This window comes from Pseudomonas urethralis (assembly GCF_021602465.1).
Lineage (GTDB): Bacteria > Pseudomonadota > Gammaproteobacteria > Pseudomonadales > Pseudomonadaceae > Aquipseudomonas > Aquipseudomonas vlassakiae.
In genome coordinates, this window is record NZ_BQIJ01000005.1 from 346,029 (window position 1) to 399,988 (window position 53,960).

Genomic DNA, 53,960 nt, shown 5'->3' on the forward strand with positions numbered 1-53,960 from the left:
TGATCCTGGTGGCGCGCCCTCTGTCGGTAGTGGCCAGCCTGCTGCCGTTCAAGGCCTTCCATGGTCGTGAGAAAGGCTTCATTTCCTGGGTTGGCCTGCGCGGCGCGGTGCCGATCATTCTGGCAGTATTCCCGCTGATGGCCGGCCTGCCTGACGCCCAGCTGTTCTTCAACCTGGCGTTCTTCATCGTGCTGGTGTCGCTGCTGGTGCAAGGCACCAGCCTGCCGTGGATGGCCAAGCTGCTGAAGGTCACCGTACCGCCAGACCCGGCGCCGATTTCCCGCTCGGCCCTGGAAGTGCACATCACCAGCGAGTGGGAGCTGTTCGTCTACCGCCTGGGTGCGGAAAAATGGTGCATCGGCGCCGCCCTGCGCGAGCTCAGGATGCCCGAAGGCACGCGTATCGCCGCGCTGTTCCGGGGCGAACAACTGCTGCACCCGTCCGGCAGTACGGTACTGGAGGTAGGCGACATGCTCTGCGTGATCGGCCACGAACATAACCTCCCGGCGCTGGGCAAGCTGTTCAGCCAGGCACCGCAGCGCGGTCTGGACCTGCGTTTCTTTGGCGACTTCGTGCTCGAAGGCGATGCCGAACTGGGCGCGGTGGCCGCACTTTATGGCCTCAAACTGGACGGCCTGGACGCGAAAATGCCGCTGGCGCAGTTCATCCGACAGAAGGTCGGAGGCGCTCCAGTAGTAGGCGACCAGGTCGAATGGCACGGCACGATCTGGACCGTGGCGACCATGGACGGGAACAAGATCCAGAAAGTCGGCGTCAGATTCCCCGAAGGAACGCGACCCGGACCAGGATTGTTCCTCTAAACTCCGTTTCTGCCTGATCCACAAGTAGTCTGCCTATGTCCCTGCGCGTGTACCTTCGCACAGCCCTGCTGGGGTTGTGCCTGTCCATTTCTTTCGCGGTCAACGCGGCAGAAGCCCCGACCACCGCCAGCATCCAGAACAGCCTCGACAAGATCGCCGAGCGCAAGCTGCCCGAGGCCGACCAGAAGGCCCTGCAGCAGGTGCTCGAGCAGACCTTGAACCTGCTCAACAGCAAAGAAGACAGCGAGAAGAAGCTTGCCGCGCTCAAGCAGCAGTTGGCCAGCGCCCCCAAGGAAACCAGCGAAAGCCAGAAAGAACTGGCCAAGCTCAAGCAAAGCAAGCCCCAGCCGGTGGCCCAGCGCTATGCCAGCCTGAGCGTGCCACAGCTCGAGCAGATGCTCAGCGAACGCAACACCCAGCAGGGTGATTTGCAGAAGGCGCTGTCCGAAGCCAACAGCCTGATCATCAACTCGCAGACCCGCCCCGAACGGGCCCAGGCCGAGATCAGCAACAACCAGACCCGCACCCAGCAGATCAACAGCAGCCTCAAGAGCGGCAAGGACGGCGGCAAACCGATCAACGCCGACCAGCGCAACCAGCTCAATGCCGAACTGGCCTCGCTCAACGCGCTGACCCTGCTACGCCGCCAGGAGCTGGCCGGTAACGGCCTGCTGCAAGACCTCGGCAACGCCCGTCATGACCTGCTGATCGAACGCGCCGCGCGTCTGGAGCAGGAAATCCAGGACCTGCAGACGCTGATCAACGAGAAACGCCTGGCCCAGTCCCAGGAAGCCGTTACCCAGCAGTCGATCGAAGCGCAGAAGGCCGGCGGCAGCAGCCTGCTGGCCACCGAGAGCGCGGCCAACCTGAAGCTCTCCGACTATCTGCTGAAAAGCACCGACCGCCTCAACGAGCTGACCCAACAGAACCTGCGCACCAAGCAGCAGCTCGACAGCCTGACCCAGGCCGACCAGGCACTGGATGAGCAGATCAACGTGCTCAAGGGCAGCCTGCTGCTGTCGAAGATCCTCTACAAGCAGAAGCAAGCACTGCCGCACCTGAAGCTCGACCGCGACCTGGCCGACCAGATCGCCGATATCCGCCTCTACCAGTTCGAGATCAACCAGCAGCGCGAGCAGATGAGCAACCCGGTGACCTACGTCGACAAGCTGCTGGCCAGCCAGCCGCAGGAAGACGTCACGCCGCAACTGCGCAAGGCCCTGCTGGAAGTGGCGATCACCCGCAGCGACCTGCTCGAACGCCTGAACCGCGAGCTGTCGGCACTGCTCAACGAATCGATCACCCTGCAGCTCAACCAGAAGCAGCTGCTGGGCACCGCTCAGGGTCTGCGCAACACCCTCGACGAACAGATGTTCTGGATCCCCAGCAACAAGCCGCTGGACTGGGACTGGCTGCGCCTGGTGCCGGAACGCTTCCCTGAACAGGTTGCCAGCCTGCCCTGGGGTTCGGGCATCAAGGAACTGGCCGACGGCCTGAGCCAGCGGCCGCTGCTGTTCCTGCCGCTGCTGCTGGCGATCGGCGCCCTGCTGTGGCGGCGCAAGTACCTCTACCAACGGCTGGTCAAGGTGCATCAGGACATCGGCCACTTCCGCCGTGACAGCCAGTGGCACACCCCCCAGGCCATCCTGATCAACATCCTCCTGGCGATGCCGGTGAGCCTGGGCCTGGCGCTGTGCAGCTATGCCCTGCAGATCGACGCCCGCGGGCAGAACGCCAACCTCGGCGCGGCGCTGTGGCAACTGGCCCAGGCCTGGTTGGTGTTCTACACCGCCTACCGCATCCTCGCGCCGGGCGGCGTGGCGGAAGTCCACTTCCGCTGGCACAAGCCGCAGGTCGAATTCCTGCGCGGCTGGGTACGCCGGTTGGGCACCGTGGTGCTGGCGCTGGTCGGCGTGGTGGCGGTCGCCGAGCACCAGCCTTCGGCCCTGGCCGACGACGTGCTCGGCATCGGCGTGGTACTGACCTGCTACGCACTGATGGCCTGGCTGCTCAGCCGTCTGCTGCTGAGCAGCCCGGCGCACCGCGACACGTCGCTGTTCCGCAGGGCTGTCGGGGTGGCCTTCACCGCACTGCCGATCGCGCTGTTCGTGGCCGTGTGCTTCGGCTACTACTACACCGCACTGAAACTGACCGACCGGCTGATCTATACCCTTTACCTGCTGCTGTTCTGGCTGGTCATCGAGGCCGCCTTTGTCCGTGGCCTGTCAGTCGCTGCGCGGCGCCTGGCCTACCAGCGCGCGCTGAGCAAGCGCCAGGCTGCCAAGGAAGGGCTGGATGGCGAAGTCATCACCGAAGAGCCGACCCTGGACATCGAACAGGTCAACCAGCAGTCGCTGCGCCTGATCCGCCTGGCCCTGCTCGGCGGTTTCATCGCTGGCCTGTACTGGGTCTGGTCGGACCTGATCTCGGTATTTGCCTACCTCAACAATTTCGTCCTGTACGAGTACACCAGCGGTACCGGGGCCGCCGCCAGCATGGTGCCGATCAGCCTCGGCGACCTGCTCGGAGCGCTGGTGATCGTCGGCATCACCTTCGCCCTGGCGGGCAACTTGCCGGGCCTGCTGGAAGTGCTGGTGCTGTCGCGCCTGAACCTGGCCCAGGGCAGCGCCTACGCCACCACCACGCTGCTGTCGTACACCATCGTCGGTGTCGGCATCGTCAGTACCCTGTCGACCCTCGGGGTGAGCTGGGACAAGCTGCAGTGGCTGGTAGCAGCGCTGTCGGTGGGCCTGGGCTTCGGCATGCAGGAGATCTTCGCCAACTTCATCTCCGGCATCATGATCCTGTTCGAGCGCCCCGTGCGGATCGGCGACACCATCACCATCGGCAACCTGTCCGGCACCGTGAGCAAGATCCGCATCCGCGCCACCACCATCACCGACTTCGACCGCAAGGACATCATCGTCCCCAACAAGACCTTCATCACCGGCCAGCTGATCAACTGGTCGCTGACCGACACGGTCACGCGGGTGACGCTGAAGCTGGGGATCGACTACGGTTCTGACCTCGACCTGGTACGCGACCTGCTGCTCAAGGGTGCCCACGAGAACCCGCGCGTGCTCAAGGACCCGGAACCGATCGTGTACTTCCTGAACTTCGGCGAGAGCTCGCTGGACCACGAACTGCGCATGCACGTACGTGACCTCGGTGACCGCAACCCGACGCTGGACGAGATCAACCGCTACATCAACCGCGAGTTCAAGGCCCACAACATCAAGATCTCGGTACGCCAGGTCGAGGTGTTCCTGATGGACCCGAAAGGCGGCAAGCAGCAGCTGATCCCGACGGAGCAACCTAAACCGGATGGCACTGCACCGGCCTGAGTGGGCTCGAATGCTTTATTCTGTGCTGAATCCCAGGAGCAGCCCGTGAAAGCCCTCGACCAACTCACCTTCGACAACCGCTTCGCCCGCCTGGGCGATGCGTTCTCCACCCAGGTCCTGCCCGAGCCGATCGCCGAGCCGCGCCTGGTGGTGGCGAGCGAGGCGGCCATGAGCCTGCTCGACCTTGCCCCGGACCAGGCCGATCTGCCGTTGTTTGCCGAGCTTTTCAGCGGTCACAAGCTGTGGCAAGAGGCCGACCCGCGGGCGATGGTCTATTCCGGCCACCAGTTCGGTTCCTACAACCCGCGCCTTGGCGACGGCCGCGGCCTGCTGCTGGCCGAAGTGCTGAATGACCAGGGCGAGCACTGGGACCTGCACCTCAAGGGCGCCGGCCAGACCCCCTATTCACGCATGGGCGACGGCCGCGCCGTGCTACGCTCGTCAATCCGCGAGTTCCTCGCTTCAGAGGCCCTGCACGCGCTGGGCATCCCCACCAGCCGGGCACTGTGCGTGATCGGCTCAAGCACCCCGGTGTGGCGCGAAACCCGCGAGAACGCGGCAATGCTCACTCGCCTGGCGCAGAGCCATGTGCGTTTCGGGCATTTCGAGTACTTCTACTACACCAAGCAACCGGAACAGCAACGTGTGCTGCTCGACCACGTGCTGGAGCAGCACTACAGCGAATGCCGCGATGCCGAGCAGCCTTACCTGGCCATGTTCCGCACCATCGTCGAGCGCAACGCCGAGCTGATCGCCCGCTGGCAAGCCTACGGCTTCTGCCACGGGGTGATGAACACCGACAACATGTCGATCCTCGGTATCACCTTCGATTTCGGTCCTTACGCCTTCCTCGACGATTTCGACGCCAACTTCATCTGCAACCACTCCGACGACCGTGGCCGCTACAGCTATGCCAACCAGGTGCCGATCGCCCATTGGAACCTCAGCGCCCTGGCCCAGGCCCTGACCACGGTAATCGAGGTGGAGCCGCTGAAGGAAGCGCTGGGCCTGTTCCTGCCGCTGTATCAGGCACACTACCTCGACCTGATGCGTCGGCGCCTGGGCCTGACCACCGCCGAAGACGACGACATGGCGTTGGTCGAGCACCTGCTGCAGCGCATGCAGAGCGGCGGCGTGGACTACAACCAGTTCTTCCGCAAATTGGGTGACCAGCCCGTGGCCGAAGCGCTGAAGCGCGTGCGCGATGATTTCATCGACCTTGCCGGGTTCGATGCCTGGGGCGCGGACTACCTGGCCCGCTGCGAGCGCGAGGCGGGCAATGCCGAAGGCCGTCGTGAGCGGATGCATGCTGTGAACCCACTGTACGTGCTGCGCAACTACCTGGCGCAGAACGCCATCGAAGCGGCCGAAGCGGGGGATTACAGTGAAGTGCGCCGCCTGCATCGGGTGCTGAGCAAACCGTTCGAGGAGCAGGCCGGCATGCAGGCCTATGCCGAGCGCCCGCCTGAGTGGGGCAAGCACCTGGAAATCAGCTGCTCTTCATAATCTCAAGGAGCCAACATGCCCGACCCATTGGTAATCCCCTGCCCCCACTGCAACGGCCTCAACCGCCTGCCGGCGGCGCGCCTGGGTGACGCGCCGAAATGCGGCCGCTGCAAACAGGATGTGCTGCTGAGCCAGCCTTTCGAACTCAGCGAAGCCAACTACACCAGCCAGATCAAGGGCGACCTGCCGTTGCTGATCGACGTCTGGGCCGACTGGTGCGGCCCCTGCAAGTCCTTTGCCCCGACCTTCGAACAGGCTGCCCGCCAACTCAGCGGCCGCTGCCGCCTGGCCAAGCTCGACAGCGAAGCCAATCGCAACCTGGCTGGGCAATTGGGCATCCGCTCGATTCCCAGCCTGATCCTGTTCAGGAACGGCCGCGAAATCAGCCGCCAGGCCGGGGCGTTTCCGCTGCAGTCGTTGCTGGAGTGGTTGCGTAGCCAGGGGGTTTAAGCATTCTCTTCGAGCAGCGAGTGCAACTCGACAAACTGTTGCGTCAGCTTGTGCCGTGGCTCCAGGTGAATCAGCGGCAGGCTGGCGTGGTGCGACTCGCGCATCTTCACCGAGCTGCCCAGGTACACCGGTAGCACCGGCAGCCCTTCGGCCAGCAGCTCGTCAAGCATCTGCTGCGGCAGGCTGGCGCGGGACTGGAACTGGTTGACCACGATGCCTTCGACCACCAGGTCTTCGTTGTGGTCGTCCTTGAGTTCCTCGATTTCGGCCAGCAGGCCATACAGCGCCTGACGCGAAAAGCTGTCGCAATCGAAGGGAATCAGTACACGATCAGCAGCAATCAATGCGGAAACCGCATAGAAATTGAGCGCGGGTGGTGTATCGATGTAGATCCGCTCGTAGTCCTCGTCCAGCTCGTCGAGCAACTTACGCAGCTTGTTGATCTTGTGCTTGGCTTCCAGCTTGGGTTGCAGTTCGGCCAGCTCACCTGTGGCGGTGACCACATGCAGGTTGTCGAACGGGGTCTCGTAGATGTCGACCTTGTTCTTCTTGCTGAACGGTCCGCTGGACAAGCTCTGCTTGAAGAAATCGGCAATGCCCATGGGGATCTCGTCGCCAGTCAAGCCGGTCAGGTACTGGGTCGAGTTGGCTTGGGCATCCAGGTCGATCAGCAAGGTCCGATAACCTTCGCTGGCACTCACAGCCGCCAGGTTGCAAGCGATGCTCGACTTGCCCACGCCACCTTTCTGATTGAACACCACGCGCCGCATGATTGACCTCCGTGTATCAACGAATGCCCGAGTATGTGGCGGCTCAGCGGCAATGACCAGTGCCATTTGCCCATTCGCCGGGCCAACCCGGGACATCACCCTTGGCCCGCCACAAGTCCCGTCAGCAATTCGGCAAACGCCCGCGCCATCGCCGAACCCCCGCGCTCACGCTGCACCAGCCACACTGCCGACATCGCCCCTTCATCCAGCAGTGTGCGGTACACCACGCCTTCGATGCGCATGCGCTGGAACGATGCCGGCAGCACCGAGACCCCAAGCCCCGCCGACACCAGGCCGATGATGGTCATCGCTTCCCCCGCTTCCTGGGCGAAATGTGGGCTGAACCCGGCCTGGCGTGCCAGGCTCAACAACTGCGCATGCAGCCCGCTGCCATAGCTGCGCGGGAAGAACACGAACGGTTCAGGGGCCAGGGCAGCCATGTGCACGCCCTGTTCCGTGCCTTTGGCCAATGGGTGAGAGGCATTGATCACCGCCACCAGCGGCTCGCGAAACAGCTCGGTGGCTACCAACCCTTCCGGCAACGGCATCGGGCGCATCAGCCCAACCTCGATGGTTTCGTCGAACACCCCCTCGGCGACGTCCCGGCTGCTCATTTCCTTGAGGTTGAGGTGCACGGCGGGGAAGCGCTGGCGAAAGGCATGAATGGCCTTGGGGATCTTCGACGTGAACGGCGCCGACGAGGTGAAGCCAATTTTCATCTCGCCCAGTTCACCCAACTGTGCACGCCGCGCCACATCGGCGGCCTTCTCCACCTGCGCCAGTACCTGGCGCGCTTCTTCGAGGAACAGCCGGCCCGCCTCGCTCAGCTCGACCCGACGATTGGTCCGCTCGAACAGACGAGCGCCCAGCTCCTGCTCCAGCGCCTGAATTTGCTGGCTCAATGGCGGCTGGGAGATGCCCAGTTGCTGGGCCGCTCGGCCGAAGTGCAGCTCTTCGGCAACAGCGATGAAGTAACGCAGATGGCGCAGTTCCATGATCAGGCCCTATCAGGTCGCTAAACGTCTTAAATAGGTCGAACAATATATTGGATGTAATCATTAGCCAGCTATATGCTTTTTTCATTGCGTCAGAGGTACCGCCCGTGAAAACTGCTGTAGCCCCCCTTAGTGCCAGCCCAGAACCTGCCCCCCTGAACGAGATGTGGATCGAAAAAGGCACCCCCGCCTTCATGAAGACCGTGCTGGCCCTGTTCAGCGGCGGCTTCGCCACGTTCGCCCTGCTGTACTGCGTACAGCCGATGATGCCGCTGCTGTCGAAGGAGTTTTCCATCAACGCAGCGCAGAGCAGCCTGGTGCTCTCGGTATCGACTGCGATGCTGGCCTTCGGCCTGTTGATCACCGGTCCGATCTCCGACCGCATCGGCCGCAAGCCGGTGATGGTCTTTGCCCTGGCCTGCGCCGCCCTGTCGACCTTGGCCAGCGCGGTGATGCCGAGCTGGGAACTGGTACTGGCCACCCGCGCCCTGGTGGGCCTGTCCCTGAGCGGCCTGGCGGCGGTGGCAATGACTTACCTCAGCGAAGAAATCCACCCGCAGCACATCGGCCTGGCCATGGGCCTGTACATCGGCGGCAACGCCATTGGAGGGATGAGCGGGCGGCTGATTACCGGGGTACTGATCGACTTCGTCAGCTGGCACACGGCGATGCTGACCATCGGCGGCCTGGCCCTGGTGGCGGCGCTGGTGTTCTGGAAGGTACTGCCGGAGTCGCGCAACTTCCGCCCTCAGCTGATGAACCCGCGTAGCCTGCTGGACGGTTTCGTCATGCACTTCAAGGATGCCGGGCTGCCTTGGCTATTCCTCGAAGCCTTCTTGCTGATGGGTGCCTTCGTCACCCTGTTCAACTACATCGGTTACCGCCTGCTGGCCGAGCCTTACCACATGAATCAGGCGCTGGTCGGCTTGCTGTCGGTGGTGTACCTGTCGGGTATCTACAGCTCGGCGCAGGTCGGCGCACTGGCTGACAAGCTGGGCCGGCGCAAGGTGTTCTGGGCCAGCATCGTGGTAATGGCGGGCGGCCTGCTGATGACCCTGGCTACCCCGCTGGCGCTGGTGATCGTTGGCATGCTGGTGTTCACCTTCGGCTTCTTCGGGGCGCATTCGGTGGCCAGCAGCTGGATCGGCCGCCGGGCGCTGAAGGCCAAGGGGCAGGCTTCGTCGCTGTACCTGTTCAGCTATTACGCAGGGTCCAGCGTGGCGGGTACTGCGGGCGGGGTGTTCTGGCACCAGTGGGGCTGGAATGGCATCGGCCTGTTCATTGGCAGCCTGCTGGCGGTGGCGTTGCTGGTGGCACTGCACCTGAGCAGACTGGCGCCCAAGTCCGCTTGAAGTTGGGGCCGCAAAGCGGCCCCAATTTGCGCTTACTGGTGATACTGCGCCGACAGCTCGTGCACGGCGTTGATGAACACACCGGCATGTTCCGGGTCGACTTCCGGTGTAATGCCGTGGCCGAGGTTGAACACGTGGCCAGTGCCCTTGCCATAGCTGGCCAGGATACGCGCCACTTCCTGGCGGATGGCTTCGGGCTTGGCGTACAGCACGGTCGGGTCCATGTTGCCTTGCAGCGCAACTTTATCGCCGACGCGGCGGCGAGCGTCGCCGATCTCACAGGTCCAGTCCAGGCCCAGCGCGTCGGCACCGGCTTCGGCGATGCTTTCCAGCCACAGGCCGCCGTTCTTGGTGAACAGGATCACCGGCACTTTGCGCCCTTCGTGCTCGCGGATCAGGCCGCTGACGATCTTGCGCATGTAGGCCAGGGAGAACTCCTGGTAGGCCGCCGCCGACAGGTTGCCGCCCCAGGTGTCGAAGATCTGCACCGCCTGGGCACCCGCGAGGATCTGGCCATTGAGGTAGCTGGTAACCGACTGCGCCAGCTTGTCCAGCAGCAGGTGCAGGGCTTGCGGGTTGTCGTAGGCCATGGCCTTGGTCTTGCGGAAGTCCTTTGACGAGCCGCCTTCGACCATGTAGGTGGCCAGGGTCCAGGGGCTGCCGGAGAAACCGATCAGCGGCACGCGGCCGTTGAGCTCGCGACGGATGGTGCTGACCGCGTCCATCACATAGCCGAGGTCTTTCTGTGGGTCAGGGATCGGCAGCGCTTCGATGTCGGCCGGGGTGGTGATGGTCTTCTTGAAGCGCGGGCCTTCGCCGGTTTCAAAGTACAGGCCAAGGCCCATGGCATCGGGGATGGTGAGGATGTCCGAGAACAGGATCGCCGCATCAAGCGGGTAGCGGTCCAGCGGCTGCAGGGTCACCTCGCAGGCGAACTGCGGGTTCATGCACAGGCTCATGAAATCGCCGGCCTTGGCGCGGCTGGCGCGGTACTCCGGCAGGTAGCGGCCGGCCTGGCGCATCATCCAGACAGGGGTGACGTCAACGGGTTGCTTGAGCAGCGCACGCAGGAAACGATCGTTCTTCAGGGCAGTCATGTCGGCATCCGGAAAAATAGTGCGGGCATTTTCTCAGACGCCAGCGCAAAAGGCACGGTCAAGGCCATGCGTTTTGTCTATTGGGTGCCACAGATCAAACGATTTTGTATACAAAACCAATGTGGAGGGTGGCACCGGCTTCGCCGGTGTTCGCGGCTGAAGCCGCTCCCACAGGTTCCGCGCTGGCTTGGAAGCTACGCGATCCCTGTGGGAGCGGCTTTAGCCGCGAATGCGATGGATCAGACTTCGAGGTAGTCCAGGATCCCTTCGGCAGCATTGCGGCCTTCGAAGATCGCCGTCACCACCAGGTCCGAACCGCGCACCATGTCGCCACCGGCGAACACTTTCGGGTTGCTGGTCTGATGCTTGAACCTGGCTTTCTCCGGCGCCACTACACGGCCCTGGCTATCCAGCTGGATGCCATGCTGCTCGAACCACGGTGCCGGGCTCGGGCGGAAGCCGAAGGCGATGACCACGGCATCAGCCGGCAGGATCTCTTCGGAGCCTGGGATCGGCTCAGGGCTACGACGGCCACGGGCATCCGGCTCGCCCAGGTGGGTCTCGACCACCTTCACGCCTTCCACCTTGTCCTCGCCGACGATGGCGATGGGCTGGCGGTTGTAGAGGAACTTCACGCCTTCTTCCTTGGCGTTCTTCACCTCTTTGCGCGAACCCGGCATGTTGGCTTCGTCACGGCGATAGGCACAGGTCACCGACTTGGCACCCTGGCGGATCGAGGTGCGGTTGCAGTCCATCGCGGTGTCGCCACCGCCCAGCACCACGACCTTCTTGCCCTGCATGTCGACGAAGTCTTCCGGCGACTTTTCGAAGCCGAGGTTACGGTTGACGTTGGCGATCAGGAAGTCCAGCGCATCGTGGACGCCTGGCAGATCTTCGCCCGGGAAACCACCCTTCATGTAGGTGTAGGTGCCCATGCCCATGAACACGGCGTCGTATTCGGCGAGCAACTGTTCCATGGTGATGTCCTTGCCCACCTCGGTGTTCAGGCGGAACTCGATGCCCATGCCGGTAAAGACTTCGCGGCGATTGCTCAACACGGTCTTTTCCAGCTTGAACTCCGGGATGCCGAAGGTCAGCAGGCCACCGATTTCCGGGTTCTTGTCGAACACCACCGGGGTCACGCCACCCCGCACCAGCACGTCGGCGCAGCCCAGACCAGCCGGGCCGGCACCAATGATGGCGACGCGCTTGCCGGTTGGCTTGACCTTGGACATGTCCGGACGCCAGCCCATGGCAAATGCCGTGTCGGTGATGTATTTCTCCACCGAACCGATGGTCACAGCGCCGAACCCATCATTCAGGGTGCAGGCCCCCTCGCACAGACGGTCCTGCGGGCACACGCGGCCGCATACTTCCGGCAGGGTGTTGGTCTGGTGCGACAGTTCGGCCGCGGCCAGGATATTGCCTTCGGCGACCAGCTTCAGCCAGTTGGGGATGAAGTTGTGTACCGGGCACTTCCACTCGCAATACGGGTTGCCGCAGCCCAGGCAGCGGTGCGCCTGCTCCACGGACTGCTGCGGCTTGAACGGTTCGTAGATCTCCACGAACTCCTTCTTGCGCTGGCGCAGCAGCTTCTTCTTGGGGTCCTTGCGGCCCACTTCGATGAACTGGAAGTCGTTGTTCAGACGTTCAGCCATTTTTCAAAACCTCTTTACCGCAGTTGCCAGCCTCAGGCTGCAAGCTGCAAGACGATCACTTGAGCACGACAGGCCCCGCGCACGGGGCCGTCACTTGCAGCTGTTCTTACTGCGGGTTGGCACGGGTGCTGGACAGCAGTTGCTTGAGGTTGGCCGCCTTCGGCTTGACCAGCCAGAAGCGCCGCACGTAGTCGTCCAGGTTCTCGAAGAGCTCACGCCCCCACTCGCTGCCGGTCTCTTCCACGTATTCGCCAAGGACCCGCGCCAGGTGGCTGCGGTAGGCTTCCATCGCCTCACCACTGATGCGCTGGATTTCCACCAGCTCGTGGTTGAGCTTGTCGACGAAGCTGTTGTCCATGTCGAGCACGTAGGCGAAGCCGCCAGTCATGCCAGAACCGAAGTTGTAACCGGTCTTGCCCAGAACGCAGACAAAGCCACCGGTCATGTATTCACAGCAGTGATCGCCAGTACCCTCGACAACAGCGTGGGCGCCGGAGTTACGCACAGCGAAGCGCTCACCTGCGGTACCTGCGGCGAACAGCTTGCCGCCGGTGGCGCCGTACAGGCAGGTGTTGCCGACGATGGCGCTGTGCTGGGTGGCGAACGGGCTGCCGGCTGGCGGCACGATGGTCACCTTGCCCCCGGTCATGCCTTTGCCGACGTAGTCGTTGGCGTCGCCTTCCAGGTGCAGGTTCAGGCCACCGGCGTTCCACACGCCGAAGCTCTGGCCAGCGGTACCCTTGAAGCGGAAGGTCACCGGCTTGTCGGCCATGCCCTGGTTGCCGTACAGCTTGGCGATTTCGCCAGAGATACGGGCACCAATGGAACGGTCGCAGTTGCAGATGTCGAGGCTGAACTCACCACCGGCCTGGTCGCGGATTGCCGGGAGGGCCATCTCGACCATCTTCTCGGCCAGCTCGCCCTTGTCGAACGGCGGGTTGTTGTCGACTTCGCAGAACTGCGGCTTGTCAGCCGGAATGTGCGAGCTGCCCAGCAGCGGGGTCAGGTCCAGGTACTGCTGGCGCTCGGTGTCGCCTGGCAGCACGTCGAGCAGGTCAGTACGGCCGATCAGCTCGCCGAGGCTGCGCACGCCCAGCTTGGCCAGCCACTCACGGGTCTCCTCGGCGACGAAGGTGAAGAAGTTGATCACCATGTCGACGGTGCCGATGTAATGGTCCTTGCGCAGCTTCTCGTTCTGCGTGGCCACGCCGGTGGCGCAGTTGTTCAGGTGGCAGATGCGCAGGTACTTGCAACCCAGGGCGATCATTGGCGCGGTGCCGAAGCCGAAGCTTTCGGCGCCGAGGATGGCTGCCTTGATCACGTCCAGGCCGGTCTTCAAGCCGCCGTCGGTTTGCACCCGCACCTTGCCGCGCAGGTCGTTGCCGCGCAGGGTCTGGTGGGTTTCGGCCAGGCCCAGTTCCCACGGGGCGCCAGCGTACTTGATCGAGGTCAGCGGCGAAGCACCGGTACCACCGTCGTAACCGGAGATGGTGATCAGGTCGGCATAGGCCTTGGCCACACCGGCGGCGATGGTGCCAACGCCGGCCTCAGCCACCAGCTTGACCGAAACCAGGGCCTGCGGGTTGACCTGCTTGAGGTCATAGATCAACTGGGCCAGGTCTTCGATCGAATAGATGTCGTGGTGCGGCGGCGGCGAGATCAGGGTCACGCCCGGTACCGCATAGCGCAGCTTGGCGATCAGGCCATTGACCTTGCCGCCTGGCAGCTGGCCGCCCTCACCGGGCTTGGCGCCCTGGGCAACCTTGATCTGCAGCACTTCGGCGTTGACCAGGTACTCCGGGGTCACGCCAAAGCGGCCGGTGGCCACCTGCTTGATCTTGGAACTGCGGACGGTGCCATAGCGCGACGGGTCTTCACCGCCTTCACCGGAGTTGGAGCGCGCACCCAGGCGGTTCATTGCCTCGGCCAGGGCTTCGTGGGCTTCAGGCGACAGCGCACCCAGCGAGATACCGGCGGAATCGAAGCGCTTGAGGATGGCCTCCAGCGGCTCGACCTGATCCAGCGGCAAGGCCTGGTCGGCCACTTTCACCTTCAGCAGGTCGCGGATCATCGACACCGGACGCTGGTCGACCAGCGTGGTGTATTCCTTGAACTTGGCGTAGTCGCCTTGCTGCACGGCGGCCTGCAAGGTGTTGACCACATCCGGGTTGTAGGCATGGTATTCGCCACCGTGGACGAACTTCAACAGGCCACCTTGCTGGATCGGCTTGCGCGCGCTCCAGGCTTCGGCTGCCAGCAGCTTCTGGTCGCCTTCGAGGTCGACGAAGCGCGCACCCTTGATGCGGCTGGACACGCCCTTGAAGCTCAGGCCGACCACTTCCTCGGCCAGGCCCACGGCTTCGAACAGCTGGGCGCCACGGTACGAGGCGATGGTGGAGATGCCCATCTTCGACAGGATCTTCAGCAGGCCCTTGGAGATGCCTTTGCGGTAGTACTTGAAGACTTCGTCCAGATCACCGAGCACTTCGCCGGTGCGGATCAGGTCGGCCAGCACTTCGTAGGCCAGGTACGGGTACACGGCCGAAGCACCGAAGCCCAGCAGCACGGCGAAGTGGTGCGGGTCACGGGCAGTGGCGGTTTCCACGAGGATGTTGCTGTCGCAACGCAGGCCCTGCTCGGTCAGGCGGTGGTGCACGGCACCCACGGCCAGCGAAGCATGCACCGGCAGCTTGCCCGGGGCGATGTAGCGGTCGCTCAGTACCAGCTGGGTCTTGCCGCTGCGCACGGCTTCTTCCGCCTGGTCGGCGATGTTGCGGATGGCCGCTTCCAGGCCGACGCTCTCGTCATAGTTGAGGTCGATCAGCTGACGGTCGAAGCCCTCGCGCTCCAGGTTCATCAGCGAACGCCACTTGGCGGGCGAGATGACCGGCGAGCTGAGGATCACCCGCGAAGCGTGCTCCGGAGATTCCTGGAAGATGTTGCGCTCGGCGCCCAGGCAGATTTCCAGGGACATGACGATCGCTTCGCGCAACGGGTCGATCGGCGGGTTGGTCACTTGGGCGAACTGTTGGCGGAAGAAGTCGTATGGCGAACGCACGCGCTGCGAAAGCACCGCCATCGGCGTGTCGTCACCCATCGAGCCGACCGCTTCCTGGCCCTGCTCGCCGAGTGGGCGCAACACCTGGTCACGCTCTTCGAAGGTGACCTGGAACATCTTCATGTACTGCTTGAGCTGGTCAGCGTCGTAGCTGGCCACGCCCTGGTCGTCGGTCAGGGTCGCCTGGATGCGCAGGGCATGCTGACGCAGCCAGCGTTTGTACGGGTGGCGCGACTTCAGACGGTTGTCGATGGCGTCGGTGTCGAGGATCTGGCCGGTCTCGGTGTCCACGGCAAGGATCTGGCCCGGTCCGACACGGCCCTTGGCCAGGACTTCCTCAGGCTTGTAACCCCACACGCCGATTTCCGAGGCGATGGTGATGTAGCCATTGGTCGTCGTCACCCAGCGCGCCGGGCGCAGCCCGTTGCGGTCGAGCAGGCACACCGCATGGCGGCCTTCGGTCATGACGATACCGGCCGGGCCATCCCACGGTTCCATGTGCATGGAGTTGTATTCGTAGAAGGCGCGCAGGTCGGCGTCCATGGTCTCGACGTTTTGCCAGGCTGGCGGAACCAGCATGCGTACGCCGCGGAACAGGTCGATGCCACCGGTGACCATCAGCTCCAGCATGTTGTCCATGCTCGAAGAGTCGGAACCGACGCGGTTGACCAGTGGACCGAGCTCTTCGAGGTCGGGGATCAGGTCGTTGGCGAACTTGGTGCGACGGGCCATGGCCCAGTTGCGGTTGCCGGTGATGGTATTGATCTCGCCGTTGTGGGCGAGGAAGCGGAACGGCTGCGCCAGCGGCCATTTCGGCAGGGTGTTGGTGGAGAAACGCTGGTGGAACACGCAGATCGCGGTTTGCAGGCGCTCGTCACCCAGGTCTGGATAGAACGCCGCGAGGTCGCGCGGCATCATCAGGCCTTTGTAGATGATGGTCTTGTGCGAGAAGCTGCAGATGTAGTGGTCGGCGTCGTGGGCGTTGGCCACGGACGAGCGGCGACGGGCACTGAACAGCTTGATGGCGAATTCCAGATCGCTCAGGCCTTCACCACCGATGAATACCTGCTCGATCTGCGGCAGGCGCTCAAGGGCCAGGCGGCCAAGCACGCTGGTGTCGATCGGGACCTTGCGCCAGCCGAACAGCTTCAGGCCGGCCGCGACGATTTCGCGGTCCATGTTGGCGCGGGCAGCCTCGGCTTTGACCGGGTCCTGGTTGAAGAACACCATGCCGACAGCGTACTGCCTGGGCAGCTCGACGGCGAATTGTTGCTGGGCCACGGCCCGCAGGAACTGATCGGGCTTCTGCATGAGCAGACCGCAACCGTCACCGGTCTTGCCGTCGGCGTTGATACCGCCGCGGTGGGTCATGCAGGTCAGTGCCTGCATGGCGGTTTGCAGAAGGTGGTGACTCGGCTCGCCCGTCATATGGGCGATCAGGCCAAAACCACAGTTGTCCTTGAATTCTTCGGGATGGTACAGACCTGTTTTCATAGACACTTTCTCACCAGGTTCACCTCTCAACCGGAGGTAAATCTCTTTTATGTACAACCACTTACCATCCACGCCGATCAAACGCCAGCTTTTTTGCGGTGGCCATGGAAAACCATTGTTGCACAGCGACAGTCATACCCACAAATTTTCATGTCTCACCATTGAAAATTTATGTCGCAATTTTGAATGTTTTTACGCCACGCGCCGTGATAGCGGCCTGGCTTGAGTCTGAAGCGTTTCAGCCAGGTCTGCAACAGAGGCTTGTGGCCGGCAGCCTGGGACAGAAAAGCCTGCCGCGCTCAGGCGCAGCAGGCTAGTCGAATGTCGTTAATCGCTCAGCAACTGGGCGGCGGGGTGATGCCGCCCGGAAGGTATCAGCGGGCCGAGGCCAGCTCTTGTTGGACGCTGGCGACGGTACGTGGCCAAGGTTTACCAGCCTGGACCTTCGCTGGCAAGTTCTTGATTGCCGCAACCGCTGCGTCGCGGCTGGCAAAGTTGCCGTAGGTGACCACGTAGAGCGGTTTACCCTGCAGGTTTTTCTTGAAGTAGCGATAGTCGCCACCCTGTTCCTTGACGAAGGCCTGGGCCGACGCTTCGGAGCTGGTGCCGAGGATTTGCACCACGTAGTTGCCGGGTTTCTGCCCCGAATACCATCCACCACTGCCGCTGGCGCTGGCGACCGGCTTTTCCACCGGTTTGGCGGCTGGCTTGGCAACAGCGACCTGAGTCGGTGCCGGGGCCGGCTTGGCAGGCGCAACCGGCTTGACTGGCTGAGTGGCGACAGGCTTCGGCGCAGGCGCAACCGGCTGCACAGGCGTGGCCTGGGCCATGCTCGGCGCCGGGCCGGCAGGCACGCCCTGTGGCGGTGCGATCGTGGTCACGGTCGGCGGATTGCCAGGCTGCAAGGCGGTGTTGCCCGCCGGGCCACCCTCCTCGCCATCACCCATGCCGGCAGCTTGCGCCAGCGGCTCGCGCATCACGGGCTGGGACTGACCGACCAGCGGCAGCGGCATCGGCTGCGACTGGCCGGAGAATTCGATGGCCGGGCTGCCGTTGTTCGACTGGGCAGCGCCTGGCTGGCCCTCGCCCAGCGGCAGCTGGGCCTGGGCTACAGGCGCGTCGGCTGGTGCCTTGTCGCCTTTCTTGGGCATCAGAACTGCAGCACCTACGGCGACCACGACGACAGCGGACAGCGCGAGTACGTGTTTCTTAGGCATTTTGAACCCCATGGATGGTCGCTTGACCGTGGTACGGCTGGCGATCATGGCTTCGATCAAAGTATCGCGGGCGACCTGGTTGATGTTGCCAGGCCATCCGTCGGAGTTTTCATGAATATCGACCAGCTGCTCACGGGTGAACACCTCGATGCCCCGGCCAGCGCCTTCCAGGCGTTGCTCCAGGTACTCGCGGGTTTCTTCCTCGTTGTAGGGGGCGAGTTCAATGATATGGAAGCGCTCTTCCTCGACTTGAATCTCGTCCAACCCGGCAATCAGCGATGGCTCGCCGAACAGGAACACGTGCGGGCGCCCTTCCGGTAGCCCTGCCGCCAGTTCCAGCAACGCTTGGAGTGCCGACTCGTCGAGTTGTTCCGCATCGTCCACCAGCAAATAGACTTCCTGACCGGTCAGTGCCAGCTGCACCACCTTGTTCAGGATCGCCTGCACCTCAGGCTGAGCCACTTCAAGCGTTTGCGCCACCTGGCCGAGCACGCTGGCAGCGTCGCTGGCGCCACGGGCCGACACCACTACGCTCAGCACCGTCTGCTTGTTGGTGCTGGCCACCAGGGCCTGGCGCAGCAGGGTCTTGCCGCTGCCCACCGGGCCGGTAACCACCAGCATCAGCTGGCTGTAGCGCGCCAGGTGATGCAGTTGGCCCAGCACCGGCTTGCGCTGGGCGGGGAAGAACTTGAAGCCGGGCACACGCGGGGCGAACGGATCGTGGCTCAACTGGTAATGTTCAAGGAACGCCTCATCGGCATGCAAACTGGTCATTACGCTGTCACAACCTCAAAGCTGGGCCACGATCGCGCGGTAATCCGCCGACAGCGTGGCCTGAAGAATCTCTTTCGGATAGTCGTCGGTGATCACGGCCTCGCCCAGCTGGCGCAGCAGCACCAGCCGCAGGCGGCCATCGAGCACCTTCTTGTCGACCGCCATATGCTCCATGAAATGCGCCGGGGTCATTTCCTGTGGTGGCACCACCGGCAAACCTGCGTCCTGCAGCAGGCGGATTGCCCGATCACGCTCGGCCTGGTCGATCCAGCCCAGGCGCATGGACATTTCCAGGGCCATGACCGTGCCTGCGGCCACGGCTTCACCGTGCAGCCAGACGCCATAGCCCATGTGCGTTTCGATGGCATGGCCAAAGGTGTGCCCCAGGTTCAGCGTGGCACGCACGCCCGATTCACGCTCGTCGGCGCCGACAACGGCTGCCTTGGCCGCGCAGGAGCGACGGATCGCTTCGGTCAGGGCAGCGGGTTCGAGGGCGCGCAGGGCCTGGATATTGTCTTCGAGCCAGCCCAGGAATGGCTTGTCGCAGATCAGGCCGTACTTGATCACTTCGGCCAGGCCCGCCGATAGCTCGCGGGCGGGCAGGGTCTTGAGGCTGGTGGTATCGATCAGTACCGCGTTGGGCTGATAGAAAGCACCGACCATGTTCTTGCCCAACGGGTGGTTGATGCCGGTCTTGCCCCCCACCGAGGAGTCAACCTGAGACAGCAGGGTGGTGGGCACCTGGATGAAATCGACGCCACGCTGGTAGCAGGCTGCGGCGAAGCCGGCCATGTCACCGATCACGCCGCCGCCGAGGGCGACCACGGTAGTACGGCGGTCATGCCGCGCCGTCAGCAAACCGTCAAAGATCAGTTGCAGGGTTTCCCAGTTTTTATGGGCTTCACCGTCCGGCAGGATCACCGGCAGCACCGAGTAGGCGCCAAGGGTCTTGCTCAAGCGTTGGAGATACAGAGGCGCGACGGTTTCGTTGGAAACGATGGCGACCTGCCGCCCGCGGATATGCGGCGCCAGCAGTTCGGCCTGGTCCAGAAGGCCTTCGCCAATGTAGATCGGGTAGCTACGCTCGCCGAGGTCGACCTTAAGTGTCTGCATGTATCCCCACAATGTTCTTGGGCGCGGCGCCGGCTGTTCGACCCGCGCGGTAACGTTGAACCTCGCCTCGGCGCTGGCCGAGAATAGTCCCCGCTTAGCGGGGCGGCAACTGCTGCAGGCGCTCCAGAATATCGAGCACCACCATGCGCGGCGGCCGTTCGTCGGTTTCCACCACCAGGTCGGCGATTTCGCGATAAAGCGGGTCGCGCGCCTCCAGCAAGGCGCGCAGGGTCGCCTCCGGGTTGGCCGTGCGCAGCAACGGGCGATTGCGATCGCGTGCGGTGCGCCCGACCTGCTGCTCCACCGAGGCGTGCAGGTAAATGACCCGGCCGCCCCTGTGCAGGGCCTGGCGGTTCTCCGCACGCATGACTGCACCGCCACCGGTCGCCACGACCACGCCGTCGAGCGCGCAGAGCTCGGCGATCATCGCCTGCTCACGGTCACGGAAGCCCGGTTCGCCTTCTTTGTCGAAGATCCACGGGATATTGGCACCGGTCCGCAGTTCGATTTCCTTGTCGGAATCTTTGAACAGCAGGCGCAGCTCTTTGGCCAACAGGCGCCCTATGGTGCTTTTACCAGCGCCCATGGGCCCTACAAGTATCAAATTTCGCACAGAATCAACGACTCACAGCAATCGCCTGGTCACTCATGATACGCGGAGTCAGGAAGACCAGCAGCTCGGATTTTTTCTCTTGTAATGCATCGCGTCGAAACAGCCGCCCAACATACGGCAGATCGCCGAAAAATGGCACCTTGTCGACCACATTGTTTTGCGTGGTCGAGTACACGCCACCGATGACGATGGTTTCACCGTCCGCCACACGGACCTTGGCATTCACCTCGTTCTTGCGAATCGGCGGCACGTCGTTCAAGGCATTGACGAAGTCAGGCTCGTCCTTGGTCACCTTGACGGTCATGATGACCTTGCCGTCCGGGGTGATTTGCGGCGTGACCTCCAGCGACAGCGAGGCCTCACGAAAGGCGACCGAGGTAGCGCCACTTTTGCTGGTCTCCTGGTAAGGCACCTCGGTGCCCTTGAGAATCCTCGCGGTTTCCTTGTCAGCCGTGACCACCTTGGGCTGGGAGATGATTTCACCGTTGCCGCTCTTTTCCATTGCGCTGAGTTCCAGGTCCAGCAGCAGGCCACCGCGCAACAGGCCGACGCCGATGCCGGCACTACCTCGCTCCACGCCCAGGTCGACGAACAGGTCCTTGCCCAATTGCGGCGCTTCCCCATACAGCTGCCGCCCCCAACGCACGCCCAGGCCTTTTTCATAGTCGACGTTGGCCTCCACGATGCGCGCCTCGATCTCCACCTGCCGCACCGGCACGTCCAGCTGAGCGACCAACTGCCGCAAGTCGGCAAGGCGATCCGCAGGCTGGTGGGCGACCAAGGTGTTGGTGCGAGCGTCGACGCTCAGGCTGCCACGCCCCGTGAGAATGCCATCGTCCGTCAGGGTTGCCAGCAACAGCTCCGCCAGGTCGGCAGCCTGGGCGTGATGGATCGGCAGCAGCTCACGTTGCAAGGGTTGCAGCTGCGCATCCAGCTCTTGCCCGATACGGGCTTCGCGGGACTGTTCGGCCAACTCGGCGGCTGGCGCCACCAGCAGCACATTCCCTTCCTCGCGCCGAGCCAGCCCTTTGCTACGAAGGACCAGCTCCAGCGCCTGGTCCCATGGGACTTCGTGCAAGCGCAGGGTAACATTGCCCTGCACCGTGTCGCTGGCCACCAGGTTGATCCCGGCGAAGTCCGCCAGCACCTGAAGCACCGAGCGTACCTCGACATCCTGAAAATTCAGCGAGATGGGCTCACCCCGATAGGGCGCTGCCATGCACAACTGACTGGTGAGTAGCGCCACCGTCATCCATTTCAACAGCCATTTCACCACCGTCCCTGGCCTCCATCGTCACGCTCTTCCTGAGCGTCAGCATTACCGTGCGCTCACGCCACACGCCCCCGAGGAACAGCCGCTCACGCACGTTCAGCTGGCGCTCGCCGACTTCCACCACAACACCTCCATCGCGCCCCAGCCGATCACCGGAGCGCACGCGATACAAGCGGCCTGCCGCAGACAGCAACGCTTCGCGCTGCGGCCCCCGCTGCAGGCTGCCGACCATCTGCAGCTGAGCCAGCGGCACGCTGGCAAGCCCCGCCTGGGCAATGCGCGTAGCCCATTCGGAAAACGGATCGAGAACCACCGGCAACGGCTCTCCTCGAGCAGGTGTATCAGCCAAGGTTAAAGGTTCAGGCACGTCACCATCGGCTTGATAAGCATGCACGCGCATGCCAAGGCGCAACAGCCCGGGCCTGTCCTCGGCAGGTGCCAGCCACAAGGCTTCGGCGCGCAACAGACGAACCTGGCCGAGCCAGTCGTCCAACCACATCCGCAGCCCCGAATAGCGCCCAACGACCTGCACGTCCAGTGATGTCTGGCAATAACCGGGCTGGTGGCTTACCTGATCAAGTACATCGAGTCGTTCGAAGTGCAGGCCATGCGCATGCCCCGAGGCTGCCAGCTGGTCCAGCAAATCGCTCATGTCGGCCCCGGCGGCAAGGCGCCAGCGAGCATCCTGCAAAAGCTGCCGTGCAGCATCGAGGCCCTCGCGCATCCGTGACAACGCCAGCACTTCGGCAGCCCTGGTCTCATGCACCTGAAGCAGGTGAACTTGCCTGGCGTGCTCTTCCTCCTGAAGCTGCAACCAGTACGGCAAACGAAACAGGCAACCGAACCCCACCACGATAAGGCCTACGGCGAATGGCAGCGCGCGGCGAACGAGCTGCGAACGCTCGATGAGGGCCAGCCATTCGCTTTTCTGCAAAAGATTCACGACCAGAGCGCCGACATGCGCGCCAACAATATGAACGCGTCGCCGCCCGGCTCGCTCTTCAGGCTTTTGAGCTCCAGTTCACGCAGCACACCGGAACGTTCCAGTTCACGCATCAGCTGGGCCACGATTGCGCCGGAGACAGCCACGCCGACCATGCGCAACTGGGAGCCCTGCAGTTCGAGCCTGAGCAGCTGGACGCCCTCCGGCAGCGCCCGTTCCAGACCCGCAAACACGGCCGTCACCCGCCCTTGTCCGGCACGCAAGTCAGCCAAGGCCGCCGTCTGCGCTCGCACTTCCTCGTAGGATTGCCGGATACGGCCCTGCTCAGTCCGCTGCGCTTCAAGCACATCGATAGCGGCTTGCTGGCTATTGTTGGCTACAGCTTGCTTACGAGCTCGCTGGCGGGCCAGTTGATCCATTAGCAACACCGCAGACAACGCCACGACAGCTGCCCCCACCACCATCAGGCGCAAACGCCTGAGCGCTGCGAGGCGCTGCCGCTCTCGCCACGGCATCAGATTCAGGCGCAACATCAATGCACGCTCCCCATTGCCAGCGAAAACGCCAAGGCCATGCGGCCGTCGCGGCAATCCACCCCTGCCACGGCCGGCAAAAGCCGGCACGGCAAGCCGAGACGCTCGCTCAGTCGGCCAAGCGGGCAGTGCCCGGCCTCCGGCGCACCGACCACAAGCACTTCTTCCGGCCCCCCCCCCCCTGCGAAAACCTCCCCAGGCAATTCAGCTAACGCCCCCGGGGTCAACTCCCGCCTTAAAGGCAGCGTATCGTCAAGCCAGCCATGCAGCGTCGAACCGCCCGGTTCGATCCGCAGCAACGCTGCCTGGCCTTTGCTCTGGCAGGGCATCAGGCGACGCAAGGCAATGCTGTCTACCTCTGCGACTTCAAGCTCAAGCCCGGCTGCTTCGAATGCAGCTTGCACGGGCTGCAGTGCACTCTGCCGACTGGCCGCGACCAAGACATCCAGGCTGCCGGGATGCTGCGACGAGGCACCCAGCACCTGAAAATCCAGTACCAGGTCTTCAAGGGGGAAGGGGAACAGCCGGTCCGCTTCTGCCAGCAGTTGCGCCTCCATTTGACTTGGCGCCTGGCCGCCTGGCAGTTGGCACAGCTTGCAGATCACTTGTGAGGCAGGCAGCGCTACGGCTGCCCGGCGCTCGCGGCTGCCGGATTGCCGATAAGCGCTGCGCAGGGCAGCAACAATACGCTCAGGGTCCTGCCAGCCGTTGCCGGGAGCCAACGGCTCGACCGCCCAGACCAGTGGCTTATAGCGCCCCCTGCGGCGCTGCAGCTGGGCAATACGTATGGAGTCGAAAGCGATTTCCACTCCAAGCATTGAACTGGCATCCTTGCCAAAACGTCCGAGCATGGCGACTTCCTTGTTACAACCATGAACCGCCGCATTGCCGGGCCTGACCGGCCAGACGGTGCCGCGGGCCGCCTGGCCGGTCACCCGGCGAGGCGAAAAATGCTTATAATGCCCAGCGTTTTTTCGTCCGCCGGCCCCGTGCGCAATTCACCTCTCAATCTGGACACCGAAAAGCCTTGATACGCCTGCTGAAGTTCTTCTGGTGGTCTTTCGTCGCAGTCATCTGCGCGCTCGTACTCGGTGTGAGCGGTGCGTTTCTGTATCTTAGCCCCAACCTGCCGTCGGTCGATTCGCTCAGAAGCGTTCAGTTGCAGATTCCCCTCAGGGTGTACAGCAGCGATGGCAAGCTGATCGCGGAATTCGGCGAAATGCGCCGCTCGCCGATCCGCTTCGCGGAAATTCCGCCACAGTTCATTCAGGCGCTTCTGTCAGCCGAGGACGACAATTTCCTCAATCACTACGGGGTCGACCCGAGCAGCCTGATGCGCGCCGCGACCCAGCTGGTGAAAACCGGTCATATCCAGACGGGTGGCAGCACCATCACCATGCAGGTGGCGAAGAACTTCTTCCTCACCAGCGAGCGCAGTTTCTCGCGCAAGACCAACGAGATTCTTCTGGCCTTGCAGATCGAACGTGAGCTGACCAAGGACGAGATCCTCGAGCTGTACGTCAACAAGATCTACCTGGGCAACCGCGCCTACGGTATCGATGCGGCTGCGCAGGTGTATTACGGCAAGTCGATCCGTGACGTAAGCCTGGCGCAAATGGCGATGATCGCCGGCCTGCCCAAGGCACCGTCGCGCTTCAACCCGTTGGCCAACCCGGTGCGCGCCAAAGAGCGTCGCGACTGGATCCTCGGTCGCATGTACAAGCTCGGCAAGATCGACGAGGCGAGCTATCAGACCGCCCTGGCCGAGCCGCTGAATGCCAGCTACCACGTGCCGACCCCCGAAGTTAACGCACCGTACGTCGCCGAAATGGCCCGTGCCGAAATGGTTGGCCGGTATGGCAGCGACGCCTACACCGAAGGTTTCCGTGTCACCACCACGGTGCCGAGCGACATGCAGGAGATGGCCAACAAGGCCATCCTCAATGGCCTGTCCGAGTACGACGAGCGCCACGGCTACCGCGGCCCTGAAGCTCGCTTCCCGGGCAAGACCCTGGCCGCCTGGCAACAGGAGCTGAGCAAGCAACGCACTTTGGGCGGCCTGGAACCGGCCATTGTCACGCGCGTGGAAAAGAGCGGCGTGAAAGTGCTGACCCGCGCAGGCAGCGAAGAAGAGGTTAGCTGGGACACCATGAAGTGGGCCCGCCCGTTCATCAACAGCAATTCGCAGGGCCGGGCACCGCAATCGCCTGCCGACGTTGCCCAGGTCGGTGATCTGGTACGCCTGCAGCGCCTGAATGACGGCAAGCTCAAGTTCAGCCAGGTACCAGGAGCACAGAGTGCACTGGTCTCCCTCGACCCACAGAACGGCGCCATCCGCGCCCTGGTCGGCGGCTTCTCGTTCGAGCAGAGCAACTACAACCGTGCCATGCAGGCCAAGCGTCAGCCAGGCTCCAGTTTCAAGCCGTTCATCTATAGTGCTGCACTGGACAGCGGCTACACCGCGTCCAGTCTGGTCAACGATGCGCCGATCGTGTTCGTCGACCAATACCTGGACAAGGAATGGCGCCCCAAGAACGACACCAACACCTTCCTCGGCCCGATCCGCCTGCGCGAAGCGCTGTACAAGTCTCGCAACCTGGTGTCGATCCGCCTGCTGCAGGCGATGGGTGTGGACCGTACCATCGACTACATCGCCAGGTTCGGTTTCAACAAGCAGGACCTGCCCCGCAACCTTTCGCTGGCGCTGGGCACTGCAACCCTGACGCCGATGGAAATCGCCACTGGCTGGAGCACCTTTGCCAACGGCGGCTACAAGATCAATCCGTACCTGATCGATCGCATCGAGAGCCGCAGCGGCGAGACCCTGTTCACCGCCAACCCGGCGCGCGTGCCGCAGGGCGCCGAAGACCATGCCGGCCTTGCCGCTCCGGAACAGCCGATCAGCACCGCTGCCCTGCCTGGCGAGGCCCCGTCCGCCCTGGGCCAGATCGCCCCGCCACCGCAGACGCCAGCTGTTGCCGAACAGATCGTCGATGGCCGCACCACTTACATCCTCACCAGCATGCTGCAGGACGTGATCAAGCGCGGCACAGGCCGCCGGGCACTGGCCCTGGGCCGTACCGACCTGGCCGGCAAGACAGGCACCACCAACGAGTCCAAGGACGCCTGGTTCTCCGGCTACAACGCCGATTACGTCACCACCGTGTGGGTCGGTTTCGACCAGCCTGAAACCCTCGGTCGCCGTGAGTACGGCGGTACGGCAGCCTTGCCAATCTGGATGAGCTTCATGGGTGCGGCACTGAAGGACAAGCCGAGCCATGCACCAGCGGAACCGGAAGGCATCCTCAGCCTGCGAGTCGACCCGGTCAGCGGCCGTGCAGCTTCGCCAAGCACGCCAGATGCCTACTTCGAACTGTTCAAGGCCGAGGATTCACCGCCGTCGGTGGATGAGCTGGGCAACGGCACGGCGCCGGGCAGCCCGCTCCCAGCGGACGAAGCAGCGCCGATGGATCTGTTCTAAGGCAACAGCAAGCCTGCAGCCAGAAGACACAAAAAAACCCCGGCTCTTACGAACCGGGGCTTTTTTTGGGCGCTACAGCGGCTATCAGCCGTTGAACACTTCATCCACGCTGGTCAGCGGGTAGTGCTTCGGATACGGCAGGGTAGCTACGCCGGACTCGATGGCAGCCTTGGCCACAGCGTCGGAAACGACGGTAATCAGACGAGCGTCCAGTGGCTTCGGAATGATGTACTCACGGCCGAACTCCAGGCCTTCAACACCGTAGGCTTCGCAGACTTCTTTCGGCACTGGCAGCTTGGCCAGGTCTTTCAGCGCAATGGCGGCAGCGATCTTCATTTCTTCGTTGATGCGCTTGGCGCGAACGTCCAGGGCACCACGGAAGATGAACGGGAAGCCCAGTACGTTGTTGACCTGGTTCGGGTAGTCGGAACGACCGGTCGCCATGATCACGTCGCTGCGAGTGGCGTGAGCCAGCTCTGGGGAGATTTCCGGGTCCGGGTTCGAGCAGGCGAACACGATCGGGTTGGCAGCCATCGACTTCAGGCCTTCCGGGCTCAGCAGGTTCGGGCCGGACAGGCCTACGAACACGTCAGCACCGTCCAGGGCATCGGCCAGGGTGCGCTTGTCGGTCGCGTGGGCGAACTGGGCCTTGTACTGGTTCAGGTCGTCGCGGCCAGCGTGGATCACGCCGCTGCGGTCGATCATGAAGATGTTCTCGACCTTGGCACCCATGCTGACCAGCAGCTTCATGCAGGAGATGGCGGCAGCGCCGGCACCGAGGCAGACGATCTTGGCGTCTTCCAGCTTCTTGCCGGCGATTTCCAGGGCGTTGATCATGCCGGCCGCGGTGACGATCGCGGTGCCGTGCTGGTCATCGTGGAACACCGGAATGTCGCACTGCTCGATCAGCGTGCGTTCGATTTCGAAGCACTCTGGGGCCTTGATGTCTTCGAGGTTGATGCCACCGAAGGTAATGGAGATGCGGCGAACGGTGTCGATGAAAGCCTGTGGGCTTTCCGACTCGACTTCGATGTCGAACACGTCGATACCGGCGAAACGCTTGAACAGAACACCCTTGCCTTCCATCACTGGCTTGGAGGCCAGTGGGCCGAGGTCACCCAGACCGAGGATGGCGGTGCCATCGGAAATCACAGCGACCAGGTTGCCCTTGCCAGTGTATTTGTAGGCCAGCTCAGGATCACGGCCGATTTCGCGCACGGGCTCTGCAACGCCTGGGCTGTAGGCCAGGGCGAGATCGCGGGCGGTGGCGGTGGGCTTGGAGAGCTCGACGCTCAGTTTCCCCGGACGAGGTTGAGCGTGGTATTCGAGAGCGGCGGTTTTCAGGTCTGACATGGTGGGCATTCCGCTATTTACTGTTCTGACGGACCGCCGAGGATACGCAAAGAGCCGGGGAGCCACAAGACTGGTCAGTCACTTGTGTCAAGGCCTTTGGCCTACGACTTTAAGCTATCACGCACGGGGGCATTCGGCTCACAGTGTGTACAATCTGATAGCGAAATGTCTACATCTTTTCAGCCTGAAGTGCGCTCCAGCATCCCGGGATCGGTCAACGGCAATACCCAGCGTCGCTGCCCCGGCTTGAGCCTTCCCTTGCGGGAACGATCCAGCACCCAGCCGCGCGCCTCGACCTGGCGTCCTTTGAGATTAGTGAAGAAGCTGGCGGGGAAGGTGCGTTGCAGACGAGCGGGGATCTGCAGCACAACGGCATTGTCCAGTTCGAGCCAGATGCCACCACGATTGCGCTCGATGCTACGGACGGTGCCGCTGACAACGGCAAACCCGGATTGCCGCACATCGGCAGCGCGGCGCACTGGCGAGCTGCGCCACAGCCCGACCCGCGCCTGGCGCGCCACCCGCTCGGCTGCTTGCTGGCAACCTGCCAGGCGCACATTGGGCGCAACCGCTACGTGATAGCCAAGGCCTTCGCTGAGCAGCCGTGCCTCCAGATTGTCGCCATTACGGCCATAGATGTGCGCCAGGGTGCGCCCATACTTGTCCTTGCCCTCGATACCGGGCACCAGCCCGACACGACCGTCACTGGCTTTGACCAACGCTTGCAGTCGCTGCCTGGCAGCCTCGGCATAAGGTTCACTGGTGCGCCCCCTGCGCCCGATTTCCGGGGCATTGATGCCGATCATGCGGACACTGCGACCGTCGGTCAGGCGCAACGTGTCGCCATCCACCACCCGGCGCACCGCCACCTGCTGTGGCTTGTCTGGCACCGGGCAGAACGCCAGGGCCGGTAGCTGCCAGATTGCGCCCACAAAAAAGGCGCCCACGAGGGGCGCCTTTTTCAGCAACAACGCGAAGCCCGAAGGATTCGCCATGCGCATGATTACTTCTTGGTACCGAACATACCGAAGCGATCGGCGAACTTCTGTACGCGACCACCGGTGTCCAGGACTTTCTGCTTACCGGTGTAGAACGGGTGGCACAGGTTGCAAACGTCGATCGCCAGGGTGTTGCCCAGGGTCGAACGAGTTTCGAACTTGTTACCGCAGCTGCAGGTGACTGCAACTACTTCGTAGTTCGGGTGGATACCTTCTTTCATGGTCACTTCCTCGAGCTGCGTGCCGCCACCCAACACCTATTGTTGAATACCGCACGTAATTAGGCGGCGAATAATACCAGAGCATCGCGCCAACGCAAGTTGTCGCTTGCACCGACCGTCGTCTGCTAGGCTCGCCAGTCTTTGAAACACCCTCTGAGACCTTACGCGTGTCCGACGTCATCCTGCGCCTTGCCCTGCCCTCCCCGTTGCGCCGCCTGTTCGATTACCGGGCGCCAGCGAGCATGGCGCGCCAGGTGTTGACCCCGGGCATGCGCATCCGCGTGCCCTTCGGGCGCCGCGAAATGATTGGCGTACTGGTGGAAGTGTGCGAGCACAGCGAGGTGCCCGCCGAGAAACTCAAGCCTGCCAGTGCCTTGCTCGACCCGGTCTCGCCGATCCCGGCATCGCTGTTCAAGTTGTGCCTGTGGACTGCCCAGTACTACCAGCACAGCCTGGGCGATACCTTGAGCTGGGCCCTGCCCACGCTGCTGCGCCAGGGCGAACCTGCCGAGATGCGCCAGGAGCGCTTCTGGCACGTGGCACCCGGCGCACGCCTGGAGGACCCGCGCATCGCCCGCGCCCCGCGCCAGCGCGACGCCCTCAAGACCCTGGCCCAGCACCCCCACGGCGTAGCGCACAGCCTGCTGGGCAAGCTCAACCTGAACAAGGACAGCCTTGACCTGCTGCTGGCCAAGGCGCTGGTTCAGGTCGAAGTACGCCGCCACCTGCCGGCGCACCGCCACGAGCACTGGCTGGCGCAGCCGGAACTGCCACTCAATGAAGAACAGCGCCAAGCCTTCGACGCGGTGCGCGAGGGTTTTGGCGGCTTCGGCGCCTTCCTGCTGGCCGGCGTCACCGGCAGCGGCAAGACCGAGGTGTACCTGCAACTGATTCGTGAAACCCTCGAAGCCGGCAAGCAGGCGCTGGTGCTGATCCCGGAGATCAATCTCGGCCCGCAGACCCTGGCGCGCTTCGAGCAGCGTTTCAACGCCCGCATCGCCCTGCTGCATTCGGCCGTGAGCGATCGCGAGCGCCTCGATGCCTGGCTGGCTGCCCGCGACGGCGAGGCCGACATCATCATCGGCACCCGTTCGGCGCTGTTCACGCCAATGAAGAACCCCGGCCTGATCATCATCGACGAAGAGCACGATGGGTCCTACAAGCAACAGGAAGGCCTGCGCTACCACGCCCGCGACCTCGCGCTGGTGCGCGCCCATCAGGAAAACATCCCGATCCTGCTCGGCTCCGCCACGCCGTCGCTGGAGACCCTGCACAACGCGCTCACCGGCCGCTATCGCCTGCTGCGCATGAACCAGCGCGCGGGCGGCGCACGCCCACCGCGCATGCTGCGCCTGGATGTGAAAAGCCTGCCGCTGGACAGCGGTATCAGCGGCCCGTTGCAGCAGGCCATTCGCCAGACCCTGGAAGCCGGCCAGCAAGTCCTGGTATTCCTCAACCGTCGTGGCTTCGCACCGACCTTGCTGTGCCATGACTGCGGCTGGCTGTCCGAATGCCCACGCTGCGATGCCCGCATGACCGTGCACCAGCGCTCTGGCGTGCTGCGTTGCCACCACTGCGGCTACGACGAGCGCCTGCCGCAGCAGTGCCCGCAGTGCAACCATGTCGACCTGCGGCCGGTAGGCGCCGGCACCGAACGCGCCGAAGAGCGACTGAACGTGTTGTTCCCGGACTACCCGATCCTGCGCGTTGACCGCGACAGCACGGCGCGCAAGGACGCCATGCAGCATTTGTTCAGCACCATTCAGCGAGGCCAGCCAAGCATCTTGGTCGGCACCCAGATGCTGGCCAAGGGTCACCACTTCCCGCGGGTGACACTGGTCGCCATTCTCGACGCCGATGGCGGGCTGTTCTCGGGGGATTTCCGCGCCAGCGAGCGCATGGCCCAGCTGATCGTCCAGGTTGCCGGGCGAGCCGGGCGCGCTGAAGAACCTGGCAAGGTGATCATCCAGACCCACCTGGCCGACCATCCGCTGCTGGTGCAACTGACCGAGCAAGGTTACTTCGCCTTCGCCGAGCAGGCCCTGGACGAACGCCGCAACGCCGGACTGCCGCCATTCTCCCACCTGGCCCTGCTGCGCGCCGAAGCGCACAAGCCCGGCCAGGCCGAAGGCTTCCTCGACGAAGCCTGCGCCGCTGCCGAGCGCCTGGTCGCCGAACAGCGCCTGCCCGGTATCGAACTGCTGGGGCCGGTGCCTGCACCCATGGAGCGGCGCGCCGGACGCTTCAGGGCGCAATTATTGATTCAGGCCAACACCCGAGCCCCCTTGCATCGACTGATCAGTGCCTGGTTGCTAGTGTTGGAGCAACTGCCGAGCGGGCGCCAGGTACGCTGGTCTCTGGATGTCGACCCGGTTGACCTTTATTAAGCTTCGGCCCCAAAGGTTGGCAACCCGCCCCTGGCAACGGATAATGCCCAGTTTTTCCACCTGCGCATCCAGGCGCTCCACCGCGCTTGCGGTCGAAAAGAGATCCCCATGAAAGACACCATTCGCCAGCTGATCCAGCAAGCCCTCACCCAACTCGTCACCGACGGTGTGCTGCCTGAAGGGCTGTCGCCGGCGATCCAGGTGGAAAACGCCCGGGACAAGACCCACGGCGATTTCGCCAGCAACATCGCCATGATGCTGGCCAAGCCGGCCGGCATGAAGCCGCGCGACCTGGCCGAAAAGCTGATCAATGCCCTGCCGGCGAGCGCCGACATCAGCAAGGTCGAAATCGCCGGCCCAGGCTTCCTGAACTTCTTCCAGAACACCGATGCCCTGGCCAACCGCCTGGATGCCGCCCTCGCCGACGCCCACCTGGGCGCACGCAAGGCCGGGCCCAAGCAGAAGGTGGTGATCGACATGTCGGCACCGAACCTGGCCAAGGAAATGCACGTCGGCCACCTGCGCTCGACCATCATCGGTGACAGCGTCGCCCGCGTGCTGGAATTCCTCGGCGACGAGGTGATCCGCCAGAACCACGTAGGCGACTGGGGTACCCAGTTCGGCATGTTGCTGGCCTACCTGGAAGAAAACCCGATCACCAGCGACGAGCTGTCGGACCTGGAAAACTTCTACCGCGCCGCCAAGAAGCGCTTCGACGAATCCGAAGCGTTCGCCACCCGTGCCCGTGGCCTGGTGGTCAAGCTGCAGGCCGGCGACCCGGAATGCATGGCCCTGTGGACGCGCTTCAAGGACATTTCGCTGTCGCACTGCCAGAAGACCTACGAGCTGCTCAACGTCAAGCTGACCATGGCCGACGTGATGGGCGAAAGCGCCTACAACGCCGACCTGGCCAATGTGGTTTCCGACCTCAAGGCCAAGGGCCTGCTGGTCGAGGACCAAGGCGCGCAGTGCGTATTCCTCGAGGAATTCAAGAACAGCGAAGGCGAGCCTCTGCCCGTGATCGTGCAGAAGGCTGATGGCGGCTACCTGTACGCCACCACCGACCTGGCTGCCGTGCGCTACCGCAGCAACGTGCTCAAGGCCGACCGCGCCCTGTACTTCGTCGACCAGCGCCAGGCCTTGCACTTCAACCAGGTGTTCGAAGTTGCCCGCCGCGCCGGCTTCGTCGGCCACCCGATGCAGATGGAGCACATGGGCTTCGGCACCATGAACGGCGCCGATGGCCGCCCATTCAAGACCCGCGACGGCGGCACCGTGAAGCTGATTGACCTGCTCACCGAGGCCAAGGAGCGCGCCTACGCCCTGGTCAAGGAAAAGAACCCGAGCCTGGCCGAAGACGAACTGCGGCACATCGGTGAAGTGGTAGGTATCGGTGCGGTGAAATACGCCGACCTGTCCAAGCACCGCACCAGCGACTACAGCTTCAACTTCGAACTGATGCTCAACTTCGAAGGCAACACTGCGCCTTACCTGCTGTATGCCTACACCCGTGTGGCCGGCGTATTCCGCAAGCTGGGCAAGGGCTTCGACGAGGTTGACGGCAACATCGTGCTGCAGGCCGCTCATGAGCAAGACCTGGCTGCGCGCCTGGCCCAGTTCGGCGAGATCCTCAACAGCGTCGCCGACAAGGGTACCCCGCACGTGCTGTGCAGTTACCTGTACGACCTCGCCGGCCTGTTCTCGAGCTTCTATGAAAACTGCCCGATCCTCGCCGCCGAGACCGCGGAACAGCAGCAAAGCCGCCTGCGCCTGGCTGCGCTGACCGGTCGCACCCTCAAGCAAGGTCTGGAACTGCTCGGCCTGGAAACCCTGGAGCGCATGTAAGTTGGCTGCCAAGAAAAAACCTGCCCCCAAACGCGGCGCCAGCCGTCAGACGGCCCCCGCCAAGCAGCCGATCCCCGGTTGGGTATGGCTGGCGGTCGGCCTGACAGTCGGTGCATTCATCGTTTTCTTGATGAAACTCGAGCCCGGTGGCGGTGACATCAAGCGCACCAAGCCCGAGCAGCAGAAGCCAGAGAAGGTGGCCGAAGCCAGCAAGTCGGCCACCCCTGCAACGCCACAAGCGCCGGTGAAGCCGAAATACGACTTCTACACCCTGCTGCCGGAATCCGAAGTAATCGTGCCGCCTGAGGCCGTGCCGGAAAAGACCCCGCCGGTGCCTGCGCAGCCAGTGACCCCGGTCACGCCAGCCGAAGCGGCAAAAATCGACACCGCTCGTGCCCAGGCCGCGCTGTTGGGCCAGACTCCGCCACCCGCCCCTCCGGTGATCAAGCCGGCAGCGACCACGCAGTACTTCCTGCAGGCCGGTTCGTTCCGCAAGCAGGCCGATGCCGACAAGGTCCGCGCGCAGATCATCCTGCTCGGCCAGGTGGTCAAGGTCGAGTCGGGTACCGTCAAGGAAGAAACCTGGTACCGCGTGCTGGTCGGGCCATTCAGCAACCGCGAGCAGCTGACCGTGGCGCAGAAGCAGTTGGCGGGGGCGGGGTTCAGCAACCTGCTGCTGCAGCAGCGACAGACCCGCCAGTAATGAAAAAGGCCTTGCCGCACAGCGCGACAAGGCCTTTTTTGTCAGTGGCCGTTGCCTTGGCGACTGCGAGCGTTGGCTTCGGAAATCTGGCTGTTCAAGGTCCAGAAGTCATACAGCACACCCACCAGGAACAGGCCGCCGGTGAAGAAGTAGATGATCGCCGAGATCCACTTGCCCTGGTACAGGCGGTGCGCGCCAAAGATGCCGAGGAAGGTCAGCAGGATCCAGGCGATGTTGTAGTCGATGCGCCCGGACTGGAAGCGCATGTCCGCCTCACGGTCCATCGACGGGATCAGGAACAGGTCGATCAGCCAGCCAATGCCGAGCAGCCCCAGCGTGAAGAACCAGATCGTCCCGGTGATCGGCTTGCCGTAGTAGAAGCGGTGCGAGCCGGTGAAGCCGAAGATCCACAGCAGGTAGCCAATGACCTTGCTGTGGGTGTCGTGATACGGCGTCCCCTGTTGATAACTGTTCATTCATAGCCCTCGTGGGTTATCCGAAAATTTTCTAAATAAAAATGTGACTTTTCCGTCGCAGGCCGACGTACGGCAGCATGACAATCGACCAACGGCCCTGAAAAGGAGCAAAAAGCTGTTATAAAGTTGCGCGCCAAACACATAACATTCACAAGAGCTTCATCTATGCCGCCTTTATTCAAGACATGGCTGACCCTCTGCCTATTATTGCCCCTGGCCGCCCACGCCACCAATCGTGAGCAACGTCTTCCCAACGGTTTCACCGGCTATACCAGCAATGCCTCGGTGAGACACGCGCCCGCCAAGCAGAGCACGCTGCATGCCCGCTCGAACTATTCGGGCAAGGGCCACAACCTGCCTGCCGTTGCAGCGATGTCGCCGAAGCAGAGCAGCGATGTGCTCAGCCGTGCGGTCAACGTGCTCGGTACCCCTTATGTTTGGGGCGGCAGCAACCCGAAAAAAGGGTTCGACTGCAGCGGGCTGGTCAAGTACGCCTTCAACGACGTGGCAGACGTCGACCTGCCGCGTACATCCAACGCCATGGCCCAGGGCCACGGGGTAAAAGTCGCCAAGAGCGAGCTCAAGCCAGGCGACCTGATCTTCTTCAACATCAAGAGCCGCCGGGTCAACCACGTTGCCATCTACCTGGGCAACGACCGCTTCATCCATGCGCCGCGCACGGGCAAGCGGGTGAGCATCGACAGCCTGAGCAAGCCGTACTGGCAACAGCATTATGTGGTTGCCAAGCGGGTACTGCCGAAAGAGCAGCAACAGCTGAGCCTGGCCAAGCGCTGATCCTGTCGGCGCCTGCCTGTTCCGGCTTCTTCGCGGGTTGACCCACGAAGAAGCCGGAACAGGTGCTAAAGATCGCTGATCAGCCCCTTCTCCCTCAGCCCCCGCATCGCCCCCTCCATCGTCCGCATTCCTTCTGCCGCCCCGGTCTGCATCACCGAATACAACTGTGCCATCCTGCCCTCGCGCAGCAGATTGCGCACCGCAGGTGTCGCCACCAGCACTTCACGCGCGGCCACTCGGCCGCCGCCCCCACGTTTGACCAGCACCTGCGCCACCACCAACCTCAGCGACTCCGACAGCATCGCCCGCACCAAGGGCTTCTCTTCTGCCGCGAACACCTCCACCAGCCGGTCAATGCTGCTTGCCGCCGACCGCGTATGCACCGTTGCCAGCACCAGATGCCCCGTCTCCGCTGCGCGCAACGCCAGGCGGACGGTTTCCAGATCGCGCAGTTCGCCGATCATGATCACATCCGGGTCCTGACGCAGGGCGCTGCGCAGCCCCTGAGCGAAGTCACGACAATGCCGGCCGATCTCGCGCTGGTTGACCAGGCTGCGCTGGCTGCTGTGGACAACCTCGACAGGGTCTTCGAGCGTGATGATGTGCAGTGCCCGCTCACGATTAAGCCGGTCGATCAGAGCCGCCAGGGTACTCGACTTGCCACTACCGGTCGGGCCGCCTACCAGCACCAGGCCATCCTGATGCTGAGCAACGGCTTGAAACACTTCTTCAAGTTCTAGTTCATCGACACTGGCAATACGTTTCGGAATCAGACGAAACGTGGCAGCCAGGCCGTTCATCTGTCGAAACAGACTGAGACGAAAACGCCCCACGGATGCCAACTCCAGGGCCAGATCCAGTTCATCGCCCTGCAACCATTGCCTGCACTGGCCCTCGTCAAGCAGCGCTGACAGCGCGTCGTTCATTGCGGCGCAGGTCACGCTCGGCAGCGCCATGCGGCGCAGCTCGCCATCCACGCGCAGCATCGGTATCTCGCCCGCCGCCAGATGCAGGTCGCTCGCGCCTGCATCCACGGCCCGGGCCAACAGGTCGGTCGCGTCCATGAGACTCCCCAATAGCCATCAAGCAGGTAGAATGCCGAAGATCTACAGAGCCGACGGCATCGATCCATGTCCACCATAGCAGACAACCTTTCCGCCCTCGCCGCGCGCATCCACAACGCCGCCCAGGCTGCCGGACGTGATCCGGCCAGCGTCCGGCTGCTGGCCGTAAGCAAGACCAAACCAGCCAGCGCGATACGCGAAATCTACGCTGCCGGTGTGCGTGATGTGGGTGAAAACTACCTGCAGGAAGCCCTGGCCAAGCAGCAAGAACTGGGTGACCTGCCCTTGATCTGGCACTTCATCGGCCCCATTCAGTCGAACAAGACCAAAGCCATTGCCGAACATTTCGACTGGGTACACTCCGTGGACCGCCTGAAGATCGCCCAACGCCTGTCCGAACAGCGCCCTGCGGGCCTGCCACCGCTGAACATCTGCCTGCAGGTGAACGTCAGCGGCGAAGACAGCAAATCCGGTTGCGCCCCGGCCGATCTGCCAGCATTGGCCAAGGACGTGGCGGCACTGCCAAACCTGTGCCTGCGCGGGCTGATGGCGATCCCTGAGCCGACCGAAGACCGTGCCGCCCAGGAGGCCGCCTTCGCCACCCTGAAACACCTACAGGCCAGCCTGGGCCTTGGCCTCGACACCCTGTCGATGGGCATGAGCCACGACCTGGAAGCGGCCATCGCCCAGGGAGCGACCTGGGTACGTATCGGTACCGCCCTGTTCGGCGCACGCCATTACGGCCCCGTCTGATTCCATGCTTTACTCACTCTTTCCTTCAAGGACCTGACATGAGCAAGACACGTATTGCCTTTATCGGCGCCGGCAACATGGCCGCCAGCCTGATCGGCGGCCTGCGTGCCCAGGGCATGGACGCGGCGCAGATCCGTGCCAGCGACCCCGGCGCCGAAACCCGCACCCGCATCCAGGCCGAGCACGGCATCGAAGCTTTCGAAAACAACGCCCAGGCGATTGCCGGTGCCGACGTGGTCGTGCTGGCGGTTAAACCGCAAGTCATGAAGGCCGTGTGCGAGTCACTGAAGCCTGACCTGGCTGCTGGCCAGCTGATCGTCTCGATCGCCGCCGGCATCACCTGCGCCAGCTTGCAGACCTGGCTCGGCGCCCGTCAGGTGGTGCGCTGCATGCCCAACACGCCAGCGCTGCTGCGCCAGGGTGTCAGTGGCCTGTACGCCACCGCTGAAGTGTCCGCCGAACAACGCCAGCAGGCCGAACAGCTGCTCTCGGCAGTCGGTACCGCCCTGTGGCTCGAGCAAGAGCAACAACTGGACGCCGTCACTGCGGTCTCCGGCAGCGGCCCGGCCTACTTCTTCCTGCTGATCGAAGCGATGACCGCTGCTGGCGAAAAACTGGGCCTGCCACGCGAAACCGCCTCGCAACTGACCCTGCAAACTGCCCTGGGCGCCGCGCGCATGGCCGTGGCCAGCGACGTTGACGCCGCTGAGCTGCGCCGCCGCGTCACCTCGCCAGCCGGCACCACCGAGGCGGCGATCAAGTCATTCCAGGGCAATGGCTTCGAAGCCATCGTCGAGCAGGCGCTGCAAGCGGCGTCGAAGCGTTCCGCCGAGCTGGCCGAACAACTGGGCAAATAAGGAGCTGTTGATGAATGCACTGTCCGGCGCCGCGATCTTCGTGGTGCAAACCCTGGTCAGCCTGTACCTGGTGATCGTCCTGCTGCGCTTCGTGCTGCAACTGGTCAAGGCCAACTTCTACAACCCGCTGAGCCAGTTCGCCGTGCGCGCGACCCAGCCGCTGCTCAAGCCGATCCGCCGGGTCATTCCGAGCATCGGCGGCCTCGATACCTCGTCACTGCTGCTGGCGATCGTCATCCAGGCGCTGCTGATGGGTTTCGTGCTGATGGTCACCTACGGCACCTTCGGCGACGTGCTGCACCTGCTGATGTGGGCCATCATCGGTATCACCTCGCTGTTCCTGAAAATCTTCTGGGTGGCGATGATCGTCATGGTGATCGTGTCCTGGGTCGCACCGAACAGCCACAACCCGGCTGCGGAGCTTGCCTGGCAGATCAGCGAACCGGTGCTGGCACCGTTCCGCCGTATCGTGCCCAACCTGGGTGGCATGGACATCTCGCCGATCTTCGCCTTCCTGGCGATCCAGGTGATCCAGTCATTCGTCATGCCGCCACTGGCCGCCTATGCCGGCATGCCACAGGAACTGTGGCGGATGATCTGAGCCGCAGGCACTGCTGCTGACCTCCCGTGGCAAGCCTTCGCTTGCCGCTGGGGGGAGTGCTCTTTAGACTTACGCCTCCGTCAAGCGTGAGCAGGGTCGATGTCCACTGTCCTTCCCGAAGATTCCGTCGGTCTGGTTACACCGCAAATTGCCAGCTTCGATGAACCGCTGGCCTTGGCCTGCGGCCGTTCGCTGAACAGCTACGAGCTGGTCTACGAGACCTATGGCACCCTGAATGCCAGCGCGAGCAATGCCGTGCTGATCTGCCATGCCCTGTCCGGCCATCACCATGCCGCAGGCTACCATGCCACCACCGACCGCAAGCCGGGCTGGTGGGACAGCTGCATCGGCCCCGGCAAGCCGATCGACACCAACCGCTTCTTCGTGGTCAGCCTGAACAACCTCGGCGGCTGCAATGGCAGCACCGGCCCGAGCAGCGTCAATCCGGCCACCGGCAAGCCTTATGGCGCCGAGTTCCCGGTACTGACCGTTGAAGACTGGGTGCATAGCCAGGCGCGCCTGGCTGACCGCCTGGGCATCCAGCAGTGGGCGGCCATCGTGGGTGGCAGCCTGGGGGGCATGCAGGCCCTGCAATGGACCATCACCTACCCTGATCGCGTGCGCCACTGTGTGGATATCGCCTCGGCCCCCAAACTGTCGGCGCAGAACATCGCCTTCAACGAAGTGGCACGCCAGGCCATCCTTACCGACCCTGAGTTCCACGGCGGCTCGTTCCAGGACCAGGGCGTGATCCCCAAGCGCGGCCTGATGCTGGCACGCATGGTCGGCCACATCACGTACCTGTCCGACGACTCGATGGGTGAGAAATTCGGCCGCGAGCTGAAGAGCGACAAGCTCAACTACGACTTCCACAGTGTCGAATTCCAGGTCGAAAGCTACCTGCGCTATCAGGGCGAGGAGTTTTCCGGCCGCTTCGACGCCAACACCTACCTGCTGATGACCAAGGCCCTGGACTACTTCGACCCGGCCGCTGCCAATGGCGGCGACCTGGCGGCGACCCTGGCCCACGTCAAGGCGGATTACTGCATCATGTCGTTCACCACCGACTGGCGCTTCTCGCCGGCCCGCTCGCGGGAGATCGTCGACGCGCTGATGGCGGCCCGCAAGAACGTCTGTTATCTGGAGATCGATTCGCCTTACGGCCACGATGCCTTCCTGATACCCACGCCTCGCTACATGCAGGGTTTCGCGAACTACATGAACCGCATCGTCATCTGAGGACAGCATGAGAGCCGATCTGGAAATCATCCACGACTGGATTCCCGCCGGCAGCCGGGTACTCGACCTGGGCTGCGGCAGTGGCGAGCTGCTGGCCTCGCTGCGTGACCGCAAGCAGGTCACCGGCTATGGCCTGGAGATCGACCCCGACAACATCGCTGCCTGCGTGGCCAGGGGCGTCAACGTCATCGAACAGGACCTCGACAAGGGCCTGGGCAACTTTGCCAGCAACAGCTTCGACGTGGTAATCATGACCCAGGCCCTGCAGGCCGTGGAGTACCCGGACCGCATCCTCGACGAGATGCTGCGGGTGGGCCGCCAGTGCATCATCACGTTCCCCAACTTCGGCCACTGGCGCTGCCGCTGGTACCTGGCCACCAAGGGGCGCATGCCGGTCTCGGACTTCATGCCGTACACCTGGTACAACACGCCGAACATCCACTTCTGCACCTTCGCCGACTTCGAAGAGCTGTGCCATGAGCGCCGCGCCAAGGTCCTTGACCGCCTGGCCGTCGACCACTTGCACCGTAACGGGTGGGGCGGGCGGCTTTGGCCTAATCTTCTAGGTGAAATCGGCATCTATCGCGTCAGCAGCCCGGGCCTGCAGGAGCATCAACTGGCGGTCTGACGCCCACCGGAGGACTCGCACCATGCGTCGCCTAGCCCTGTTCCTGATCAGCCTGTGCCTGGCACTGCCAGTGATGGCGGCCGATGCCGCCCGACCTGAGCGCAAGGAAGTCTTCGGCGACGTGACGGTGCACTACAGCGCCTTCACCTCAAGCCTGTTGCAACCGGACATCGCCGCTGCCACCGGGCTCAACCGGAGCAAGAACCAAGGCGTGCTCAACATCGCTGTGCTCAAGGCCGACAAGCCCGCCATGGCGGTGGTCAGCGGCAAGGTGAAGGACCTGACCGGGCGCACCAGCCCGCTGTCGTTCAAGCAGATAACCGACCAGGGTGCGGTGTATTACATCGCCCAGTTCAAGATCGAGCAGGCCGAGACCCTGACCTTCGAGCTGACTGTCGAAACCGGCGGGGTCAGCCATCAACTCAGTTTCAACCAGGAAGTGTTCCCAGGCGAATGATGAATTTCCAGCAACTCGTATTGGCCAGCCACAACGCCGGCAAACTCAAGGAACTCCAGGCCATGCTCGGCCAGGCCGTGCAGCTGCGCTCGATCGGTGAGTTCAGCCAGGTAGAACCTGAAGAGACCGGCCTGTCATTCGTCGAGAACGCCATCCTCAAGGCCCGCAACGCTGCGCGCATCTCCGGCCTGCCGGCGCTGGCCGACGATTCCGGCCTGGCAGTTGACTTCCTCGGCGGCGCGCCAGGCATCTACTCGGCGCGCTATGCCGACGGCAAAGGTGATGCGGCGAACAACGCCAAGCTGCTCGAAGCCTTGAAGGACGTGCCGCCAGAGCAGCGCGGTGCCCAGTTCGTCTGCGTGCTGGCGCTGGTGCGCCATGCCGATGACCCGCTGCCGATCCTTTGCGAAGGCCTGTGGCACGGCAGCATCCTGTTCGAGGCCAGCGGCGAGCATGGCTTCGGTTACGACCCGCTGTTCTGGGTCCCGGAGCGCAAGTGCTCCAGCGCAGACCTCGCGCCTGCGGATAAGAACCAGCTCAGCCACCGCGCCCGCGCCATGGCCCTGCTGCGTCAACGTCTGGGCCTGGCATGATCGCATCGCTGTCCGAAGCCAGCACGGTGGTGCTCACCAGCCTGTCACCGCTGGCACTGTACATCCACATCCCGTGGTGTGTGCGCAAATGCCCTTACTGTGACTTCAACTCCCATGCCGCCGGGCCTGATCTGCCGGAAGAGGCTTACGTCGACGCCTTGTTGACCGACCTCGACCTGGAACTGGCTGCGGTGCAGGGCCGGACCCTGTCCTCGATCTTCTTCGGCGGCGGTACCCCGAGCTTGTTCAGTGCCAAGTCCCTGGGGCGCCTGCTGCGTGGCGTGGAGCAACGCATCCCGTTCGCAGCAGACATCGAGATCACACTCGAGGCCAACCCAGGTACCTTCGAGCAAGAGAAGTTCAAGGCCTACCGGCAGACCGGTATCAACCGCCTGTCCATTGGCGTACAGAGCTTCCAGCCAGCCAAACTCGAAGCGCTGGGCCGCATCCATAACGGCGACGAAGCGATCCGCGCCGCTGGCATGGCGCGCGCGGCCGGCTTCGACAACTTCAACATGGACCTGATGCACGGCCTGCCTGACCAGTCGCTGGACGACGCGCTGGGTGACCTGCGTCAGGCCATTGACCTCGGGCCGACGCACCTGTCGTGGTACCAGCTGACGGTCGAGCCGAATACGGTGTTCTGGAACCAGCCGCCGGAGCTGCCTGAAGATGACATCCTCTGGGATATTCAGGAGGCCGGCCAGGCGCTGATGGCGGCCAACGGTTTCAGACAGTACGAAGTTTCGGCCTATGCCCAGGCTGACCGCGCTGCCCGGCACAACCTCAACTACTGGCGCTTTGGTGACTTCATCGGCATCGGTGCCGGTGCCCACGGCAAGCTGACCTTTGCCGATGGCCGCATCCTGCGTACCTGGAAGACCCGCCTGCCCAAGGACTACCTGAACCTGGCCAAGCCATTCAAGGCTGGCGAGAAGCTGTTGCCGGTGGATGAGCTGCCGTTCGAGTTCCTGATGAACGCCCTGCGCCTCACCGATGGCGTGGAAGCCGAGCTGTTCACCCAGCGCACCGGGCTGCCCCTGGCGCAGCTGGCCGAGGCCCGCCGCGCCGCCGAACAAAAGGGCCTTTTGCAGGTCGAACCGGATCGACTGGTGGCCACGCCACGCGGCCAGCTGTTCCTCAATGACCTGCTGCAGTATTTCTTGACCTAAGGATGACCCATGGATCTGGTACTTGATCTGCTCGCCACGGTTTCGCGCTGGAGCCGCAGCAATCTGTCTGAGATTTCCCTGGCCCTGGTAGGCTGCCTGCTGGTGCTGTTCGGCACCGACATCAAAGGCTGGGTGGACCAGCGCCTGGGGGCTCTGGCGGGTGCGCTGCGGGTGCCGGTGATGGCTGCCCTGGTGATGATCGGCAGCGGTGCGGCGCTGATCTATGCCACGCCGTGGGTGGTGAAGGGATTGGGGCAGTTCAACAACTATGCGTTGGCGCCAGTGTTGTTGGTGGTGCTGGTGTTGATTGGCGTGGTGGCTGATCGCCGCGGGTGAGCCTGCTAAAAGCTGCCCCGGAGAACCAGGGCAGCCCTACCACCTGACTAGCCCTTACTGGGCATCATCGAAGTGGTCGCGCATGAAGTCTCTTGCAGTCTTGAGCACAGTCAAGATCCGGATGAGCTTCCAGACGCGGCTCAGCGCATCAAGCAAACGCTTCATATGCCTTGGCCTCCGTGTTGGCGGGCCAATCTTCCAGCATCTAACCGGCGCTTCGATGCCTTCGAAAACCGTGTGACAGCATTCGGTGAAGTGGCCAGGTCAATGGCCCTTCGAACAATTCACCGGCACGGTTCTCAGGCCGTGTCGAAGGGGCCGGAAAGCAGAATTCTTCGCCTACCCGGCCCATCACCGAAATTATCCACACTGGAGCAGCGCAATGATACTTGGGATACGCGTTCGAAGCTGTTAACCACTCCGACACGCTGAATATGTCTCATCATTGACCCATCGTCTCAGGCTGCCTATGATCCCCTGACCGTGTGGCGGCTTTCGGTGAAGCCCCGGAGCGAAGGATACTCAGTCCTGTCGCTCCCATAAAAAAACCGCTCTTCTCAGAGCGGTTTTTTTCGCCTGCATTTCTACAGGCCTCAGCGTATCGAAAGGCTCAATCCGCCAATCAATCCACCTTTTCGAACTTCAAATCCCACACCCCATGCCCCAGCCGCTCGCCACGGCGTTCGAACTTGGTGATCGGGCGCTCTTCAGGGCGTGGCACGTAGGTGCCGTCTTCAGCACGGTTGCGATAGCCCGGGGCGGCGCTCATCACTTCCAGCATGTACTCGGCATACGGCTCCCAGTCGGTCGCCATGTGGAACACGCCACCGGGCTTGAGCTTGCGGCGCACCAGCTCGGCGAACTCCAGCTGGACGATGCGGCGCTTGTGGTGACGCGCCTTGTGCCATGGGTCCGGGAAGAACAGCATCAGGCGGTCGAGGCTGTTGTCGGCCACGCAGCGGTTGAGCACTTCGATCGCATCGCAGTCATACACCCGCAGGTTCTTCAGGCCTTGGGTCAGCACGCCGTTCAGCAGCGCACCGACACCCGGACGGTGTACTTCGACACCGATGAAGTCCTGTTCAGGCGCGGCAGCGGCCATTTCCAGCAGGGAATGGCCCATGCCGAAGCCGATTTCCAGGGTACGCGGCGCCGAACGGCCGAACACCTGGTCGTAGTCCACCGGGCTGTCGGCCAGCGGCAGGATGAACTGCGGGCCGCCCTGGTCGAGGCCGCGTTGCTGGCCTTCAGTCATGCGCCCGGCGCGCATCACGAAGCTCTTGATGCGGCGGTGTGGGCGCTGGTCGCCGTCGGTGGAAATCGGCGTATCTTGCGAGTCAGTCATCAGGGGCTCTTACTTGATCAGACCATCCAGCGGCGAAGAGGCGCTGGCATAAAGTTTTTTCGGCATGCGGCCGGCCAGGTAGGCCATGCGGCCAGCGAGGATGGCGTGCTTCATGGCCTCGGCCATCAGCACAGGCTGCTGGGCGTGGGCGATGGCGGAGTTCATCAGCACGGCTTCACAGCCCATTTCCATGGCGATGGTGGCGTCGGAAGCCGTACCAACACCCGCGTCAACCAGCACCGGCACCTTCGATTCTTCAAGGATGATCTGCAGGTTGTAGGGGTTGCAGATACCCAGGCCAGTGCCGATCAGACCGGCCAGCGGCATCACCGCGATGCAGCCGGCTTCGGCCAGCTGGCGGGCGATGATCGGATCGTCGCTGGTGTAGACCATCACGTCGAAGCCATCCTTGACCAGCACTTCGGCGGCCTTGAGGGTTTCGATCACGTTGGGGAACAGGGTTTTCTGGTCGGCCAGCACTTCCAGCTTCACCAGGGTGCGCGACTCGTGGGACTTGTGGCCATCGAGCAACTCGCGGGCCAGACGGCAGGTACGCACCGCCTCGACAGCATCGAAACAACCTGCGGTGTTTGGCAGGATGGTGTATTTGTCGGGCGACAGCACGTCGAGCAGGTTCGGCTCGCCCGCATTCTGGCCAAGGTTGGTCCGGCGCACGGCCACGGTGACGATCTCGGCACCCGAAGCCTCGGTGGCCAGGCGGGTTTCTTCCATGTCACGGTACTTGCCGGTGCCGACCAGCAGGCGCGACTGGAAAGTGCGCCCGGCCAGGATGAAGGGCTTGTCGCTACGAACGTTGCTCATCGTTGTTCCTCGGGAAAAGATTGCTGGGCTTGCAGGTAATCGCCGGCCCGGTTTCAGCCGCCACCAATGGCGTGGACCACTTCGACCTGGTCGCCTTCGCTCAGCTGCGTGCTGTCGTGCTGGCTACGCGGCACGATATCCAGGTTGAGTTCCACCGCCACCCGGCGCCCGGTCAGTTCCAGGCGGGCCAGCAGGGCCGCGACGCTTTCGCCAGCGGGCAATTCGTAAGGTTCACCGTTCAGTTGAATGCGCATGCGCACGGCCACCATTGTTCTTTGGGGGCCCGCATTCTAGCGCCGATCCACGCACGAACCCAAGGGTGCTGCACGCCATTAGTCGCGATTGTGGACCGCTTGGTCAGCCCAGCCGCCAGGCAGCCAGGCCCAGGCACAGCCAACCGGCAAGGAAGCACAGGCCGCCGAAAGGGGTGATGATGCCCAGTTTGCCCAGGCCGCTGAGCGTCAGCAGGTACAAGCTACCGGAGAACAGCACGATCCCCAGGGCGAACAGACCGCCAGCCCAGCCGACCAGGCGCCCCGGCAGGTGCGCCGAAAGCACGGCGACACCAAAGATCGCCAGGGCATGCACCAGCTGATAGGTCACCCCCGTTTGGAAAATGGCCAGGTAATCAGCCGGCAGACGGTTCTTCAAGCCATGTGCGGCGAACGCGCCCAGGGCGACGCCGGTAAAGCCGAAGAAGGCAGCGAGCATGAGGAAGCTGCGAAGCATGGGACGACTCCTTGTATCGGGTCTGTATAATGGCCCGTTCCACCGGTCCGGCCAAGCCATCGCCATGCTGTCATCCATTCTCCGCCGCCTCGCCCGCGCCCTGCTCTGGTTCGCTGCCGGCAGCATCGTGCTGGTGCTGGTGTTTCGCTGGGTACCACCGCCTGGCACGGCCTTGATGCTCGAACGCAAGGTGCAATCGTGGGTGAGTGGCGAGCCGATTGACCTGCAACGCGACTGGGAGCCGTGGGAGAACATCTCCGACGAACTCAAGGTGGCAGTCATCGCCGGTGAAGACCAGAAGTTTGCCAGCCATTGGGGCTTCGACATTCCGGCCATCCAGGCGGCGCTGGCGTACAACGAGCGTGGCGGCAGCATTCGTGGCGCCAGCACCCTGACCCAGCAGGTAGCCAAGAACCTCTTCCTGTGGTCGGGCCGCAGCTGGTTCCGCAAGGGGCTGGAGGCCTGGTTCACGGGGCTGATCGAACTGTTCTGGTCGAAGGAGCGGATTCTTGAGGTTTACCTGAACAGCGCCGAGTGGGGCAAAGGCGTATTCGGCGCCCAGGCCGCGGCGCGTTATCACTTTGGTGTCGATGCCAGCCGACTGACCCGCCAGCAGGCCGCACAACTGGCCGCCGTGCTACCGAGCCCGATCAAATGGAGTGCCAGCCGGCCCAGCGCCTATGTGGCAAGCCGGGCGGGCTGGATTCGCCGGCAGATGAGCCAGCTCGGCGGGCCCAGCTACCTGATGCAACTGGACAGCTCGCGCAGGCCGTAAACCCGACAAAAAAGCCGCTCACCCTCTCGGGTCAGCGGCTTTTCGATGCAGGCAGGACAGGTCAGACGGTGATCAGTGCCTTGACCTTGTTCATTGCATTCTTCTCCAACTGGCGAATACGCTCAGCCGAAACGCTGTACTTGTCAGCCAGCTCATGCAGCGTGGCCTTTTCTTCCGCCAGCCAGCGCTGGTAGAGGATATCGCGGCTACGGTCATCCAGGCCTTGCAGTGCTTCGTGCAGGTTGCTGGTGGAGTTGTCGCTCCAGTCGGCATCCTCCAGCTGCACAGCCGGATCGTAGCGGTGGTCTTCCAGATAATGCGCTGGCGACTGGAAGGCGCTGTCGTCATCCGCTTCGGCTGCCGGGTCGAAGGCCATGTCCTGGCCACTCAGGCGGCTTTCCATCTCGCGCACTTCACGCGGCTCGACGCCGAGGCTTTCCGCCACACGATGCACTTCGTCGTTGTTCAGCCAGGCCAGGCGCTTCTTCTGGCTGCGCAGGTTGAAGAACAGCTTGCGCTGGGCCTTGGTGGTGGCCACCTTGACGATGCGCCAGTTGCGCAGGATGAATTCGTGGATCTCTGCCTTGATCCAGTGCACGGCGAAGGACACCAGGCGCACACCCATCTCCGGGTTGAAACGCTTGACCGCCTTCATCAGGCCGACGTTGCCTTCCTGGATCAGGTCAGCCTGCGCCAGACCGTACCCTGCATAGCTACGGGCGATATGCACAACGAACCGCAGGTGGGCCATCACCATTTGCCGAGCGGCCTCGAGATCCTGCTCATAGTAGAGACGCTCGGCCAGATCACGCTCCTGCTCGACAGACAGCAGCGGGATGCTGTTGACCGTGTGCACGTAGGCTTCCAGGTTTGCACCGGGCACCAGGGCATAGGCAGGTTGCAACGATGTGGTCATTCAAGAACCTCCGACTTACAAAACTCGCGCCTTGTGAGCGCTGCCAACATTGACCCGGAACGAGCGTACAAGTTCCATCGTGAAGGAAATGTCAATGCTGGCACGTAAAAACTATCGCGGCGCCAGCTCGTTCAAGTGGCGGGCGACTGCGATCCATGCACCGATATACCCCAACAGCACCGCTCCGATCAAGAGCGACAGACCATCGGACGCCGGCACCCCGCCCAGGGCGAAGTCACTGCCATACAGCCCGGAAAGCCCTATCACGGCCTCGTTGAGCCAGTTCAGGCCAAAGGCCAGGATGGCCCAGGCCAGCACCCCCGCACCCAGGCCGTACAAGGCGCCCATGTACAGGAAAGGCCGGCGGACGTAGCTGTCCGTACCACCCACCAGCTTGATCACTTCGATCTCGATGCGGCGGTTTTCGATATGTAGACGAATTGTGTTACCGATTACTAACAGCAGCGCGGAAATCAGCATTACCGCCAGGCCGAAGACAAAACGGTCGCCCAGCTTGAGGATCGCCGCCAGCCGCTCGACCCATACCAGGTCCAGTTGTGCATTCTCTACCCTTGGCAGCTCCGAGAGACGTTGACGGAGAGCTTCCAGGGCCGGTTTATCGACTTCGGTCGGGGTCACCACCACCACACCGGGCAACGGGTTGTCAGGCAGTTCGCGCAGGGCCTCGCCCAGCCCGGACTGCTGCTGGAACTCTTGCAGGGCCTGCCCGGGGCTGACGTATTGGGCATCGGCGACTCCCGGCATGCGCTTGATGTCATCACGCAGGGCTTCACCCTGCTGGCTACCTGCATCGAGCTTCAGGTACAGCGAAATCTGTGCGGCGCGTTGCCATGAGCCACCCAGCACCTCGATATTCTTCAGCAGCAGCGACAGCCCCATGGGCATGCTCAGGGCCACGGCCATCACCAGGCAGGTGAAGAAGCTGCCGATCGGCTGCTTGCCCAGCCGTCGAAGGCTGTCGGCCAGGCTGGCGCGATGGCTTTCCAGCCAGGCGTGCAGCAGGGTGCGGAAATCCGGGCCGTCGTCATCGTGATCGCCGCCCTTCTTCCTCGCCGGCTGCGGGTCGGCAGCCTTGGGCGCAACGCGCTCGGAAACCTTTGGTGTACGTGTAGTGCTCATTGCCCGGCCTCCCCATCGCCGATCAGACGACCGCGCTGCAGGGTCAGCATGCGGTGGCGCATGCGCGCAATCAGTGCCAGGTCGTGACTGGCGATCAGAACCGTGGTGCCCAGGCGGTTGATATCCTCGAACACGCCCATGATCTCCGCGGCCAGCCGCGGGTCGAGGTTACCGGTGGGCTCATCCGCCAGCAGCAAGGCCGGCTGGTGAACGATGGCGCGGGCAATACCGACCCGCTGCTGCTGGCCGGTGGACAGGTCGGCCGGGAACAGCTCGCCCTTGTCGGCCAGCGACACCCGCTCCAGCGCCGAATCCACGCGTTTGGCGATCTCGGCCTTGGACAAGCCGAGAATCTGCAGCGGCAGGGCGATGTTGTTGAACACGGTGCGGTCGAACAGCAGCTGGTGGTTCTGGAACACCACGCCAATCTGCCGACGCAGGAACGGGATCTGCGCATTGCTGATCTGACCCAGGTCCTGCCCGGCCAGCATCAGCTTGCCGCTGGTCGGGCGTTCCATGGCCAGCAACAGGCGCAGCAAGGTGCTCTTGCCCGCACCCGAGTGCCCGGTGACGAACAGGAACTCGCCCCGGCGCGCGCGGAAACTCAGCTCGTGCAAGCCGACATGGCCGTTGGGGTAGCGCTTGGCAACCTGTTCGAATCGGATCATGGTCAGTCTCGCTCGGCGAACAGAGCCTTGACGAACGGCTCGGCTTCGAATGTGCGCAGGTCGTCGATGCCTTCACCGACCCCGATGAAGCGGATCGGCAGCTTGAACTGCTTGGCCAGGGCGAAGATCACCCCACCTTTGGCAGTGCCATCCAGCTTGGTCAGCGCCAGGCCGGTCAGCTCGACGCTCTGGTGGAAGTACTTGGCCTGGCTGATGGCGTTCTGCCCGGTACCGGCGTCGAGCACCAGCAGCACCTCGTGGGGCGCCTCGGCATCGAGCTTGCCGATGACCCGGCGGACCTTCTTGAGCTCCTCCATCAGGTTGTCCTTGGTGTGCAGCCGGCCAGCGGTGTCGGCGATCAGCACATCGATACCACGGGCTTTGGCAGCCTGTACCGCGTCGAAGATCACCGAGGCGGAATCGGCGCCGGTGTGCTGGGCAATCACCGGGATCTGGTTACGCTCGCCCCAGACCTGCAATTGCTCCACGGCAGCGGCACGGAAGGTATCACCGGCAGCCAGCATGACCTTCTTGCCTTCCAGTTGCAGCTTCTTGGCCAGCTTGCCGATGGTGGTGGTCTTGCCGGCACCGTTCACGCCGACGACCAGAATCACGTAGGGCTTGTTCTGCGCCTGGACCTTGAGCGGCTGCTCGACAGGGCGCAGCAGGGCTGCCAGTTCCTCCTGCAGCGACTTGTACAGCGCGTCGGCGTCGGCCAGCTGCTTGCGGGCGACCTTCTGGGTCAGGTTCTGAACGATGGCCGAGGTGGCTTCGACGCCGACGTCGGCCGTCAGCAGACGGGTTTCGATCTCGTCGAGCAGGTCGTCATCGATGACCTTCTTGCCCAGGAACAGGCTGGCCATGCCCTCGCCGATGCTGGCGCTGGTCTTCGACAGGCCCTGCTTGAGGCGGGCGAAGAAACCGGGCTTGGACTGCTCGGTGGCAACCGGGGCAGCGACCTCGGGAGCGGGTTGCGGCTCCACAGGCGCAGGGGCCACGACTGGCGTCACGGCCACCGGTTCTGGTGCGGGACGCTGCGGAATCACCGGTGGCGCCTTCGGCTGCAGGTCCGGCACCAGCGCCACAGGCTCTTCGGCTACCGGCAGCACCAGGTTGCTGACAGGGGCTGCGTGCTCGACCACCGGGGCAGTCTCGACCGGCGCTGCTTGTACAGGCAGGGAAGCGATGGGCTCGGGCACCGGAGCGACCAGCGGCTCGGAAGCGACCGGTTCAGGCTCGGGCGCCACTACTGGCGTGGAGGCGACTGGCTCTGGCGCAGGCGCTTCGACTACCGGAGGCATAGGCTCGACCGGCGCAGGCGGCTGTCCTTCGACACGCGGCTGCTCGGCGGCGGGCGGCGGCGTTACCGGCTCGGCTGGCTGCACCTCGGGCGCTGGTGGCTCAGGCGTTTGAGGCTGTTCGGCGACAGGTTGCTGCGGTTTCTTGCGAAACCAGCTGAACAGGCCTTTTTTCTCGCCAGCCTCGGCCGGCGCTTTTTTGTCGTCGTTGGAACCAAACATGGAAGACGGCTATCTCAGGGTAGCGATGGGCCAGCAACTGGCACATCAGGAATTCTCTAAACGCAGAACAGACTATTTTGAATCCGACTGGTTCATGCGCAATGTTTTGTCTTAATGGGCCTGCGGGCCAGAACGGCGACAGGCATGGTCGCCAGGCAACCGGATCAGTATCCTAGCACCTCCTGGCCCGCCGACGCTAAACCAGCGGGCCGCCGAACAGGTTAATCACCGTATGAATGCTCTAGCCCGCCGCGCCGCTGGCCTGTTGCTCGGCACGCTCTGCCTGCCGCTCGCGGCATTCGCCGCCGACGTGCAACCGACCCACGAATTCATCCTCGACAACGGCCTGAAAGTGGTCGTGCGCGAAGACCACCGTGCCCCAGTGGTCGTCTCGCAGATCTGGTACAAGGTCGGCTCCAGCTACGAGACCCCAGGCCAGACCGGCTTGTCCCATGCCCTGGAGCACATGATGTTCAAGGGCAGCGCCAAGATCGGCCCTGGCGAGGCCTCGCGCATCCTGCGTGACCTCGGCGCGGAAGAAAACGCCTTCACCAGCGACGACTACACCGCCTACTACCAGGTGCTGGCCCGCGACCGCCTGCCGGTGGCCCTTGAGCTCGAAGCCGACCGCCTGGCCAGCCTGCGCCTGCCTGCCGACGAGTTCGCCCGTGAAATCGAGGTGATCAAGGAAGAGCGCCGCCTGCGTACCGATGACCAGCCAAGTTCCAAGGCCTTCGAGCTGTTCCGTGCCATGGCCTTCCCGGCCAGCGGCTACCACACCCCGACCATCGGCTGGATGGCCGACCTCGAGCGCATGAAAGTCGAGGAACTGCGTCACTGGTACGAATCCTGGTACGCACCGAACAACGCCACCCTGGTGGTGGTCGGCGATGTCACCGCCGATGAGGTCAAAGGCCTGGCACAGAAATACTTCGGCAGCATCCCCAAGCGCGCCGTGCCACCCGCCAAACTGCCGCTGGAACTGGCCGAACCGGGCCAGCGCCAGCTGACCTTGCACGTACGCACCCAGTTGCCGAGCCTGATCTACGGCTTCAACGTACCGGGCCTGGCCACTGCCAAGGAGCCACGCACCGTGCATGCCCTGCGGCTGATCTCGGCCCTGCTCGACGGCGGCTACAGCGCGCGCATGCCGGCACGCCTGGAGCGTGGCCAGGAGCTGGTGGCCGGTGCTTCGTCCAGCTACAACGCCTTTACCCGGGGCGACAGCCTGTTCCTGATCTCGGCCACGCCGAACGTGCAAAAACAGAAAACCCTGGCTGACGTCGAAAAAGGCCTCTGGCAGCTGCTCGACGAACTCAAGACCACTCCGCCAAGCGCCGAAGAGCTGGAGCGCGTGCGCGCGCAGGTCATCGCCGGACTGGTCTACGACCGCGACTCCATCAGCAGCCAGGCCACCACCATCGGCCAGCTGGAAACCGTCGGCCTGTCCTGGAAGCTGATCGACAGCGAGCTGGACGAACTCAAGCGCGTCACCCCGGAAGACGTGCAAAACGCCGCACGCACCTATTTCACCCGCGAACGCCTGAGCGTTGCCCACGTACTGCCCGAGGAGTCCGCTCATGAGTGATCGCAGCGCACCACGCTACACCCTGATCGGCACGGGCATCATCGCGCTGGTAGTGGCCGTGGCCGCCGTGCTCGCCCAGCCGGCACATTCCGAGGCCGAAAACAGCGCCGCCCGCCCGGCCAACACCCTGCAATCGCTGGCCGAGCTTGATGGCAAGGCACCCAGCAGGCGCCAGCTGAACATCCAGAACTGGACCACCGCCGAAGGCGCCCGAGTCCTGTTCGTCGAGGCCCGCGAGCTGCCGATGTTCGACCTGCGCGTGACTTTTGCCGCCGGCAGCAGCCAGGACGGCAACACCCCTGGCCTGGCCAGCCTGACCAACGCCATGCTCAACGAGGGCGTGGCCGGCAAGGACGTGACGGCCATCGCCGAGGGCTTCGAGGGCCTGGGTGCCGACTTTGGCAACGGTTCCTATCGCGACATGGCCGTGGCCTCGCTGCGCAGCCTGAGTGCCCGTGACAAACGCGAGCCCGCCCTCAAGCTGTTCGCCGAAGTGACCGGCAAGCCAACCTTCCCGGAAGACGCCCTGAAACGCATCAAGAACCAGCTGCTGGCCGGTTTCGAGTATGAGAAACAAAACCCTGGCAAGATCGCCGGCAAGGCGCTGTTCAGTAAGCTCTACGGCGATCACCCCTACGCTCAGCCAAGCGATGGCAGCGCCGAGAGCGTACCAGGCATCACCCTTGAGCAGCTGCGCGCCTTCCACGCCAAGGCCTATGCCGCTGGCAACGCGGTGATCGCCCTGGTCGGCGACCTTAGCCGCGAGGAAGCCGAGGCCGTCGCCGCCCAGGTCTCCGCTGCCCTGCCCAAAGGCCCGGCACTGGCCAAACCGGCCCAGCCGGTCGAGCCCGGGGCTGGCGTCACCCATATCGACTTCCCGAGCAAGCAGACGCACCTGATGCTCGCCGAGCTTGGCATCGACCGTCAGGACCCGGACTGGCCGGCCCTTTCGCTGGGCAACCAGATCCTCGGCGGCGGCGCCTTCGGCACCCGCCTGATGAGCGAAGTCCGCGAAAAACGCGGCCTGACCTACGGCGTGTATTCGGTATTCAGCCCGATGCAGGTGCGTGGGCCGTTCATGATCAACCTGCAGACCCGCGCCGAACTCAGTGAAGGCACGCTCAAGCTGGTACAGGACATCCTTGCCGACTACCTCAAGAGCGGCCCGACCCAGCAGGAGCTGGACGACGCCAAACGCGAACTGGCCGGCAGCTTCCCGCTGTCCAATGCCAGCAACGCCAGCATCGTCGGCCAACTGGGCGCCATCGGTTTCTACAACCTGCCCCTTACCTGGCTGGAGGACTTCATGCAGCAGTCCCAGGCGCTGACCGTCGAACAGGTCAAGGCGGCGATGAACAAGCACCTGGCAGCCGATAAACTGGTGATCGTCACCGTTGGCCCGAAAGTGCCACAGAAGCCACTACCTGCCCCCACTGACAAACCGTCCGAGCAACCGCTCGGCGTACCGGAGCACTAATGCCTAGATC

General features: G+C 63.4%; 47 protein-coding genes (1 of these 47 only partly in view). 22 read left to right on the plus strand and 25 right to left on the minus strand.

All coding sequences use genetic code 11. The features are described 5' to 3' along the window. The 4 genes in view from L6D64_RS11325 to trxC are tightly spaced (at most 45 nt apart) and all read left to right on the plus strand, a layout consistent with a single transcriptional unit that may run on beyond the window. Positions 1 to 821, plus strand: the end of a protein-coding gene (locus L6D64_RS11325; RefSeq protein WP_176508128.1) for a potassium/proton antiporter. 922 nt of this gene lie to the left of the window's left edge; only the last 821 of its 1,743 coding nucleotides appear in the window; its start codon lies off the left edge, out of view; it ends in the stop codon at positions 819 to 821. A gap of 35 nt (positions 822 to 856) precedes the next feature. After that, entirely contained in the window at positions 857 to 4,165 is a 3,309-nt protein-coding gene (gene mscK, locus L6D64_RS11330) for a mechanosensitive channel MscK (protein WP_176508127.1), read from the plus strand. 45 nt (positions 4,166 to 4,210) lie between these two features. Continuing rightward, positions 4,211 to 5,671, plus strand: coding sequence for a protein adenylyltransferase SelO (gene selO / locus L6D64_RS11335; RefSeq protein ID WP_176508126.1), 1,461 nt, complete (start codon positions 4,211 to 4,213; stop codon positions 5,669 to 5,671). 15 nt (positions 5,672 to 5,686) lie between these two features. Next, positions 5,687 to 6,121: a thioredoxin TrxC gene (trxC, locus tag L6D64_RS11340; RefSeq protein ID WP_176508125.1), complete on the plus strand. Its 435-nt coding sequence runs from the start codon at positions 5,687 to 5,689 to the stop codon at positions 6,119 to 6,121. Here the strand turns inward: trxC and L6D64_RS11345 are convergent. Both L6D64_RS11345 and L6D64_RS11350 read right to left on the minus strand, forming a co-directional pair. After that, a complete protein-coding gene (locus L6D64_RS11345) occupies positions 6,118 to 6,891 on the minus strand; it encodes a ParA family protein (RefSeq protein WP_176508124.1) in 774 nt (257 codons plus the stop codon). The genes trxC and L6D64_RS11345 overlap by 4 nt on opposite strands. 95 nt (positions 6,892 to 6,986) lie before the next feature. Beyond that, on the minus strand, positions 6,987 to 7,886 hold the full coding sequence (locus L6D64_RS11350; protein ID WP_176508123.1) for a LysR family transcriptional regulator: 900 nt from the start codon (positions 7,884 to 7,886) through the stop codon (positions 6,987 to 6,989). 164 nt (positions 7,887 to 8,050) lie between these two features. Between L6D64_RS11350 and L6D64_RS11355 the strand changes: the two genes are divergently transcribed. After that, on the plus strand, positions 8,051 to 9,238 hold the full coding sequence (locus L6D64_RS11355; protein ID WP_236192418.1) for an MFS transporter: 1,188 nt from the start codon (positions 8,051 to 8,053) through the stop codon (positions 9,236 to 9,238). 32 nt (positions 9,239 to 9,270) lie between these two features. Here the strand turns inward: L6D64_RS11355 and hemE are convergent, their stop codons facing one another. The 10 genes from hemE to pilM all read right to left on the minus strand — a co-directional run bounded on the left by hemE (position 9,271) and on the right by pilM (position 23,862). Then, a complete protein-coding gene (hemE, locus tag L6D64_RS11360; protein WP_176508121.1) occupies positions 9,271 to 10,335 on the minus strand; it encodes a uroporphyrinogen decarboxylase in 1,065 nt (354 codons plus the stop codon). A 239-nt stretch (positions 10,336 to 10,574) separates the two neighbouring features. Then, entirely contained in the window at positions 10,575 to 11,993 is a 1,419-nt protein-coding gene (locus L6D64_RS11365; protein ID WP_176508120.1) for an FAD-dependent oxidoreductase, read from the minus strand. Positions 11,994 to 12,099: 106 nt separating this feature from the next. After that, positions 12,100 to 16,545, minus strand: a complete 4,446-nt coding sequence (gene gltB, locus L6D64_RS11370; protein ID WP_176508119.1) for a glutamate synthase large subunit — start codon at positions 16,543 to 16,545, stop codon at positions 12,100 to 12,102. Between the two features lie 374 nt (positions 16,546 to 16,919). Next, the gene (locus L6D64_RS11375; RefSeq protein ID WP_176508118.1) at positions 16,920 to 18,536 is read right to left on the minus strand and encodes an AAA family ATPase; all 1,617 of its coding nucleotides are present in this window, start codon (positions 18,534 to 18,536) and stop codon (positions 16,920 to 16,922) included. Positions 18,537 to 18,551: 15 nt separating this feature from the next. Beyond that, positions 18,552 to 19,649: a 3-dehydroquinate synthase gene (gene aroB, locus L6D64_RS11380; protein ID WP_176508117.1), complete on the minus strand. Its 1,098-nt coding sequence runs from the start codon at positions 19,647 to 19,649 to the stop codon at positions 18,552 to 18,554. Between the two features lie 94 nt (positions 19,650 to 19,743). After that, positions 19,744 to 20,262, minus strand: a complete 519-nt coding sequence (gene aroK, locus L6D64_RS11385; protein ID WP_054884228.1) for a shikimate kinase AroK — start codon at positions 20,260 to 20,262, stop codon at positions 19,744 to 19,746. Positions 20,263 to 20,266: 4 nt separating this feature from the next. Further along, positions 20,267 to 21,514 carry a type IV pilus secretin PilQ gene (locus tag L6D64_RS11390; protein WP_176508219.1) on the minus strand — a complete coding sequence of 416 codons (1,248 nt, stop codon included), beginning with the start codon at positions 21,512 to 21,514 and terminating at the stop codon, positions 20,267 to 20,269. Continuing rightward, positions 21,459 to 22,478, minus strand: coding sequence for a pilus assembly protein PilP (locus L6D64_RS11395; protein WP_176508116.1), 1,020 nt, complete (start codon positions 22,476 to 22,478; stop codon positions 21,459 to 21,461). Before L6D64_RS11395 ends, L6D64_RS11390 begins: the two co-directional genes overlap by 56 nt. After that, on the minus strand, positions 22,475 to 23,011 hold the full coding sequence (locus L6D64_RS11400) for a PilN domain-containing protein (RefSeq protein ID WP_176508115.1): 537 nt from the start codon (positions 23,009 to 23,011) through the stop codon (positions 22,475 to 22,477). The genes L6D64_RS11395 and L6D64_RS11400 overlap by 4 nt, the downstream gene beginning before the upstream one ends. Then, positions 23,011 to 23,862: a type IV pilus biogenesis protein PilM gene (pilM, locus tag L6D64_RS11405; protein WP_236192414.1), complete on the minus strand. Its 852-nt coding sequence runs from the start codon at positions 23,860 to 23,862 to the stop codon at positions 23,011 to 23,013. The genes L6D64_RS11400 and pilM overlap by 1 nt, the downstream gene beginning before the upstream one ends. Positions 23,863 to 24,038: 176 nt before the next feature. Between pilM and L6D64_RS11410 the strand changes: the two genes are divergently transcribed. Next, complete coding sequence (locus tag L6D64_RS11410) at positions 24,039 to 26,492, plus strand: penicillin-binding protein 1A (protein ID WP_176508113.1); 2,454 nt, start codon at positions 24,039 to 24,041, stop codon at positions 26,490 to 26,492. A gap of 84 nt (positions 26,493 to 26,576) precedes the next feature. Here the strand turns inward: L6D64_RS11410 and L6D64_RS11415 are convergent, their stop codons facing one another. The 3 genes from L6D64_RS11415 to rpmE form a co-directional block, all read right to left on the minus strand. Then, on the minus strand, positions 26,577 to 27,845 hold the full coding sequence (locus tag L6D64_RS11415) for a malic enzyme-like NAD(P)-binding protein (protein WP_054884223.1): 1,269 nt from the start codon (positions 27,843 to 27,845) through the stop codon (positions 26,577 to 26,579). Between the two features lie 179 nt (positions 27,846 to 28,024). Continuing rightward, positions 28,025 to 28,846, minus strand: coding sequence for a thermonuclease family protein (locus tag L6D64_RS11420; RefSeq protein WP_176508112.1), 822 nt, complete (start codon positions 28,844 to 28,846; stop codon positions 28,025 to 28,027). A gap of 2 nt (positions 28,847 to 28,848) precedes the next feature. Next, positions 28,849 to 29,064 (minus strand): 50S ribosomal protein L31, encoded by a 216-nt coding sequence (rpmE, locus tag L6D64_RS11425; protein ID WP_027920990.1) that lies wholly within the window; start codon positions 29,062 to 29,064, stop codon positions 28,849 to 28,851. A gap of 167 nt (positions 29,065 to 29,231) precedes the next feature. Between rpmE and L6D64_RS11430 the strand changes: the two genes are divergently transcribed. The 3 genes from L6D64_RS11430 (at position 29,232) to L6D64_RS11440 (ending at position 33,999) form a co-directional block, all read left to right on the plus strand. After that, positions 29,232 to 31,451: a primosomal protein N' gene (locus L6D64_RS11430; protein WP_176508111.1), complete on the plus strand. Its 2,220-nt coding sequence runs from the start codon at positions 29,232 to 29,234 to the stop codon at positions 31,449 to 31,451. Between the two features lie 108 nt (positions 31,452 to 31,559). Beyond that, on the plus strand, positions 31,560 to 33,296 hold the full coding sequence (gene argS, locus L6D64_RS11435) for an arginine--tRNA ligase (protein WP_176508110.1): 1,737 nt from the start codon (positions 31,560 to 31,562) through the stop codon (positions 33,294 to 33,296). Position 33,297: 1 nt separating this feature from the next. Then, complete coding sequence (locus L6D64_RS11440; protein ID WP_176508109.1) at positions 33,298 to 33,999, plus strand: SPOR domain-containing protein; 702 nt, start codon at positions 33,298 to 33,300, stop codon at positions 33,997 to 33,999. Between the two features lie 41 nt (positions 34,000 to 34,040). Here the strand turns inward: L6D64_RS11440 and L6D64_RS11445 are convergent, their stop codons facing one another. Then, positions 34,041 to 34,475: an NINE protein gene (locus L6D64_RS11445; protein WP_176508108.1), complete on the minus strand. Its 435-nt coding sequence runs from the start codon at positions 34,473 to 34,475 to the stop codon at positions 34,041 to 34,043. A gap of 165 nt (positions 34,476 to 34,640) precedes the next feature. On the opposite strand from L6D64_RS11445, the gene L6D64_RS11450 reads away from it, so the two are divergent. Then, the gene (locus tag L6D64_RS11450) at positions 34,641 to 35,270 is read left to right on the plus strand and encodes a C40 family peptidase (protein WP_176508107.1); all 630 of its coding nucleotides are present in this window, start codon (positions 34,641 to 34,643) and stop codon (positions 35,268 to 35,270) included. A gap of 65 nt (positions 35,271 to 35,335) precedes the next feature. Here L6D64_RS11450 and L6D64_RS11455 read toward each other — a convergent pair whose 3' ends face one another. Continuing rightward, positions 35,336 to 36,334 carry a type IV pilus twitching motility protein PilT gene (locus tag L6D64_RS11455; protein ID WP_176508106.1) on the minus strand — a complete coding sequence of 333 codons (999 nt, stop codon included), beginning with the start codon at positions 36,332 to 36,334 and terminating at the stop codon, positions 35,336 to 35,338. A 66-nt stretch (positions 36,335 to 36,400) separates the two neighbouring features. On the opposite strand from L6D64_RS11455, the gene L6D64_RS11460 reads away from it, so the two are divergent. The 9 genes from L6D64_RS11460 (at position 36,401) to L6D64_RS11500 (ending at position 42,970) form a co-directional block, all read left to right on the plus strand. After that, entirely contained in the window at positions 36,401 to 37,087 is a 687-nt protein-coding gene (locus L6D64_RS11460; RefSeq protein WP_176508105.1) for a YggS family pyridoxal phosphate-dependent enzyme, read from the plus strand. Between the two features lie 38 nt (positions 37,088 to 37,125). Further along, a complete protein-coding gene (proC, locus tag L6D64_RS11465) occupies positions 37,126 to 37,944 on the plus strand; it encodes a pyrroline-5-carboxylate reductase (RefSeq protein ID WP_176508104.1) in 819 nt (272 codons plus the stop codon). 10 nt (positions 37,945 to 37,954) lie between these two features. After that, positions 37,955 to 38,545, plus strand: a complete 591-nt coding sequence (locus L6D64_RS11470) for a YggT family protein (RefSeq protein WP_027920981.1) — start codon at positions 37,955 to 37,957, stop codon at positions 38,543 to 38,545. Between the two features lie 99 nt (positions 38,546 to 38,644). Then, positions 38,645 to 39,784 (plus strand): homoserine O-succinyltransferase MetX, encoded by a 1,140-nt coding sequence (metX, locus tag L6D64_RS11475; RefSeq protein ID WP_176508103.1) that lies wholly within the window; start codon positions 38,645 to 38,647, stop codon positions 39,782 to 39,784. A 7-nt stretch (positions 39,785 to 39,791) separates the two neighbouring features. After that, positions 39,792 to 40,412 (plus strand): methionine biosynthesis protein MetW, encoded by a 621-nt coding sequence (gene metW, locus L6D64_RS11480; protein WP_054884211.1) that lies wholly within the window; start codon positions 39,792 to 39,794, stop codon positions 40,410 to 40,412. A 22-nt stretch (positions 40,413 to 40,434) separates the two neighbouring features. After that, positions 40,435 to 40,869 (plus strand): DUF4426 domain-containing protein, encoded by a 435-nt coding sequence (locus L6D64_RS11485; RefSeq protein WP_176508102.1) that lies wholly within the window; start codon positions 40,435 to 40,437, stop codon positions 40,867 to 40,869. Beyond that, positions 40,866 to 41,462 (plus strand): RdgB/HAM1 family non-canonical purine NTP pyrophosphatase, encoded by a 597-nt coding sequence (gene rdgB, locus L6D64_RS11490; protein WP_176508101.1) that lies wholly within the window; start codon positions 40,866 to 40,868, stop codon positions 41,460 to 41,462. Before L6D64_RS11485 ends, rdgB begins: the two co-directional genes overlap by 4 nt. After that, a complete protein-coding gene (gene hemW / locus L6D64_RS11495; RefSeq protein WP_176508100.1) occupies positions 41,459 to 42,634 on the plus strand; it encodes a radical SAM family heme chaperone HemW in 1,176 nt (391 codons plus the stop codon). The genes rdgB and hemW overlap by 4 nt, the downstream gene beginning before the upstream one ends. Before the next feature lie 9 nt (positions 42,635 to 42,643). Then, entirely contained in the window at positions 42,644 to 42,970 is a 327-nt protein-coding gene (locus tag L6D64_RS11500; RefSeq protein ID WP_027920975.1) for a DUF3392 family protein, read from the plus strand. A 622-nt stretch (positions 42,971 to 43,592) separates the two neighbouring features. Here L6D64_RS11500 and trmB read toward each other — a convergent pair. From trmB to L6D64_RS11520, 4 genes are all read right to left on the minus strand, one after another. Next, complete coding sequence (gene trmB, locus L6D64_RS11505) at positions 43,593 to 44,315, minus strand: tRNA (guanosine(46)-N7)-methyltransferase TrmB (protein WP_099814467.1); 723 nt, start codon at positions 44,313 to 44,315, stop codon at positions 43,593 to 43,595. 9 nt (positions 44,316 to 44,324) lie between these two features. Then, positions 44,325 to 45,137, minus strand: coding sequence for a thiazole synthase (locus L6D64_RS11510; RefSeq protein ID WP_027920973.1), 813 nt, complete (start codon positions 45,135 to 45,137; stop codon positions 44,325 to 44,327). A gap of 53 nt (positions 45,138 to 45,190) precedes the next feature. After that, positions 45,191 to 45,391, minus strand: a complete 201-nt coding sequence (gene thiS, locus L6D64_RS11515) for a sulfur carrier protein ThiS (RefSeq protein ID WP_099814494.1) — start codon at positions 45,389 to 45,391, stop codon at positions 45,191 to 45,193. Between the two features lie 103 nt (positions 45,392 to 45,494). After that, entirely contained in the window at positions 45,495 to 45,866 is a 372-nt protein-coding gene (locus L6D64_RS11520) for a DUF423 domain-containing protein (protein ID WP_176508099.1), read from the minus strand. A gap of 64 nt (positions 45,867 to 45,930) precedes the next feature. On the opposite strand from L6D64_RS11520, the gene mtgA reads away from it, so the two are divergent. Then, positions 45,931 to 46,641 (plus strand): monofunctional biosynthetic peptidoglycan transglycosylase, encoded by a 711-nt coding sequence (gene mtgA / locus L6D64_RS11525; RefSeq protein ID WP_176508218.1) that lies wholly within the window; start codon positions 45,931 to 45,933, stop codon positions 46,639 to 46,641. Positions 46,642 to 46,702: 61 nt separating this feature from the next. On the opposite strand, the gene rpoH is transcribed toward mtgA, so the two are convergent. The 4 genes from rpoH to ftsY form a co-directional block, all read right to left on the minus strand. After that, the gene (gene rpoH / locus L6D64_RS11530; protein ID WP_054884203.1) at positions 46,703 to 47,557 is read right to left on the minus strand and encodes an RNA polymerase sigma factor RpoH; all 855 of its coding nucleotides are present in this window, start codon (positions 47,555 to 47,557) and stop codon (positions 46,703 to 46,705) included. Between the two features lie 111 nt (positions 47,558 to 47,668). Next, complete coding sequence (gene ftsX, locus L6D64_RS11535; RefSeq protein WP_176508098.1) at positions 47,669 to 48,697, minus strand: permease-like cell division protein FtsX; 1,029 nt, start codon at positions 48,695 to 48,697, stop codon at positions 47,669 to 47,671. Beyond that, positions 48,694 to 49,365 carry a cell division ATP-binding protein FtsE gene (gene ftsE, locus L6D64_RS11540; RefSeq protein ID WP_009684915.1) on the minus strand — a complete coding sequence of 224 codons (672 nt, stop codon included), beginning with the start codon at positions 49,363 to 49,365 and terminating at the stop codon, positions 48,694 to 48,696. The genes ftsX and ftsE overlap by 4 nt, the downstream gene beginning before the upstream one ends. Positions 49,366 to 49,367: 2 nt before the next feature. Continuing rightward, entirely contained in the window at positions 49,368 to 50,885 is a 1,518-nt protein-coding gene (ftsY, locus tag L6D64_RS11545; RefSeq protein WP_176508097.1) for a signal recognition particle-docking protein FtsY, read from the minus strand. A gap of 232 nt (positions 50,886 to 51,117) precedes the next feature. Between ftsY and L6D64_RS11550 the strand changes: the two genes are divergently transcribed. Together L6D64_RS11550 and L6D64_RS11555 are read left to right on the plus strand one after the other, a co-directional pair. Continuing rightward, on the plus strand, positions 51,118 to 52,473 hold the full coding sequence (locus L6D64_RS11550; RefSeq protein ID WP_054884200.1) for a M16 family metallopeptidase: 1,356 nt from the start codon (positions 51,118 to 51,120) through the stop codon (positions 52,471 to 52,473). After that, positions 52,466 to 53,950, plus strand: a complete 1,485-nt coding sequence (locus L6D64_RS11555) for a M16 family metallopeptidase (protein ID WP_176508096.1) — start codon at positions 52,466 to 52,468, stop codon at positions 53,948 to 53,950. Before L6D64_RS11550 ends, L6D64_RS11555 begins: the two co-directional genes overlap by 8 nt. Positions 53,951 to 53,960: the final 10 nt, after the last annotated feature.

What these genes read in the sequence shown, in the direction of transcription:
- pilM (WP_236192414.1), bottom strand. Translation starts at nt 23,862, where the DNA reads ATGCTCGGACGTTTTGGCAAGGATGCCAGTTCAATGCTTGGAGTGGAA.
- aroB (WP_176508117.1), bottom strand. Translation starts at nt 19,649, where the DNA reads ATGCAGACACTTAAGGTCGACCTCGGCGAGCGTAGCTACCCGATCTAC.
- L6D64_RS11375 (WP_176508118.1), bottom strand. Translation starts at nt 18,536, where the DNA reads ATGACCAGTTTGCATGCCGATGAGGCGTTCCTTGAACATTACCAGTTG.
- L6D64_RS11555 (WP_176508096.1), top strand. Translation starts at nt 52,466, where the DNA reads ATGAGTGATCGCAGCGCACCACGCTACACCCTGATCGGCACGGGCATC.
- hemE (WP_176508121.1), bottom strand. Translation starts at nt 10,335, where the DNA reads ATGACTGCCCTGAAGAACGATCGTTTCCTGCGTGCGCTGCTCAAGCAA.
- argS (WP_176508110.1), top strand. Translation starts at nt 31,560, where the DNA reads ATGAAAGACACCATTCGCCAGCTGATCCAGCAAGCCCTCACCCAACTC.
- L6D64_RS11345 (WP_176508124.1), bottom strand. Translation starts at nt 6,891, where the DNA reads ATGCGGCGCGTGGTGTTCAATCAGAAAGGTGGCGTGGGCAAGTCGAGC.
- trmB (WP_099814467.1), bottom strand. Translation starts at nt 44,315, where the DNA reads ATGACTGACTCGCAAGATACGCCGATTTCCACCGACGGCGACCAGCGC.
- gltB (WP_176508119.1), bottom strand. Translation starts at nt 16,545, where the DNA reads ATGAAAACAGGTCTGTACCATCCCGAAGAATTCAAGGACAACTGTGGT.
- L6D64_RS11550 (WP_054884200.1), top strand. Translation starts at nt 51,118, where the DNA reads ATGAATGCTCTAGCCCGCCGCGCCGCTGGCCTGTTGCTCGGCACGCTC.
- trxC (WP_176508125.1), top strand. Translation starts at nt 5,687, where the DNA reads ATGCCCGACCCATTGGTAATCCCCTGCCCCCACTGCAACGGCCTCAAC.
- ftsX (WP_176508098.1), bottom strand. Translation starts at nt 48,697, where the DNA reads ATGAGCACTACACGTACACCAAAGGTTTCCGAGCGCGTTGCGCCCAAG.
- L6D64_RS11460 (WP_176508105.1), top strand. Translation starts at nt 36,401, where the DNA reads ATGTCCACCATAGCAGACAACCTTTCCGCCCTCGCCGCGCGCATCCAC.
- L6D64_RS11500 (WP_027920975.1), top strand. Translation starts at nt 42,644, where the DNA reads ATGGATCTGGTACTTGATCTGCTCGCCACGGTTTCGCGCTGGAGCCGC.
- L6D64_RS11365 (WP_176508120.1), bottom strand. Translation starts at nt 11,993, where the DNA reads ATGGCTGAACGTCTGAACAACGACTTCCAGTTCATCGAAGTGGGCCGC.
- L6D64_RS11455 (WP_176508106.1), bottom strand. Translation starts at nt 36,334, where the DNA reads ATGGACGCGACCGACCTGTTGGCCCGGGCCGTGGATGCAGGCGCGAGC.
- L6D64_RS11450 (WP_176508107.1), top strand. Translation starts at nt 34,641, where the DNA reads ATGCCGCCTTTATTCAAGACATGGCTGACCCTCTGCCTATTATTGCCC.
- L6D64_RS11445 (WP_176508108.1), bottom strand. Translation starts at nt 34,475, where the DNA reads ATGAACAGTTATCAACAGGGGACGCCGTATCACGACACCCACAGCAAG.
- L6D64_RS11485 (WP_176508102.1), top strand. Translation starts at nt 40,435, where the DNA reads ATGCGTCGCCTAGCCCTGTTCCTGATCAGCCTGTGCCTGGCACTGCCA.
- ftsY (WP_176508097.1), bottom strand. Translation starts at nt 50,885, where the DNA reads ATGTTTGGTTCCAACGACGACAAAAAAGCGCCGGCCGAGGCTGGCGAG.
- thiS (WP_099814494.1), bottom strand. Translation starts at nt 45,391, where the DNA reads ATGCGCATTCAACTGAACGGTGAACCTTACGAATTGCCCGCTGGCGAA.
- L6D64_RS11520 (WP_176508099.1), bottom strand. Translation starts at nt 45,866, where the DNA reads ATGCTTCGCAGCTTCCTCATGCTCGCTGCCTTCTTCGGCTTTACCGGC.
- hemW (WP_176508100.1), top strand. Translation starts at nt 41,459, where the DNA reads ATGATCGCATCGCTGTCCGAAGCCAGCACGGTGGTGCTCACCAGCCTG.
- L6D64_RS11420 (WP_176508112.1), bottom strand. Translation starts at nt 28,846, where the DNA reads ATGCGCATGGCGAATCCTTCGGGCTTCGCGTTGTTGCTGAAAAAGGCG.
- L6D64_RS11415 (WP_054884223.1), bottom strand. Translation starts at nt 27,845, where the DNA reads ATGTCAGACCTGAAAACCGCCGCTCTCGAATACCACGCTCAACCTCGT.
- rpoH (WP_054884203.1), bottom strand. Translation starts at nt 47,557, where the DNA reads ATGACCACATCGTTGCAACCTGCCTATGCCCTGGTGCCCGGTGCAAAC.
- ftsE (WP_009684915.1), bottom strand. Translation starts at nt 49,365, where the DNA reads ATGATCCGATTCGAACAGGTTGCCAAGCGCTACCCCAACGGCCATGTC.
- L6D64_RS11355 (WP_236192418.1), top strand. Translation starts at nt 8,051, where the DNA reads ATGTGGATCGAAAAAGGCACCCCCGCCTTCATGAAGACCGTGCTGGCC.
- L6D64_RS11390 (WP_176508219.1), bottom strand. Translation starts at nt 21,514, where the DNA reads ATGACGGTGGCGCTACTCACCAGTCAGTTGTGCATGGCAGCGCCCTAT.
- proC (WP_176508104.1), top strand. Translation starts at nt 37,126, where the DNA reads ATGAGCAAGACACGTATTGCCTTTATCGGCGCCGGCAACATGGCCGCC.
- mtgA (WP_176508218.1), top strand. Translation starts at nt 45,931, where the DNA reads ATGCTGTCATCCATTCTCCGCCGCCTCGCCCGCGCCCTGCTCTGGTTC.
- L6D64_RS11470 (WP_027920981.1), top strand. Translation starts at nt 37,955, where the DNA reads ATGAATGCACTGTCCGGCGCCGCGATCTTCGTGGTGCAAACCCTGGTC.
- L6D64_RS11400 (WP_176508115.1), bottom strand. Translation starts at nt 23,011, where the DNA reads ATGTTGCGCCTGAATCTGATGCCGTGGCGAGAGCGGCAGCGCCTCGCA.
- L6D64_RS11510 (WP_027920973.1), bottom strand. Translation starts at nt 45,137, where the DNA reads ATGAGCAACGTTCGTAGCGACAAGCCCTTCATCCTGGCCGGGCGCACT.
- metX (WP_176508103.1), top strand. Translation starts at nt 38,645, where the DNA reads ATGTCCACTGTCCTTCCCGAAGATTCCGTCGGTCTGGTTACACCGCAA.
- metW (WP_054884211.1), top strand. Translation starts at nt 39,792, where the DNA reads ATGAGAGCCGATCTGGAAATCATCCACGACTGGATTCCCGCCGGCAGC.
- L6D64_RS11350 (WP_176508123.1), bottom strand. Translation starts at nt 7,886, where the DNA reads ATGGAACTGCGCCATCTGCGTTACTTCATCGCTGTTGCCGAAGAGCTG.
- rdgB (WP_176508101.1), top strand. Translation starts at nt 40,866, where the DNA reads ATGATGAATTTCCAGCAACTCGTATTGGCCAGCCACAACGCCGGCAAA.
- mscK (WP_176508127.1), top strand. Translation starts at nt 857, where the DNA reads ATGTCCCTGCGCGTGTACCTTCGCACAGCCCTGCTGGGGTTGTGCCTG.
- rpmE (WP_027920990.1), bottom strand. Translation starts at nt 29,064, where the DNA reads ATGAAAGAAGGTATCCACCCGAACTACGAAGTAGTTGCAGTCACCTGC.